The following is a 57,671-nucleotide window of genomic DNA, read 5'->3' on the forward strand; positions in this document are numbered from 1 at the left end:
CCGGCTGGTCTGCTGGCCATGGATACCGACACGGCGTCGGCCCTGCTCGAACAGGCCCGCAAGCAATTCCGCGCGGGTTGCGTCCGCGCCCAAAGGGAACTCGCACCGAGCCAGGAATGCCGCTACTACACCCGTCTGATAGATGTACCGATTCGCCGCGGCGGCGCCCTGCTCCCGGATGTCGAAACGCATCTGCTGAAGTGCCGTCACTGCCGCTACGCCGCTGAGCAACTCGGCTATTTCGAAGACCGGCTGGGCCTCCTGCTGGCCGAAACGGTGCTCGGCTGGGGCGCCCGGCGCTATCTCGACTCGCGGCCGGGCCGCAGCGCCCATGGAGTTGGGGTGGACGCTGGAGCCACCGTTCGCCACGGTGCCAGGCGCCCGGGAGCCGGACGCCACCGTCTGCTGCCCCACATCACCGCGCCAGGCGCTCAGTTCACACCACCGACGCGCCATGCGAAGGTCTTGCTCACCAGCCTTGGTCTGGTCTCGGCCGCCCTCCTGACCGCCGTGCTGGCCACCAGCCTCTCGCCGGACCACGGAAACGGCGACGATGCCGGGCCCGCGGCCTCCACGGCTGCGAGCGACAGCCACGCCACCGCGCCGCACCCCACGTCCGAGGCCCCGCCCCCCGACTCGACCGCGACCGCCCCCACCGCCCCCACCACTTCCGCCGGATTCCCCGGGGCTCCTCTGCGGACGAAGCTTCGCAATGCCGCGGCGGACCTGTGCCTCGACATCCGCGGCGGAAAGCCGAAGCCCGGTGCCTTGACGAAGCTGGCGATGTGCTCGTCGGCCAGGAACCAGCAGTGGTCGTACGAGGACGACGGCCTGCTGCGCAGTCTTGCGGACCCGGAACTCTGCCTTGATTCCCATGCGGACGAGGGCCTGATCATCCTCGCCAAATGCGCGGGGCCCTCTGCGCCGCGCGCCGATGACGTGCGCTACGACCTGACCGTACGAGGGGAACTGCTGCCTCGGTGGAACGAGGGACTGGTGCTCACCCCTGCGTCTGTGGACAAGGACGTGGACGTAGTGGTCAAGATTCGTAATGGGTCCGCAGAACAGCGGTGGCTGCTCGACTCCTCGACAGCGGCCACAGGATCCCGGTCGAGCTCCGGAACGCCTCCGTCCTCGGAGCGTGTCTCTACCGACGTGCCCCCTGCCGAAGAGGGCTGCACCGCGTCGAAGTGCACGTCTTCCTCACCAGGCGGCAAGAAGGACAAGCCGAAGGAGCCGGAGGCTTCGAGCGAGGAGGTCCCGCCGGGGCATTACGGCAAACGGCGTGCGGAGGCCGGAGGCTGCGGGGGACCGGAGTCCGTGGCGCCGCCCCATGGCGGCGACAACAACTGGCCTCTCGTAAAGCGAGTCAAGGACGTGGAAGCGCATCTCCCGCATCACGCCGTCGATGTGGGAGACAAGCCGATTTTGTCCGGCCGTGACGGCCGCGTCCATGACCGGCCAGTGCGGCAGGCCATGGTGGCCACGGGCCTCTACAAAGGCGGCGGAAGATGAACTCCGGACAGCCGTAGGCAAGTTGTTCAACCCATGATCCCTCCCGGGGGTGCTTCATCGAAGCGCCTCCGGGACAACCGCATGACGGGGAACGTCATTGGCTGATCTCCTCCGTGACTCGACCGCCCTTCCGGTTTAGTGGGGGGCCGGGAGTGGGGTTATACGTGGGGATGTTGGGGGGTGTACCGGATGTGCATGACGTTCGTCGGTGGCACAACCTTGCCGTATGAAACGTCACCGGTCGGCACTCTTCCTGGTACTGCTGCTCTGTGCGGTGGCCCTGGTCACTGCCGCGTTCTCACCGCCGGAGCAGCGAGCTCTTCCCGCGATGGAAGGCGCTGCCCGCCCGCTGCGCACCACCGAGCCCCACGGTGACCTGAACGACCTGCGGCCCTTCGGCCAAATGGTGGGCAACGCGCAGGTGGTGGGGATGGGGGAGGCGACTCACAGCTCGCATGAATTCTTCACGATGAAACATCGGGTCCTGCGTTATCTGGTCGAGCACATGGGCTTTCGGGCCTTCGCGCTGGAGACGAGCTGGAGCAGCGGCCTGCGCATCGACGAGTATCTGCTGACCGGCGAGGGCGATCCGAGGCAGATCATGCGGGAGGAATTCCAGGACACCTACGCGTGGTGGAACACCGAGGAATATCTGGCGCTGGTCCAGTGGATGCGCGCGTACAACGTCCGTCACCCTCGTGACCGGCTGCGCTTCGTGGGTGACGACTTTGCTTATGCTGGGCCGGATCTCTACGACAAGGTGCTTGCATATGTGGGCAAGGCCCACCCGGCGCTACTGCCCCGCTTCACCGAGCTGTACCGGGGACTGCGGCCGACCACCACAGCCGGCAAGTACATGAAGGAGTACCTCACCCGCCCGCTGGCCGAACGTCGGAGCATGGCGACAAGGACCGAACGCGCCATGGTCCTGCTCAAACGCCATCCGGTGAGTGCCCAGGCGCGGAAGGGCACCTACGCCTGGGCCGTACAGAATGCGACCGCCATCGCCCAGACCGCCCGAGGCTACGCATTCGACTTCGAGGATCAAGAGCAGGTCAAGGAGTCCATGCGTTTCCGGGACCAGCTCATGGCGGACAATATTGCCTGGTGGCATGCGCACACGGGGCAGAAAATCCTGCTGTCGGCCCACAACGCGCACGTCTCCTACCGGCCGTCCGATCCGCGTTACCCCAAAATGCAAGGCGCCTTCCTGCGCGATCGGTTCGGCAACGATTACGTGAGTGTCGGCTCGACCTTTGGCCGAGGATCCTTCAACGCGACCGGTCCCAACGAGGAAACGGGCGTCTACACGCTCGGGCCTGCCGCACGAGGGAGCACCGAGCACCTCCTCGACCAGGTGAACCCCCGCGACTTCGCCATGGACCTGCGTACGGTTGCGAAGGCGGCGCGCGCATGGCTGGTTACCGCCCGCCCCACTCGGAGCATCGGTACTTCCTATCCCGAGCCGGTGCAGCGCATCGCGCCGGCGCGGTCGCACGACATCCTCATCCACCTGCATCGGGTCCGTCCCGCCAGGCTATTGGCGGTTCCGTAACGGCGCCCCAGGCGCCCCAGGTCGACCTCCCGCTCCGGTTACCGGAAGACCTGGGCGAGCCTCTTCACACCCTGCTCAATCTGTGCCGGACCATGTCCGGCGAAGGACATTCGCAGCGTGGCCGGGTCGGCCTGTCCCGCGAAGAACGGGGCTCCCGGAACGTAGGCGACGTCATGGGCTATGGCCTCGGGCAGCAGAGCGATCGCGTCGTAGCCGTCGGGCAGCCGGACCCAGATGAACATTCCCCCATCGGGCCTGCTGCAAGTGCTGCCGGACGGCAGCGCGTGTGCGAGCGCGCCGAGCATCGCGTCACAGCGCTCCCGGTAGGCGTACGAGGCGCGCACCAGGCGCGCGTCGAGGTTGTGTTCCCGCAGGTAGTGCGCGGCGGCCGCCTGGTCGACCGTGGATGTGTGCAGATCGAGGGCCTGCTTGGCCAGCGTGCACACGCCGCGCAACGCCGCCGGGGCGCGCATCCATCCCAGTCGCATGCCGGGAGACAGGATTTTGGACAGGCTCCCCAGCAGCACGGTGCGGTCCGCGGCGTCATCCAGCGACGCGATCCACGGCACATGCTCGCCGCGGAACCGCAGTTCGCCGTAAGGGTCGTCCTCGGCGATCCACAGCCCCCGTTCGGCGGCGATGCGCGCGACCGCCCGGCGACGCTCGATGGGAAGCATGTGGCCGGTGGGGTTCTGGAAGGTGGGGACCAGGTACAGCAGTTTGGGACGTACCTCGGCCACGATCCGCGCCAGAGCCTCGACATCGACCCCTTGGTCGTCGGTCGGCACCGGGACGACTCGCGCGCCCGCGTAGGCGAAGCACTGGAGAGCCGCCAGATAGGTGGGGTTCTCGACCAACACCGTGTCGCCGGGTTCGAGTAGCGCGGTCGCCAGTAGCGCCAACGCCTGTTGCGACCCGGTCGTCACCAGCAGGTCCTCGGCACGGGAGGGCAGCTGCCGGGCGGACAGCCGGGCAGCGACGGCCTCGCGCAGCCGAGGGTCGCCTTCCGTGGTCGAGTACTGGAGGACGCGGTGCGGGGATTCTGTCAGCACATGGTCGTACGCCGCGCGAATTCCCTCGACATCGAGGAGTTCCGAGGCGGGCAGGCCGCCGGCGAAGGAGATCACCTCGGGCCGGGCCGTCAGGGCGAGTGCCTCGCGGATGACGGAGCCCCCGGCCGTGGCGGCCCGGGCGGCGAACACGGGAGGAGCGACGCGAGTGTTCATGACGTCCGGTTGTCCGTCCCACGCTTGAGCAACGCCACCACCTGGTCCATGAACCGGCCGGTGGTTCCCTGTCCACCGAGGTCGGGGGTAGCCGCATCACCCCGCGACGCCTCGATCACACAGCTGCGGAACCGCTCGGCCGCCTGGCTGTGCCCGAAGTGGTCCAGCATCAGCGCAAGCGACATCGCCGCGGCATAGGGGTTCGCGATGCCCTTGCCGGCGATGTCGGGAGCGCTGCCGTGCACCGGCTCGAACAGTGCGAAGCCCGTCTCGGGGCAGATGCTCGCGCTCGATGCCAGGCCGAGGCCGCCCATCAGGGCCGCACCGATATCGCTGATGATGTCTCCGAAGAGATTCGACGCCAGGATGCCTTCGTACGGCGTCGCGTCTCGCACCAGGTTGTAGCAGAAGGAGTCGACGTACTCTTCGGAACCCGTCAGCTCCGGGAAGTTTCGCAGTTCCCGCCGGAACACGTCCTGCCAGAGACCCCCGGTGTTCGGTACGGCGTTGGACTTGTGTACCAGGGTCACCTTCCGCCGCCCCTTGTCCCGGAGTTGGCCGAGACAGAAGCGTACGAACTTCTCGACGGTCTCCCGGGTGTATACGCACTCGTCGATCGCCACGTCGACGGTTCCCGCGCGGGCGACCGTGCCGCCGATGCCCACGTAGAGCCCCTGGGTGTTCTCGCGGTAGAGGTCGATGACCCCGCTCGGCAGGGTGATCGGGCGGTAGTTGACGTAGAGGTCGAGTCCCTTGCGCATCCCCAGCAGGATGTCGCGGCCATGCACCATGTCCGGAATGCGAGGGTCACCCAACGCGCCCAGGAAGACGGAGTGGTACTCGCTCGAGAGCAGGTCGATCGCCCCGGCGGGCAGGCCGATGCCCGTGTCGAGCCACTCGTCGGCCCCCCAGGTGAAAATCTCGTATTCAAGGCCGAGTTGGTATGCCTCGCCGAGGTATTCCAGGGCGGGCAGGACTGCCGGAACTACTTCCTTGCCGATTCCGTCACCGGGAACCACTGCGATCTTCATGATTGCGTCCGTGTATTGAGCGTATTGAGCATGTCCTCAACCGAGCTGAGGCGGCCGGCGATCGCGGTGGCGGCCACAACATAAGGAGAAGTCAGATAAACCTGACCCGGCCCCGACCGGCCGGGGAAATTCCGGTTCTGCGCGCTCACCGTGACCTCGTCCGGGCTTTCCGAGACACCCGGCCCGGCGTTGATGCAGGCCCCGCAGGAGGGCGGCAGCACACTGACGCCGACCTCCCCGAAGAGCTCGATGTAGCCGCGGTCGACCGCGTAGCGCATGACGGCCTCGCTGCCCACCTGGATATAGGCCTGTACGCCGTCGGGTACGGTCGCACCTCGCGCGCGAGCCTGCTCGAAGACGCTGGCGTACATGTCCATGTCGTACGCCTTGCCGCCGGTGCAGGACCCGCCGTACACCTTGTCGACCTTGATGTCCGCGTCAACAGAGGCCAGCGGAACGGAGTTTCGCGGGTCTCCGGGGAGGGCCACCATCGGCTCGACCCCGGCCAGCTCGATGTCCACCACCGCGGAGTACGTCGCTTCCTGATCGGAGAGTACGGCCGTGCCGGCGGACGCCCCCGGGCCGCGCAGCGCCAGGTGTGCGTGGGTCACCTGGTCCGGCTCGAACATAGCGGTCATGCCGCCCGCCTCCACCGCCATGTTGCACAGCGTGGCGCGCTCATCGAGATTCATCGACGCGCAACCGGGACCGCTGAAGACGATGACCTTGCCCAGCGTCTGGCTGCCCTGGATCATCGGGTGCGCCAACAGCGCCAGCATGAGGTCCTTCGCGCACACGCCCGGTCTCAGCTCGCCCAGCAGGTTGACCTGGATGACCGCCGGGACCTTCACCAAGATCTCACGGTTGTACCACGAGTTGGCGATGTCGGTGGCCCCAACGCCGAAGGCGAAGGCACCCACGGCGCCCGCCGTGCAGGTGTGGCTGTCGGTCCCGATGATCACGTCACCCGGGCGGGCGACGTTCTCGACGATGTAGTTGTGACAAATCGCGCGACTGCCCCCGGTATCCGCGGGGCCGATGAAGTTCCCGCCGCTCAGGGTCGCGAACTCCTCCTGCCGCTTGCCGAGGTTCTCCACCCGCTCGATCAGCTCCAGGCCGTTGGCGCGCCGCTTGAGAACGGGCTCCGCCAGCGAGAGGTGGTCCTGGAAGAAGTAGCAGGACTCGGGACCGGCCAGGGCGGCATCCGCGCCGAACTGCTGGGCGAACATGCCGGCGGCCATCGGAGTCACGTACTCGTGCGAGAACCTGACGTCCGCCTCGACGAAGTACGACTCCCCGATCCGTACGGTGGCGTCCTCGGGGCACTCGTTACGGGACGAGAGGCGGCTCTGAATGATCTTCTCGACGGCGTTCAGTGGGCGCGCCGGAGCGAAATCGGGCTTGATCGGGGACTGTGTTCCCCTACGGGTCTCGCGGTTGAACCCGAACAGACCGCCCAGGTCGATGATGGCGCGTTCGATGTCGTTGGCCCGGCGGGTGAAGGCGTCCAGCGGCAGTTCCTCGCCCGCCAGCAGGGCGTCCAGGACGGTGAAGTCGTCGCAGGTGATGATGCCGACATTGCGGCAGTTCTGCTGGTAGATCCGCTCGAAGGACCGGGCGAAGACGATCTCGACGCCGGCGTATTTCTCGGCGTAGACCGCGTGCTCCCGGGAAGAACCGCAGCCCTTTGCCTCACCGCTGACGATGATCTGTGGAGCGAACGCCTTCACCGCGCCTTGGCCGAACTTCTTGTCCCGCAGGCCCAGATAGGCGTACTCGCCGAGCTTCTCGTCGTACCAGTAGCAGCACCAGCCGGGGATGATCTCGTCGGTCGAGATGTTGTTCATCAGCGGGGCACGCAGCAGCTCCGCAGGTGTCGCCGTGCTGCTGCCGTCCAGCTGCGCAGCGAACAGGTCCGTGTCCTCCGTGACGACCAGAAGGTTGCCGCTGAGACTGATGTTACGGGTGCGGCTGCCGCCGGTCGGTTCACTCAGCGTTCGCAATGATCTGCCTTATCTGTTCGTCGGTCAGCGGACCACGGCTCGACTTCGCCTTCGCCAGTACCTTCTTGATGAAGGTGCTGTTGTCGCTGTCGTAACCGTGCACCGTCAGCCAGTACTTGACGTTGTTCGCACCGGATGCCTCGTCGATGAGCACTTCCTGCTCACGGCCCAGATAGCTGGCCGGGACGCTGGAGTAGACCGAGTCCTTCACCAGCAGATTGCCCTTTTCGTGGGCCTTGAGGATGGCGGAGGCGTGCACCCCGGCACTGGTCTTGAAGACGTCCCGGCCCAGCGCCGGGTAGTTCTGCGGGACCTCGACGCCCAGCACGGACGCCGCGTAGTCGGAGTACTCGCGCAGCGCCTTCAGGTCGTAGCGGCCGTGCTCGTCGAGGTGGCTGTTGACCATGAGCTGGTCGAGGGAGGTGTTTCCGGCTCGCTCTCCGATGCCCAGGATCGTGCCGTGTACACGCTCGCAGCCGTGGGCGAGGGCGGCCAGCGAGTTGGCCAGTGCCAGGCCGCGGTCGTTGTGTCCGTGCCACTCGAAGGCGACTTGGTGGCCCCGGTCCTGGAAGTACTGCTGTGACCATTGGAGGAGCGATTCGACGCCGTCGGGTAACGCCGCGCCGACGGTGTCGCACAGGGTCACCCGCCGCACTCCTGTGTCAATGGCGACGTCGTACACCTGGCCCAGCACTTCTGGAGTGCACCGCACCGCGTCCTCCAGGACCAGCACGAACTCTGCCCCGCCGCGCCGGCATTCGACCACGGACTCGCGGATGTGGCGCTGGATGAGCTGGATGTCCCAGTCCTCCACGTACTGCCGGATGGGGCTGACACCGATGAAGATGTACGCGTCCACGGACACCCCCACCTGTTGGGCTATCTCGCAGATCGCGTTGATGTCCGAGGGGTGGGTGCGGCCCGCGTATCCCTGGGAGAGGGGGTGGCCGCTGCGCACGATGTGCTGGGCGATGTCCACACATGTCCGCAGGGCGGCTGGGTCCGAGCCGGGGAACCCCAGGTCTGCGGAGGTAACGCCGGACCGGACCATGTGGTCCACCAGTCTCAGCTTCTGCTCCAGTGAGGGATTGCGGATGTTCGGAGCCTGGAGTCCGTCGCGCAGGGTCTCATCGAAAAAGGTCCCCGAATAGGGCGGCGCCGGCGCCGGCTGCTGTGCCGCCACCCGGATGGCGTTCCAATTGAACCAGACATCGGGGCTCGGACTAGAGCTGTCGGCAGTTCTTCCGTTCACTGCGATCTCCGCGTTTCTTGAAATGCGGGTGCCCCGCACAATCGACTGGCGTGGTCTGCAAATCGCGGAACTGCGCCGGGGGCAGGGCAAGAATGAAAAGTCGGGACAGGTCAGAAAATCGTCGACGGCCAAGGTTTCGGTACGCGTGTACCGAAAGGCCGGCCGGACGGTTCGACCGGCTCACAGAACGCCGCCAAGGCAGACGGCAGCGTCTTCGCCGGTACGGCTACCCGCACTACGGGGGGTGCGGCTAGCCGTACCCCCCAATCCTTGATCGTCCACCCAGTCGAGGGCAAGCTGTTTCCCTGGGGGGAAAGAGGGCAGGTCAGAGGCCGCCTGGGGACCACGGGAGGATTGCGCGGGCAGTAGTGGGGCCACCCACCGGGCTGGTCAGAACGAGGTTGCCCCGCAGGGCGGCGGTCCGGTCCACCAGCCCGCGCAACCCGGTTCCGGCGTCCAGCGTGGCGCCACCCACCCCGTTGTCGGTCACCACGACCACCAGAGAGTTGTCGGCCCGCTCCATGGAGACGTCAATGTGCGTGGCGGACGAGTGCTTGACGGCATTCGCCAGGCACTCCGCGATGATGAAGTAGGCCGTGGATTCCACCTGGGTGGCCGGTCGGCGCTCCAATGTGGAGGACACGGCGACCGGGACATGGAATTTCTCCGTCAATGCGGTGACGGCGGCGTTCAGCCCGCGGTCACTGAGGATAGGTGGCTGGATTCCACAGACCAGATCGCGGATTTCATCAAGAGCCTTGCCGATCTCCTGGTGAGTCTCCTCGAGAAGTTCGTGCAGGGCCTGGGCGCTGTGGTTCTTCCGCCGCGTCGCATGGGAAATCCGCATCAGCAGTACGGCCAGCCTGGCCTGCGCACCGTCGTGCAGATCGCGCTCTATGCGCCGGTAATCCGCGTCGTTGACGCGCAGGGCCGCGATGCGCTGCCGCTCGGCCAGCTCCTCGCGCCGGCGCCTTTCGTCCTCGTCCACGCGGCCGAGCAGCCGGCGGACCAGCCGTGCCCGCAGTTTCCCCAGCCAGAAGAGCAGCATCACCAGTGCGGCGAAGAGCGCGATGGCGCCAAGGGCCACACACAGGCGCGTAACGCCGCCTTCGACGACGAGTGTGTTTCCCGGGCCGAAAGCCAGCTGCTCGGTCCTGCCGAAGGGGAGGCTCACCGTGAAGGCGAGCACGGGCAGCGTCATCGCGAACACCGGCAGCAGCCAGAGCATTCCCAGCAGGAGCAGGCACAGATAACCGGACTCTCCCCAGCCGGAGGCTTTGTGCCGGGGCTCGAATTCCTCGGGGGTGGCGAACTCAAGTCCGCTGTCGGAGGCAGGAGTTTGCGTCACCGAGGCCGCCAGCAGCAGCTCCAGGTCGGCGACCGCGCGCAGCAGCGGCAGGCCCGAGACCAGCCCCGGGTTCATGCCGGCCAGCCGGTGCCGCAGTTTGTGCAGGGTCGGGCCCAGCCGGCGCTCCGGCTCCGGCAGCCGCGCGGCCCCCGGGACGAGCAGCACCATGATGCCGCGCACCAGATTCGTGAGGACCTGTACCAGCAGCGTCGCCATCAAGGGAAGCGCGTTGAGGAGTGCGGAGACCACTCTCAGCGCCATCTCCGCGATGGTCAAAGGAACCAGGAGAATACCGACAAGGCTGCCGACGGACAGGTAGATCACCCCGGCGGCGACCCGGGACTGGGCGGACGGGTAGTGCTGGCCGGGTCGTTCCGCGTCATCCACCGACGCTTGACGGTACTTCATGACTCTAAAACCGCCATAATTCATCCGATTTCAATGTGGGTCATTCCGTGGGTGAGGCAATACCGCAATCGGCCGGTCCGGTGCTCACGGACGAAGGGGGCCGCGCCGGCCTTTCGCGAAGTGGCGGCCGGCGGACGTGTACTGACGAGCGGGGTGCGCCCACACAGCAGAAGCCCACGGTGACAGCGTCGGTGGTGAGCGTCCCTCAACAACGTCGCCCGGCGCAACTGCTCTTGACAGACTTCGAGCAGGCGTTTTCGGGGTCCGCCCCGTGGTCGGGGTAAGCGGAGTACCGAGGGGAGGTTTTCCCTACCGACGGGCCGCCGGGCACCGGACTAGAATTGTCCAAGATCACGCGGTGCGGGGCTCAGCAGGAGGCTACACACATGTCAGGGCAGCCGGGCGGGACTCAACAGGGGCCCGCGGGACGACCGCCGGAGCCCTCGACAGCACAGGAGCAGGACGCCATGAGCGTCGCCGTCTGGGAGGCGATGAAGCAGCACCCGCTGCGATTCCTCACCTCCAGCTGGCCCTTACGCTGCTGGGCCTTTCTGTTCGGCGGCATGGTGCTCGGCCTGGCCGTACTGGTGAGCTTCGCCGCGCTGCTCTTCTTCGGGGTAATGCTCTCCGTCGTCGGCGTGGGCCTGGTGGTGCTGACGCTCACCACGGTGTTCGGTCTCCCCGTCGCCAATATGGAGCGACGGCGCCTGCGGCTGGTGGAGCCGGTGCCGCCGCCGGACCCGCACAGCTCGCTGGCGGGAGTCAGCGCCCGAGCATGGCTGCGCACACGGCTGAGAGAACGCGCAACATGGCGTGAACTGGGTTATGCCGTCATCCTCGCGGTCTTCTTCACTGGAGCGAACACCGGCTTCGTGGTACTGCTGGGGCTCTCGGGCATGTTGCTGGCGACACCGGTCGTCGTCTGGGCGCTGGCCCCCGAGACCGTCATGATCATTCCCGGGCACGCGATCCCCGGCCCGACGTCCGCGCTGCCGTTCTGCGCCCTGGGGCTGCTCGGCCTCGTGCTGTGCGCGTACGGGGCGGCCCTGCTGGCAGCGGCGCAGGTCAAAACGGCCTTGTTCCTGCTGTCCCCGCGCGACGAGCCGTCCCAGAGCCGTGTCATCGAACTCACCCGCTCCCGTATCCGGTTGGCAGACGCCTTCGAAGCCGAGCGGCGCCGCATCGAACGCGATTTGCATGACGGCGCGCAGCAGCAACTGGTCGTGCTCACCATGACCTTGGGGCTGGCCCAGATGGAGATGGGGGAGAGCGCCTCCCCGGCCGCCGCGCTCGTCTCCCGTGCCCGCGGCGAGGCGCGACAGGCGCTGGACGATTTGCGCAGGCTCGTCCGCGGGATCCACCCGCAGGTGCTGACCGACCATGGGCTCGCCGCCGCGGTGGCGGAGGTCGCGCTGGGCCACCTGCTGCCCGTCACGGTCGACATCGACCTGCCGCACCGGCTGCCCGGCGCGGTGGAGACCACGGCGTACTTCACCGTGACGGAGGCGCTGACCAACGCGGCCAAGCACAGCGGTGCGTCCCGGGTCGCGGTCGTCGGCAGGTACAAGAACGACCGGCTTATCCTGTTGATCACCGATGACGGACACGGTGGCGCGGACCCCGCCGGGGGAACCGGGCTGTCAGGATTGGCGGACCGTATGGCGATTCTCAAAGGCCGGCTGGTGGTTTCCAGCCCCAGAGGCGGCCCCACCCAGCTTCGAGTGGAGGTGCCGTGCTCCGGATAGTGCTGGCCGAGGACGCCGTGCTGCTACGCGCGGGACTTGTCGAACTGCTCACGCGCAGCGGCCATCAGGTGGTCGCCGCGGTCGGTGACGCCGAGGCACTTGCCCGCGCCGTCGACGAGGAGCGGCCGGACATCGTGATCACCGACGTCCGGATGCCGCCCGGCTTCCGGGACGAAGGGCTCAAGGCCGCCCTGGAGCTGCGGGACCGCCACGACCAGTTGCCGGTTCTGGTCCTCTCCCAGTACGTCGCCACCGCGTATGCCACGCAGCTGCTGAGCGGTGACGGCCGGGATGCGGCCGGACTGGGGTATCTGCTCAAAGACAGGGTGGGGGAGGTCTCCGAGTTCCTGGACGCCCTGCGTCGGGTCGCGGACGGCCAGACCGTCATCGACCCCGAGGTGGTACGCGTCCTGCTCACCCAGCAGACGGCGAGCCGGCCCCTGCGCCAACTCACCCCGCGCGAGCGTGAGGTGCTGGCGCTGATGGCGGAGGGCCTCAACAACCAGTTGATCGCCCGGCGGCTGAGTGTGACGGAGGCTTCCGTGGTCAAGCACTCCAGCAACATTTTCATGAAGTTGAACCTCGGCCCCACCGACGGCAACCGACGGGTGCTCGCCGTGCTCGCCCATCTGCGGGGGGAGTCACCGTGAGTCAGGGCCGGCCGTCCTGGATACGCGTCAGCCAGTCCGCGGCCATCGCGAACGCACCGTCACTCGTGCCGGGCCGCAGCGTCGGTACGCTCTCCGGCGTCACCCCCGCCCGCGGATAGGAGCCGAGGAAGCGCACCTTGGGGGCGCTGCGTTTCAGCCCCATCAGGGCCTCGGCGACCCGCCGTTCGGTGATATGGCCCTCGGCGTCCACGGCGAACCAGTAGTTGCCGATCCCCGCACCCGTCGGCCGCGACTGGGTCAGCATCAGATTGACCCCGCGTACCGCGAGCTCCTGGAGCAGTTCGAGCAGTGCGCCCGAGTGGTCGTCGCCCAGCCAGATGATCAACGAGGTCCGGTCGGCGCCGGTCGGTGCCGACGGCCGCGCCGAGCGGCCCACCAGCACGGAGCGGGTCTCGGCGTTCTCCGCGTCGTTGATCTGCGTGACCAGCGGCTCCAGTTCGTACGTCAGCGCCGCGAACTCACCGGCGAGCGCGGCGTCATAGCGCCCCTCGCGCACGAGTCGAGCGCCGTCCGCGTTGGAGGCCGCCGACTCCCAGCGGGCGTCGGGCAGTTTCGCCGCGAGCCAGTCGCGCACCTGGGACTGGGTGACCGGGTGGCCGGTGACCGTCTTGATGTCGGACAGGTGGGTGCCGGGGCGTACCAACAGCGCGAAGGTGATGGGAAGTAACACTTCGCGATAGATCATCAGTGGTTCGCCGTTGGCGAGTTCGTCGAGCGTGGTGGTGACGCCGCCCTCCACCGAGTTCTCGATCGGTACGAGGGCGGCCGCGGCCTCGCCGGCGCGTACGGCGTCGAGCGCCGCGGTCACGGACACCATCGGGACGAGTTCGCGGCCGGCAGCTTCCGGAAGCGTGCGGAGTGCGGCTTCGGTGAAGGTGCCCTCCGGACCGAGGTAGGTGTAACGGGTAGCCGACATGCCGTCACCCTAAGGGGCCAGTGCCCCGCACCGTCTCCTGCCGTGTCCTCCAGCAAGCCTCTGACCTGGGCTTTTTCCTCCCGGGGAAACGGCTTGCCCCGGGCTGGGTGAGCGATCAAGGATTGAGAGGTACGGCTACCCGCACCCCCGTGGTGCGGGTAGCCGTACTGGTGAAGTTCGCGCCGGTCGGTCATCTGTAGGGGGAAGATATGGAAGCACGGCACCTTGCGGGCCGATTGCAGGAACTGGCAGACACCCATGCCGTCCCGGGGGCGCAGCTCGCCGTGCACACCGGTGCTGAAACCGTGAGTGCCGTCGCTGGATTCGAGTGCTACGGCGAACCCCGCGCGGTGGACACCCGTACGGCATTCGCCTACGGCTCAGTGAGCAAAGTCTTCGCCGCGACGCTGGTGCTCCAGCTCGTGTCCGACGGCGACCTGGAACTCGACGCCCCGGTCTCCGACATCTTGCCGGAATTCCGCGAGCCGGCGGACGCCCGGCTGGCTTCGGTCACCCCCCGGCAACTCCTCAGCCACACCAGCGGCCTGGTCGCCGACCACGAACTCGATGACCCCGACGAGCGGTCCCTGTGCCGTTACGCCACGAGCGTCGCCCAGCTCCCGCTGCTGGACCGCCCTGGGAACTCCTTCTCCTATTCGAACACCGGCTACAACATCCTGGGCCGTCTCGTCGAGGCGGTCACCGACCTGAAGTGGCGCGACGCGCTCCAGGACTTCCTGCTGCGCCCGCTGGGTGTCGACCCGTACATCGACCACAGCCCCGAGAGCCCCGCCCGGGCCCTGGCCAAGGGACACGCGGTCAGACCCGGACAGCGCGAGGCGCGCCCCGTCGACCAGTTCCTGCCGCCCACCTGGACACCGGCCGGCGGACTCAGCGGCAGCGCACAGGACCTGATCGCGCTCGCGCGGCTGCACATGGGCACAGACCCGAAGGCGGCCGCCCTCCTGGAGGACGAGCAGCGCATCGAGATGTGTACCGTCGCTCCCGGCGCCGACGCCTTCGGCATCGCCGATGCCTGGGCGCTGGGCCTGGGCCACTACGGCAGTCCGGACAACCGCTGGCTGGGCCATGACGGCACGGTGGACGGCGGCACGGCTCACCTGCGCTTCCACCCGGAATCGGGCCTTGCTGTCGCCCTGACCGCCAACGCCACTACGGGGTCCAGCCTCTGGCCCGACGTGATCGGGGCACTGCGCACCCTCGGTATAGACGTCGGCGACTACGAGCCCGGCGTACCCGCCCCGGACCCCTCCGCTTCCGCGGTCGCCACCGGCTCGCGTGACGTCGAACCGCTCGTGGGCGACTACGGCAACGGAGACACCGTTTTCTCCGTCCGGCGCCACCACGACGGCATCCGGCTCAGCGACCGCACCGGCTTGGTCGCCGATATCACCCTGCACGACAGCCTGCACTTCACCGCCCGGCGCGTCGACACTGACGCGGCGCCGTACGTCGGACGCTTCGTCCTGAGCGGCGGTACGGGCGAGATCGCCCTCTTGCAGCTCGCAGGGCGCTCCGCCAAGCGCACCCACGCCGCGGCCTGACGGCTTCCCGCCGCGCGTCCTGACCACTCTTTCCGACTTCTCGGCAGCCCGCCCCGGCCACAGGCAGGGGGCACTTCGCGCCGAAGTCCGTCAATCCTGGAGGTACAGCGTGACTCGCGCTGCAGCGTCGGCCGGCTGGGAGCTTTCCCAGCACGTTGAATTCTGGCGGCAGCGGTTGGCGGGGATCGCTCCCCTCGAACTGCCGACGGACCGTCAGCGCCCCGTTGTGCGGTCGGCCGGGACGTCGACGTACGACATCGACGTTCCGCTCGGCCTGGCCACTGCCGTACGGGAACTTGCCGGGCGCTACGAGGCCACCTCGCACGAGGTGCTGGTGGCCGCCGTACAAGCGCTGTTAACCCGCTACTCGGGCCAGGACGACATCGCCGTCGGCACGCTGTCCCCGCGCAGCGGGCACACGGTCGTGCTGCGCGGCCGGGTCGAGGCGCGGGCCTCGTTCGGCGAGCTGGTCGCCCAGGTCAAGGAGACGGTGCGGGACGCCTTCAGCCATGACGGTGTCCCGCTCGCGCAGCTCGTCGACGCGCTGGCTCCGCAGCAGGACACCAGCGTGACCCCGTTCGTCCAGGCCATGGTCGTGGTACGGGAGGAAAGCGGCGCGCCCCCGCAGGAAAACGGGGCGGCCCGGGCGCCGTTCGATCCGCTGGACCTCTCGCTGGAGTTCGCCGGCTCGCCCGAGCGGCCGACGGCGAGCATCCACTTCAGCACGGCCCTCTTCGACGAGCCCACCATCGCCCGGCTCGCCGGCCATCTCGGCGTTCTGCTGGCGGGCGCCGCCGCCGACCCCCGGCGCGCGATCTCGGCGTTGCCGATGCTCACCGACAGCGAGTTCGACCAGGTCGTACGGGAGTGGAACGCCACCGACCGCGAAGTCCCCACCGGCACGTTCCCCGAACTCTTCGCCGCCCATGTGGCATCCCGCCCGGACGCGGTCGCCGTCATCGACGAGCACGGCTCGGTGACCTACCGGGAGCTGGACGAGCGGGCCAACCGTCTCGCGCACCACCTGCGCGGTCTCGGCGCCGGCCGGGACGTCCTGGTCGGCCTGTGCGTGGGGCGCGGAGCCCCGATGGCGGTCGGGCTGCTCGGCATCATGAAGGCGGGCGCCGCCTATCTGCCGCTGGACGCCGACTATCCGTCCGGCCGGCTCGCCTACATGCTGCACGACTCCGGCGCACGGCTGGTCGTGACGGAAAAGGGCCTGCGCGACCGGCTGCCGCGCACCGACGCCGTCCTGGTCACCGTGGACCAGGACCCGGAGCTTGGCGACATGGACCGCTACCCGCTCGCGGCGCCGGACGTCGGGATGTCCCCGCAGGACCTCGCGTATGTCATCTACACCTCCGGTTCCACCGGCAACCCCAAGGGCGTGCTCGTCTCGCACGCCGGAATCGGTAACCTCGCGGCCGTACAGACCGAGCACTTCGACGTCACGCCGGACAGCCGGATCCTGCAGTTCGCCTCCGCCAGCTTCGACGCGGCGTTCTGGGAGATCTGCATGGGCCTGGCCACCGGCGCCGCGCTGGTCATGGGCGCCAAGGACACCATGCTCCCGGGCGAGCCGCTGGCCGCGTACGCCCTGGAGCACGGCGTCACCCACGCCACGCTGACCCCGGCCACCGTCGCCGTCCTGCCCGAGGGCCGCGGTCTGCCCGCCGACGCCACGCTGGTGGTCGCCGGTGAGGCGAGCACCGGTGACCTGGTGGCGCGCTGGTCCGCCGGACGCCGCATGGTCAACGCGTACGGTCCGACGGAGACCACCGTCTGCGCGACCATGAGCGCGCCGCTTCGCGGCGGTGCGGTGCCCCCGATCGGCGCGCCGATCGCCAACACGCAGGTCTACGTCCTCGACGACGCCCTGCGGCCCGTGCCCGCGGGAGTCCGTGGTGAGCTCTACATCGCGGGCGCCGGGCTGGCCCGTGGTTACCACGGCCGGGCCGGGCTGACCGCGGAGCGGTTCGTAGCCAACCCGTTCGGCGAACCTGGCCGCCGGATGTACCGCAGCGGGGACGTGGCCCGCTGGACGACAGACGGCACGCTGGAGTACTTGGGCCGCGCGGACGACCAGATCAAGGTTCGCGGCTTCCGCATCGAACTCGGCGAGATCGAGAGTGCGTTGGTCCAGCACCCCGACCTGGCGCAGGCTGTGGTCCTCACCCACAACACCAACCTGCTCGCGTACGTCTGCCCGCTCGGGGCCGCGCGGCCCACGGCCGAGGAGATCAGGACCCACCTCGCCACGAGCCTGCCCGCATACATGGTGCCGTCGGCAATCGTGGTGCTCGGCACCCTGCCGCTGACGCCCAACGGCAAGGTCGACCGCAAGGCGCTGCCCGACCCGGCCACCGCGCAGGAGCCGGCCGGCGGCCGCATCGCGCCGCGTAACGCCGTCGAGGAGACCATCGCCGGCGTGTGGTCCGAGGTACTGGGGGTTGACAGCTTCGGCGTCGACGACGACTTCTTCGCCCTGGGCGGCAACTCGATCCTCTCCGTGCGCGCCGTCTCCCGTATGCGCAAGGCGCTGGGCATCAAGCTCTCCCCGCGCGTCCTGTTCGACACCCCGACCGTCGCCGCGCTGGCCGCCTCCGTCGCCACGGCGGAGCAGGCCGGCGACACGCCGATCCCGGTGGTCTCCCGCGAGGATGAACTGCCGATGTCCTACGGGCAGCAACGCCTGTGGTTCCTGGAGGACTTCGACCCGGGCAGCGCCGAGTACCACACCGCCATGGGGCTGCGGCTGGCCGGCGAACTGGACGCGGACGCCCTGCGTGGCGCTGTGCGCGACCTGATGGGGCGTCACGAATCGCTGCGCACCACCTTCGGTGTGGTCGGCGGCCGGGGCGTGCAGGTGGTCCACCCGGCCTTGGAGCCGCAGTGGAAGACCGTCGATCTCACCACCGTCGCCGCCGATCTGCGCGAGGAGCGGCTGCGCGAGCTGGTACGCGGCGAGGTGACCCGGCCCTACGACCTCCAGTGCGGCCCGCTGGTCCGCGTTCTTCTGGTCGCACTCTCGGCCGACGCGTACGTGTGCGTCCTGGGGATGCACCACATCGTGACCGACGGCTGGTCGATGGGCGTGGTCTCCAGGGAACTGGGCGAGCTGTACACGGCCCGGGTGCTCGGGCGCCCCTCGCCCCTGGCCGGCGTGCCCGTGCAGTACGCCGACTTCGCCGCCTGGCAGCGCGGCCGACTGGAGGGCAGCGGGCTGCTGGGCCGGCAGCTCGACTGGTGGCGCGAGCGGCTGACGGGCGTTACCCCGCTGGAGCTGCCGACCGACCGGCCTCGCCCGGTGGTGCGCTCCACCGCGGGCGCCGAGTACGCCTTCGAAATACCGGCCGCGACCGTCTCCAAGGTCAAGGAGCTGGCCGGTGCCCGCGGTGCGACGCTGTTCATGGTGCTGACTGCCGCAGTCAAGGCGGTCTTCGCCCGGTACTCCGGGCAGACGGACATCGCGGTCGGCACGGCCTCGTCGGGCCGAGGCCACCGCGACCTGGAACAGCTCATCGGGTTCCTGGTCAACACCGTCGTGCTGCGCTCCCAGGTCGACCCGCACCAGTCCTTCGGCGCCTTCCTCGACCAGGTCAAGGAGACCGTCCTGGAGGCGTTCGCCCACGAGGACGTGCCTTTCGAGCGGCTGGTCGAGGTCCTCAGAACGGAGCGGGACACCAGCCGTACGCCGCTGATCCAGACCATGGTCGTACTCCAGAACGCCTCGGACGACGAAGTGCGGCTGCCCGGCGTCGAGGTCCGCGACCACCCCGTGCACCGGGTGGCGGCGCCCTTCGACCTGACCATCGAGTTCTCCGAGTCGGGCGCGGAACTCACGGCCCGGATCATCTGCAGCACCGCGCTGTTCGACGAGGCCACCATCGCCCGCCTCGCCGGACACCTCAACGTGCTGCTCGGCGCCGCGGCCACCGCGCCCGAGCGGGCCGTCGTGGCCCTGCCGATGCTCAGCGACGGCGAGTCCCAGGAGGTCCTGCACACCTGGAACAACACCGCCCACGACCTGCCGGCGGCGGCGCTGCCCGAGCTGTTCGCCGCCGAGGAGGCCCGGCACCCCGACGCCGTGGCCCTCTCGTACGGCGAGGAGAAGCTGACCTACCGGGAGCTCGACGAGCGCGCCAACCGGCTCGCCCATCACCTCGCGGAGCAGGGCGCGGGCCCGGACGTGCTCGTCGGCCTGTGCATGGAGCGCGGCGCCCAGACCGTCGTGGCGCTGCTCGCCATCCTCAAGGCGGGCGCCGCCTACGTACCGCTGGACCCCGAGTACCCGGCCGACCGGCTCGCTTACATGCTCCAGGACGCCGGCGTCCGGCTGCTGGTCACCCAAAGGCACCTGCACGACCGGCTGCCCGACACCGACGCCCACCTCATCGACGTGGACCCGGCGGGCGAGGAATCGGCGCACCACCCGGCCACCGCCCCCGAGGTCGCCCTGAGCCCGGACCACCTCGCGTACATCATCTACACCTCCGGATCCACCGGCGCCCCCAAGGGTGTGATGACCTCACACCGCGCCGTGGTACGCCTGATCCACGAGTCCGGGGTCCTCGACGTACGGCCGGGTGACGTCGTCGCCCAGTTCGCGTCCGTCTCCTTCGACGCCTCCACCCTCGAGGTGTGGTCGGCGCTGCTCAACGGCGCGCGGCTGGCCGTCCACCCCCCGTCCGCGCCGACCGGCAGCGAACTCGGCAGGTTCCTCAAGGAGCATGAGGTCACCCACCTGGCCATCACCGCGGGCCTGTTCCACCAGGTCGTCGACGACGACGCCAGCGCGCTGAGCGGGCTGCGTCAGCTCGTCGCCGGCGGCGACAAGCTCTCGCCCGAGCACTGCGCCCGGCTGCTCGCGGCGCACCCGACGCTCAGGCTCAGCAACGGCTACGGGCCGACCGAGGCCACCTCGCTGACCACCACCCACACACTGAGCACCGGCCTTGACCCCGCGGCCCCGGTTCCGCTGGGCACCCCGATCGGCAACACCCGGGTCTACGTGCTCACCGAGACGCTGGAGCCCGCACCGGTGGGTGTGCCGGGCGAGCTCTACATCGCCGGGCCCGGTCTGGCCCGCGGTTACCTCAACCGGCGGGGCCTGACGGCCGCGCAGTTCGTCGCGGACCCCTACGGCGCCGCCGGCACCCGGATGTACCGGTCGGGCGACCTGGCCCGCCGGCGTCCCGACGGGGTGCTGGAATTCCTCGGCCGCTCCGACGGACAGGTCAAGATCCGCGGCTTCCGCATCGAACTGGGGGAAGTCGAAAGCGCGCTCAAGACACACCCGGACGTGGCGGACGCCGTGGTGGTGGCCCACCAGGGCGACGTGGGGCACCGTCGCCTGGTGGCGTATCTGGTCAGCGACCGCGAGCCGACCACCAGCGAACTGCGCGCCCACCTCGCCCTGTCGCTGCCCGACCACATGACTCCCGCCGTCTTCGTACCGCTGGAGAAACTGCCGCTCACCTCGAACGGCAAGGTGGACCGGGGCAACCTGCCGGAGCCCGAGATCCAGGCCGGCCGGCTCGGCTCGGACTACGCCGCCCCGCGCAACGCCACCGAAGAGGCGCTGGCCGGGGTATGGGCCGAGGTGCTGGGCGTCGAACGCGTCGGCATCCACGACAACTTCTTCGACCTGGGCGGCGACTCGATCCTGTCCATCCAGGTCGTCTCGCGGGCCCGGCAGGCCAACCTCCAGCTCACCTCCAAGCTGCTGTTCGTCCACCAGAGCGTCGCCACCCTCGCCCCCGCCGTCGGCACCCTCGCCGGTGCTTCGGTGACGCCCACCGTGGTCTCCGGCAGCGTCGAACTCACCCCCATCCAGGAGCGTTTCTTCGAGGAGCACCCCGACGCCCCGGACCACTACGCCATGTCGGTCCACGTCGAACTGGCCCCCGACACCGACACCGCCGTCCTGGAGCGGGCGCTGACCGCGGTCGCCGCCCACCACGACGCCCTGCGGATGCGCTACGTCCGTGACCAGGACCGCTGGACCCAGCGGTACAGCGACCAGGCCCCGGGCCTCCTGCTGGCGGTACGGGACATCTCCAGCCTCGGCGAGAGCGAGCGGACCCGTGCCCTGGACGAGGCCGCCCTGGCGGCCCAGCGTTCTCTGGACCTGTCGTCCGGCACGCTGCTCAAGGGCGTCTTCTTCCGCCTGGGAGCGGGCCGGCTGCCCCGCCTCTTCCTGACCGCGCACCACCTCGTCATGGACGGCGTTTCCTGGCGGGTGCTGCTGGATGATCTGGCCACCGCGTACGCCCAACTCGTCGAGGGCCGCGGAGCCGACCTCGGCGCCAAGTCCAGCAGCTACCAGCAGTGGGCGCGACGGCTGGCGGACCACGCGCGCTCCGGTGGCTTCGACCAGGAACTGCCGTACTGGCAAAGCGTCGCGCAGCAGCACGGGATACCCCGCGACGGCGAGGGCCCCAACACCTTCGGCACCTCCGCGGTGGCGTCCGTACGCTTGGACCGTGGGCGGACCAAGGCGCTGCTCCAGCGGGTGCCGTCGGTCTACCGCACCCAGATCAACGACGTGCTGCTCACAGCGCTGGGCCGGGTCCTGAACCAGTGGGCCGGCTCCCCGGTCACCATCGCGCTCGAGGGCCACGGCCGCGAGGACCTCTTCGACGACACTGACCTGTCCCGCACGCTCGGCTGGTTCACCACCGTCTATCCGGTCACCCTGGACACACCGGCCCAGGACTGGGGCTCGGCGCTGAAGTCGGTCAAGGAGCGGATCCGGGCCATCCCGGGCCGCGGCCTGGGCTACGGAGCGCTCGGCCGCGTCATGCACTACGCCATCCCGGAACAGCTCAAGAAGGACTACGGCATCTCCTCGACCGTCCCTCCCAGCAAGCGCTGGACCCCGCCCGCCCCTACCGCTCCGTCCTGAAAGGACGAACTCCCACGCCGAAGGGCCGGATCGCGCGCGTCCTCGCGCGGTCCGGCGCTTTGCCCGGTGCGGACTCCCGTGCCGCCGGCGACGGCACGGGCAGGTTCCGGCAGTCCGAAAGTGCCGCTCAGGAGTACGCGGGCCGCCCCGGAGCCGGGACGTTGCGGAAGCGGAACGGCTCCGGGTCCCGGCCTGCCTGGATGAGCCAGCATTCCCCGGCACCGTCGCCGGTGACGATGCGCAGCACCGTGTCGGCTACGACCTCCGCCAGGATGACCGGCGTTCCGTGCTCGGACAGCATGCCGCGCAGCGGGTCGATGATCCGCGACTCGGCGAAGCCCGGGCAGACCGCGTTGAACCGGATGCCGTCGGGCGCCAGCGCCGGTCCCAGTGAACGGGCGAGGCCGACCACGGCATGCTTGTTGGCCCCGTACAGGGGATCGAGCGGTACCGAGGCCAGGCCGGCCAGGGACGCGGTCGCCACGATCGACCCACCGCCGCGGGCCCGCAGCGCCGGCAGGACCGCATGGGTGCCGAAGACAACGCCGTCAAGGTTGGCGCCCATGGCGCGGCGATACCGCGCCAGGTCGAAGTCGTCGCCAACCCCGCAGCCGGTCGCCACCCCCGCGTTCAGGAAGGCGATGTCGACACCGCCGCAGCGTTCAACGGCGAAGTCCACCAGAGCACGGTTCGCATCGAGATCGGAGACGTCGCACGCCCGGAAGTGACCGCCGACGATATCGGCAACCTCCCGGCCGCCCTCCGCGTCGAGGTCGGCGACGACCACCTCGGCGCCCGCCGCAGCCAGCGCCAGCGCCGTGGCCCGGCCCAGTCCACTGGCGCCGCCCGTGACGATCGCGACCTTGTCGCGCAGCGGTGCCGATCCTTGCGCGCTCGGGGAGGCCGGGCCCACCTGCGTGTTCATCCGGTCTCCTCGGCGGTCATGCCAGCTCCAGCACGAGCTTGCCGACGTTCTCGCCGCGGAAGAGCATCTGCAGCGTCTCGGGGAAGTCGTCCACCGTCCCCTTCACCACATGCTCCTTGACCTTGAGCCGGCCGTCGCCGATCCACCCGGCGATCTCCTGCGCGGCCTGCGCGTAGCGCTTGGCGTAGTCGAAGACCACGAAGCCCTCCATGCGGGCACGGCGCACGAGCAGGGACAGGTAGTTCGACGGCCCCGTGACCGGTGTGGCGTTGTTGTACTGGCTGATCGCGCCGCAGACCACCACGCGAGCGTGCATGGCCAGCCGGGTGAGCGCAGCGTCGAGGATGTCCCCTCCGACGTTGTCGAAGTAGACATCGATGCCGTCAGGAGTGTGCTCGCGCAGCGCACGCTTGACGTCGCCGGCCCGGTAGTCGATCGCCGCGTCGAATCCGAGCTCGTCGGTGAGCAGCGCGCACTTTTCGGGCCCTCCGGCGATGCCGATGACGCGGCATCCCTTCACCTTGGCGATCTGGCCGACCATGGTGCCGACCGCACCGGCCGCGCCGGAGACGACGACGGTCTCGCCGTCCTTGAGAGCACCGACGTCCAGCAGTCCGAAGTACGCGGTCATGCCGGGCATGCCGAGTGCGCCGAGATACGTCGAGGGCGGCGCGAGCGAGGTGTCGATCTTCAGGGCGCCCTTGCCGTCGGACACGACGTGCTCCTGGACGCCGAAAGTGCCTACGACGTGATCGCCGGGCTGGAAGCCGGGGTGGTTGGAGGCGGTCACCTCGATGACCGAACCCGCACGCATCACCTCGCCGAGCCCGACGGGCGGGAGATAGGAGGGGCGGTCGTCGAGCCAGCCGCGCATCGCGGGGTCCAGCGATATGACGCGCGTCCTGCCCGCGAACTGCCCGGGGCCGGGTGCTTCGGCGGGTGCGGAGACGTGTTCCCAGTCCTCGGGTTTGACGTCACCCGCGGGGCGGGCTGCCAGACGGATCTGGCGGTGGGTCGCAGACATGAAGCCTCCTGTCGTCCATGAACCCTCCGACCATACCGACCAGTAGGTACGTCTGGTCTGTGACGTGTGCCACATTCGCGCTGCGTCACCGGATGTCGCTACTCGACCGACGTGCGCCGGCGCCCCATCTATTGGCCGACTCTTCACCACTCTGACGCCCCGTCAATCCCCAGCCCGCAATGAGGTTCGCAGAGGTTGGGGTGGGCATGTCAATCTCGCGTGCGCCAACGTGGCGGTCGATCAGGAGGACGCAGTGAAGACGAGCTCCCGGATGCGCAAGGTTCCGCTCATTCTTGGCAGCGCCATCGCACTGGTCATCGCCTTCCCGGGCAGCGCTCTCGCCGACCCGCCCAAAGCGCTGCCCCCCAACGCGGACGGACTGGAGCAGACGTTTCAACCCGCCTACGACTACGACACGGACGGCTGCTACCCCACCCCCGCTGTCGGCCCCGACGGGACTGTCAACGGTGGCCTCAAGCCGTCCGGCGCCCTCAACGGCCAGTGCCGCGACTCATGGGACCTTGACAACACCAATGGATACGCGCGGTACAAGTGCAACAACGGCTGGTGCGCGATCATGTACGGCCTCTATTTTGAGAAGGACCAGGCCGTGGCCGGCAGCGGGCTCGGCGGTCACCGCCACGACTGGGAGCATGTCGTGGTCTGGGTGCAGAACAACCAAGCCCAGTACGTTTCCACCTCCGCCCACGGCAATTTCAACATCTACAACCGTGATCAGATCCGGTGGGACGGGATGCACCCCAAGGTCGTGTACCACAAGGACGGCGCGAGCACGCACTGCTTCCGCCCCGCCAACTCCAACGACGAACCGCCGGAAAACCACTACCACGGCTGGCAGTTTCCCAGCCTGGTCGGCTGGAACGGCTACCCCGCGGGTCTTCGCGACAAGCTGAGTCAGGCCAATTTCGGAAGTGCCGTCTTCGGCCTCAAGGACGGCAATTTCAACTACCACCTCGAGAAGGCCAAGCCGGCCGGCATCTCGTTCGACCCCCACGACGCTTCTGCGGCCTATTCCGTGTCGCCGTAGGCCGCCCATCGTCCGATGGTGAAGCCACTGCCTTCCGGACGGACCTCTACGACGCCCGCCCCTGCGAAGTGCGCGGGAACGACCAGCTCCCTTTCGACCGCTGCCCGTTCGAGGATGCGACGACGGCTGGCCGCGGCTTGTCCGGCGTCCAGGCAGAAGCAGCTGTTGCAGGAGGGCTTGAGAATCTGCACGGGACTGTGAAGAAGGTCGCCGACGAAAACCGCCCGGTCGCCCCCCGAAGTGAGCCGCAGAACGGAAGAGCCGGGTGTGTGGCCGGGCGCGGATTCCAGAGTGAGGTGTTCGTCGATACGGTGCATGCCGTCCCACAACATGGTCTGCCCGGCCCGGTGGACGGGCGCGACACTGTCCTCGTAGATGAGCTGGTCGTCCTTCTGCAGCCCGTTCCCGTATGCGTTGTCCGGGCCGAAGTGGAAGTCGTCGGCGGCCGGAATGAGGTACTGGGCGTTGGGGAACGTCGGCACCCACTCCCCATCGACTCCGACGGTGTTCCAGCCGACGTGATCGCCGTGGAGGTGGGTGTTGACGACGATATCGACGTCCTGAGGGCGTACGCCCGCCTGCGCCAGACGCCCGAGGAAATCGCCTTGCCGGTGGTGCAAGTGCGGGGAACCGGGCCGCTCCCGCCCATTGCCCACCCCGGTGTCGACGAGGACCGTCCGTCCGCCGCTGCGCAGCACCCACGTCTGGAGTGCCATTACCGCGCTGTCGATCTCCGGTTCCCAGTGGTCCGGTGCGAGCCAGTCCTTGTTATCCTTCCACACCTCCGCTCCGGACTCCGGAACAATGCCGAGGGCAGGCGCGAAAGGCCCCTGCCACTCGACGACTCGTAGGATCTCGACGTCTCCCAGCACAATGCGCTGCGCGCTCTCGCTCTTCATGTCATCGACTCTAGGAAGAGCGATTGAGCCTCTCAATGCTCGTCCAGCTCTCATGAATACGCGTCCGTCTCACCCTTGATGCCAGAGATACGCTGATGCCATGGATGTGGTGAGCGACGCGATCTCGACCGTACGCATCGGGCAACCCGCCTCCAACCGGGTGCGGGTGAGCGGAAGCTGGTGCACTCGGCTCGCACCGTACGACGGCGCGGGCTTCCACGTGGTGCTCGAGGGCAACTGCTGGCTGCTGCCCGACGGCGGCTCCCCGGTCTCGTTGGGCGTGGGGGACGCGGTGCTGTTGCCGCACGGCACGGGGCATGTGATCGCCGACTCGCCCGCCGACGCGGTGGCCGTGGAGCGGGCGGTGCCGTTCGACGGGTGGGCCGGGGGACAAGGGGCGGGCCGACCGCGAGCCGCCTCCGGGGAGGTGGAGATGCTGTGCGGCAAGTACAGGCTCGACCACAGTCGCGTACACCCGCTGATGGCGGAACTGCCAACGCTCGTCCACCTGCCCAACCGCGCGGGCATTCGCCCCGAACTGCGGGCCGCCATCGACCTGTTGGGCGGCGAGCTTGGTGAGCAGCGGCCTGGCTCGTGCGTCGCCGTACCCAGCCTGCTCGACCTCCTCCTCGTTTACATGATCCGGTCGTGGGTGTCCGAGGACAGGACCGGGGTGTGGCCGGCCGTACTGGGCGACCCGGTGGCGTCCGCCGCCCTGCGGGCGCTGCACTCGGACCCGTCCGCGCCATGGACGAACGACCGCCTGGCCGCCGAGGCGGGCGTCTCCCGTCCCACCCTGGCCCGCCGTTTCACGGCACTGGTCGGCCGGCCTCCGATGGCGTACCTCACCTGGTGGCGCCTGACTCTCGCCGCCACCTTGCTCCGGGACACCCAGGACCCACTTGCCATCGCCCGCCGTGTCGGCTACGGCACGCCGTACGCCCTGTCACACGCCTTCAGCCGGGAGTTCGGGACTACACCGGGGCGGTACCGGGCAGCGGCTCCAGGGGGAGAGCCGGCCCTGTGATCAGGCCTCCCCGTCGTGGCGCTGCCACCGGTTGGAGGCCCCCTGCCTGCCGCCATCACCGGCGGCAGGCAGCTCGCCACGCAGTTTGCGGGGCGTCGGACAGGCCCGGCGAAACCGCCCGGGGTCAGTAGCGCTCGTGGGAGGCGTTCTCGTTCTTCAGCGAGGCGACCAGGTTCTCCGACGGCCAGTAGTCGCCGCACGTCGGAAGGAACGCCTGGCTCAGGCCGGAGTACCCGGAGCTGTAGTAGACGCGGTTGGTCGCCGAGCATTCACCGTTGGAGGCGGAGGCGGCCTGGTTCTTCAGCTCCACGCCCTCACCGGAGTTGCCGAGACGGCAGGTGTTGTAGTTCCCGGAAATCAGTCCGTAGGCGAAAACGTATCGGACCAGGGCCGCGCCGTTGGGCGAGTACCCGTAGTGGTTGGGGATGGACTTGTTGGCGACGAAGCAGGAGCTCGCCGAGTACCAGGTCTGTTCTCCGCGGCTGTTGTAGTGCATGACGAAGCAGTAGGCGTTGCCGGAGGAGCTGCACTCGTCGGAGGCGTAGGAGGTGGCCGCCGTCGCGCTGGGGGCGAAAAGGAGGGCCGACGCCAGCGTCATGAAGAGGGGGACCAGCACGCGGAACATACGGTTTCTCATGGTCAGCTCTCGTTCTTGTATGCCTGGGCGACCTTGGCCGCGACCCTGTCCTTCTGCTTCTTCTCCTTCTCCAGGCCCGCAGCGTTCTTGGCCAGCTCCTGCTGCTGCCATGCCTTTTCCTTCCCGTGCCAGACGCCGACGAGATCCGTCTTCTTCTTGCACTCGACGTCAGCGACGGCGAGGGCTGTCTCCTCGACGCTGGGGGTGGGTGTGGTCAGGGAGATGCCCAGGTCGTCGTGTTCGATGAGGGGTGTCCCGACCTTGAACCCGCGTCCCTTCATGCACGTGGACCACTTCTCGAACACCTTGGTGACGTCCGAGTCGTCCATGGACTTCTCGTACGCCCGAGCCTCCGCCTCTGCTGAGTGGGGCGTCAGCGCCATCGGGAACATGCGCTTCGCCTCGCCGCGGCAGCCTCCGTCGGGAATCCTCTTCCCCTCGTAGAGCCCGTCGGTGACCTCGGCGCCGTCGCCGGTGAAGACGGCTTCCTCGGCGCCCTTGGCGGGCTCCCAGTGCGAGGGCTCCGGTGCGGTCCGGGGTAGGTGGTAGCCGTGTTTCCTGGCTGATTCGAGGTCGGAGATGCCGTAACGGCGTCCCATGTCGGCCTCGGCCTGGGCGGTCGCCGCCTGGATCGACGGCTCGGGAGGACCGAAGTCCTTGAACCCGTACTGGGCCATACAGCTCTGCCAACGGTCCTGGATGGCGACCTGCCAGGCGTACTGGTCGGCCGAGTTGAGTGAGTAGTCGTCCAGCGGGAGCGTCAGCCCCTTGGCGAGACCGCTGGACGGGGCCGTGAGGATGCCGCTCAGCGGCAGCCGCGGTGGCGACTCGGGGACTGCCGCGGTGACCGTCCGGGTGTTCTGCCCTGCCTGTTCCGTGCTGCCGCAGGCGACCAGCACCCCGGTGAGCAGGGTGGCGCCGAGCGCCTTGAAAGGTGTTTTCACGTCAGACCTCACTAGTATGCGTTGTGTGTTCATGGGACGAGGGGTGACGTAAGCGGTACGCATCCCTCGCCCGGCAGATGCAGTGCCACGCGGGTGTTCCCGTCCAGCGGGAGCCGGGCGGTGAAGAGCCGGCAGTGCGCCGACGGGTCCGTACCGTCAGGCGACCCGGACCCGCCGGTGTAGGTGACCGTGATCCGTACGGTGACGTCGTCCGTCTCTCGGTCCCACGGCTTGCCGTCGGCGGCCAGGCCGATCTCCAGGTCGGTCAAGTCGCCGTCACGGACAGCGCGTTCGAGCGAGAAGCGCGTTCGTTCGGCCGCGCTGACCGGCTTCTTGGGCGTCCCGTCGGCGCCGCCGAAGAAGCCGCTCACCGCCAGGGACAGCAGCAGGCAGCCTGCGACGAAGAGACCCCCGACGGCTACGACGCCCCAGAAGCACCCGCCCGCGAACAGGCGGGTGCTTCGACTGGCATCGTCCGGCATGTCAGGGGGTGCCCTGGTAGCCGATGGCGAGCAGCCGCTGCCGCATCACCTCGGCGTAACCGGTGGTACCGGCGTCCTTGGGGTGGAAGGACTCGCGGCTGAGGCACTTGCCGCCCATCACGCCCCACAGGCAGGCCGCCGGTACGGCCGCGGGGTCACCCAGGTGGAAGTCGCCGTCGCCGTTGGGGCCGAGGACGAACTTGTTGATCCACTCGGGGTCGTCGCAGCCGCTGTGCCCGACGAACGCGCTCACCGGGTCGGCGTACTCGATCTTCGTCCCACCCGCGCGCAGCCCGTCGGCCATCGCCTTCTGCCCGGCGTTGGCGTACTGGACCAGATCCGCCAGTGCCTTGACCTCGGAACCGTCGTAGTAGAGGGAACCGGCGCACTTCACCGTACGGCTGAGCAGCTCCGGGTACCCCATCAGGACGATCCGGGCGTTGGGTGCCCGGCGCGCCACCTCCTCCATCACAGCCCTGAGGTCCGGGACCATCCGGTCCACGACCGCCTTGTACTTGGGCAGGAAGCCGGAGTCCGCCGAGCAGTCGCCCAGCCCGCCGCACTCCTGCATGGCGTACGCGAAACCGCCCTCGTCATTGCCGCCGAGGGTCAGCATGACCAGAGTCGTGTCGGGGCTGAGCACCCCGGACTCGGTCTGCGTAACCTCGTGGAACTGGCCCTCCAGATGCCTCTGCGGGCTGTTCCCGCTCGGTACGTACGCCACATTCTTCGTCATCGCGCCCGAGCAGGCCACGAAGCCGAGTTCGGCAGACGCCCCCCACGCGTCGGAGATCTGGCCGAGCGATTCGGAGGAACCGGGCACGACCAGCTTGCGCGGCCAGGCATTCGCGCTGCGCCGGCATCCGTTCCACTGCGAGGTGCCGTGGTCCTTGTTGCTCTCGGTGGAGTACGAACCCGCGCCCTCACCCGAGGTGAAGGAGTCGCCGAGCACCGCGACGATGTGCTTCGGCTTGGCGGCGAGCGGCTGGAAGGCCACCGCGTCCCAGGCCACGTCCTCGTCCCCGGTGCCGTCCAGGGTGTGACTGGTCAGCTTCACCCGCGGGGTGCCGGAGAGCTTGTAGACGCCGAGCGACACCCAGGTGTTGGCCTTGCGCTCCTGGCCCACGGTCCGGGTGCGGCTGTACGAGCCGCTCCCGGTGTCGATCTCGTACTTCGCCTGCTGGGTGTGCGCCCCGTGGTCGGGCACGTGGATCATGATGCGGGTCCACTGGTTGAGGGTCTTGCCCAGCGTCCAGGTGCCGGTGGTCCGCAACCGCGCGCCGTCGGAGTCGGACGACTTGCGGGTGTGGGTGAACCAGAAGTGGTCCCCGTACCCCGCGCCGATCTGGTGCAGGTCGATCTTGCCGGGATAGGTGCCGTTGGAGGCGGCGAAGTCGAACGCGAACGTACCTGCCGACGACGACGTCCCGCACGTATGCCCCGGTTGCCCGGTGGGGGTGACCCCGTTCGGTATGTCGTCGACGATCAGCGATCCGCTCGGCAGGCCGGAGGAACAGCGAGGCGGGTACGAGGAGTTCTCGTTCGGCTGCTCCGGATAGTCGGCGTTGTTGAAGCGGTGCACGGGGTTGCCGCACTCGGCCGCCGCCTCACAGTCCTTCCACTTGACCGACTCGTGCCACCAGCACTTCAGATAGAGCGGATTGGTCTCGTCGGGATCGCCCGGCAGCAGGCAGGGGCCCATGCCGGTCTTGTTGGAGGCGCCGTCGAGGATCTTGTCGTCGTCGCAGTCGTTCGCCTCCGTGCAGAAGATCATGTTCGGCGGCTTGGCGCGGGTACGGGCCGCGTTGTTGTTCCACCAGGCCGCCCGGTAACCGGCCTGCATGTCACCCGGCTTGAACATCGCCGAGAATCGGCCGGGCCGCCCAGCCGATCACCTTCTCCTGGTACGGCCAGTCCTGAGGGTGCGCGGCGTGCGAGTAGTCGTCACCGCCGGACGAACTCTCCAGGAACGGGCCCCGGTTCTCCTTCCACAGCGGGTTGGCGGGGTTGTTGGTCCAGCCGACACCCCACTTGCCGCCGTTGCTGCCGGCCGCCGACTGCGGGTGGAAGCCTGAGTTGTACGCCCACAGTGCGAAGAACCAGTTCTCGATGTACTTCGGCTTGCCGCCGTTGACGGTCATGCCCGCTATACGGGTCTCGTTCCACTTGTTGGAGAGGATCTGCGCCCCGTACGCGATGTTCGCCGTGTAATCGAGGGCCGCGGCCTCTTTCTGCGCGGTCGAGAGCTGGGTGTCGCCGACCCGCATGCCGTCGGTGACCTGGGTGATGCCGTAACCACAGTCCGCCTTCGCCCAGTTGACTGCCCATGGGTCGGCCTGGTCGCCGTCGGAGGAGTACGCGATGCCGTAGTAGTTGCCGATCAGCGGGTTGCCGGTCACGCCCGGGACCACGGTCCGGGTGGCTTGCCACATGTTCGACTCCTGCGCGGTCACGCCGAGCAGGATCTGCGCCGGGATGTGCCACTCGTCCGCCCGGTCGACGACGCTGTTGGGGTCGCCCTCCAGGACCGGCAGCGGGAAGAGGGTCTGCGGGGTGTACCCGGACATGCCGGTGTTGTTCCAGTTGGCGGGCCGGTTCACCCACTTGTACAGACCGTCGATCACCGCCTGGTCCACGGCCCACTCCGCCTGGCGCGGAGTCGGCTGCAGCGCCTGCTCGCGGGCGTCGTTGCGCGGTACCGCACAGGTCCGCTCGGCCTCCACCGGGTTGCTGGGGGAGGCGGCGAGGGCGGACTTGCCGGCCCCGGAGGTGCCGGTTGTGGCACCCGGCACAGGCAGCGCGGGCGAGGTACTGCCGCCGCCCGCGAGCTGCTTCGGCGCCAGGGGGGTCCCGCCGGGCAGGGCCTCCAGGACGGCCGTCCCGCCGGTGTCCAGCAGCCGCAACTGCGTCCGTACGGTGCGGGCCCCGTCCCCCGCACCCTCGGTACGGAGCAGCGTGCCGTCGCCGGTCGCCCAGGTGGTGGCCACGGCAGCGTCGGCCCGGGTGGAGATACGGTCGTCCTTGCCGAGGGTGCCGGGGTTCTTCACGCCGCCGGGCAAGGTGCCCTGGGTGCGGGCGTTTCCGGTGATGTACACCGTGCCGTCGGCAGCCGCGGTCAGATCCCAGGCGGTGAGCGGGCCGCGGGCCAGCGTCGCCGGGGTCGCCCTGCCCCGGGCGATCTGCCCGGCGCCGACCCGGCGGGCCACGCTCTCCACGGAACCGGAGTGCTTCTTCCCGGACTTGGCCGCTGAGGGAACACGCTCGATGAAGGTGACCCCGCCGGACCGGTCGGGCCGGAGCTGGAACGGCACCGTACGGGTCCGGGCGATCTCCTTCTCCCGGCCGTCGGCGCCGATCCGGACCAGACGGGGGCCGTGTGCGGCGACGATGCCCAGGTCGGTGGGGACGGCGGAGGTTACCTGGCCCTCGAGCTCCACCGGCTTCGCGCTCTTGCCGCTGGTGGCGTCGACGCTGACCAGGCGAGTGCCGGAACGCTTGTCCCCGTCGTGGGTGAGCTGGGTGAAGACGGCCTTCTCGCCGGTGCCGCAGCCGGGGGAGAAATAGGCCAGCGAGGCGGTGTTCGCCAGCTTCGTGACCTTGCCGGTCGTCAGGTCGACGACCGCCGCGAAGGCGCCGCGGACCATCAGCTCGGGCTTGTTGGTGAAGGCGCGGGGTGCGTAGGCCACTGCGGCCCGCTTCCCGGAACGGGTCACGCACGCGTTGCCGACCCAGGCGTCAGTGTCGAAGCCCGGCTCGGAGAGGGTGGCGGCCGTCTTCCAGGCGTAGCCGTCCTTGGCGTCGGCAACCAGCAGGTGGAACCCCTCGGCATCCCCGGAGGTGGTCCATGCCCGGTCCTTCGAGGCCCGGTATCCGGACCCGAGGTCCCTGGCGCGGTCGGCAGCGGGAATCCGGTCGGGCAGCTCCCGCCCGGAGGCGTTCTTGAGCGTCTTCGCCGACCAGCCGGCCGCGGCGCCGGGCGGAGCGTCGGAGGCGAGCGCGGTGCCGGGCAGCAGCCCGACAAGGAGAGCGGTGGTGCAGACGGCTGTGAGGTGGGCTTTCGTACGGGTCGGGCCGGCGGGTCTGTGGCGTCCGGCCGCACTCTCGCGGGACAAGCGGGATAACACGACGGTGGGTCCTTCACAGGGTCGGGAGTGGTGGCCAGGCCTCCCGCAGGTGCTCTCGTCGATGCCGGGAGTAATGCCAGAGCCGCGCTCTCGGGTCAGGTGGGCGGAACTGCCCGGTAGTTCGTCTGTGCACCGACAAGAACAGCGGTCACCTTAGGCACAGGAAAGGGGAGTTGGAAAGGTCTGTACCAGTAGGGGTCTAGACCGGCCGGACGCCGCCCCCGACGCCGACGGCTGCACGCGGGCCATGCCTATGACGCCCCTGACGTGTGCAGATGGCTACGAGGCAAGCGCATCGGTGTCCGTATCGCCCGCAAATGGCATCGAGTCCAGTCCCCGTGGCCGCGGCCACGGGCAAGGAGCTCAAGCTCTTCCTCGTCGCCGGCAGCAACCGCATCGCCGCGACCACGCCGGGCAGGCGTCTTTGCGCGCCCTCGATGTGGCCGGCTCGAGCGCGGCGTCCGGCCCGCTCGCGACGTACGAGGGTGCTCAGGCCAGGCTCAGTGGAGGCTCAGTGGTGGAGCGCGTCTGGTGGACAGCGCCCACGCCTCGTCCGGTACGTACACCGGCTACCGGATCCAACCGGCGCCGGTGCGCGGTTGAGCACTGTTGTGGCACGCGTCGAGGAGCCCTGGTGCCATACGGCACCAGGGCTCCGAGGGATGTGCAACACCATCTGCCGGCTTACTGCGGTGCCGGCGTTCTGTTTCCGCACCGTCTCCGGGGGGAGGGAAGCGTGTGCGGGGATCGCGGATGCGTGACCGTGGGACCACCTTCCGTTCCGGGGCCTGCGGTACCCGGGCTGACTACGTCCTCGCCCGGGCGATCCTGATGGCGTCTGCCTCCTTCTCTTCTTTCTGGTCGAGCTGATTGGTACTGCGGATGCTGCGTACTGCCGGCGGCCCCTGTGGGCCGCCCGGCCCGGCAATCAGCGAGAGGACCCCGACATACTCCGGCCCCGCCACTCCACTGCCGTGCCACCACCTCATGTGGTCGCGCATGCGCGGCAGTTCGTCTCTGCCGCGCCTTCTTGCCGTCTTGGTTACGAGGGAGACACTAAGCCCCACAGGCCCGCATGTCTACTTCAGTCATGACAGATTTTCTGATGGCGGGAACGGATGGCTTCTGTAGTCAGCGCCGCCAGGAAACCTGTGCCGGAATGCGCGCGATGAGGTGGCGCGCAGGGGAGTCGGCCCGTGGTGCACGGGGCGTCGAGGAGATGCGACTGGGCCGGACGGGGAAGCCATCGAGCGGGTGCTGACCGAACAGTTCGCCGACAAGGTTCGGTACGTAACCGCGGTCCTGGCAGATCCGGACACCCGCACCGGAAAGCTGTCGTGGATCAACCCCAACCCCTATCACCGCAGGGAGGTCGGGGTGCTGGTCGGGTCCCCTGGTCAGTGAGCACCATGTACACGTCCGCCTCAACCAAGGCATCGCGGTCTCGGAAGAGGGCGAACTGGTCGAGCAGTCCCGCTGCCGGTGCGGAGAGTCCTGGACCAAGACCTATCAGGTCGAGGACCCGGAGACGGATTGAGGACGCGGTGCCCGTGCCCGGGAAAGCTCCCGAGGGCCCTTGAAAATGCTCCTTTTGCGTTCTATGACGTTGGTGTAGGGGCTCGCTTGTGAGGCCAGAGGGAGGCACAGGCGGTGGCGGTGCGCGGGCAACGGAACCCATACGCGGTGCTCGGCGTGGAGCCGACGGCATCGGCCGTGCAGATCACGAGCGCCTTCCGGAAGCTGGTCCGGACCCTGCATCCGGACTCTCAGCCCGATCAGCCGGCGGCGCCCCGCCAGGAGCGCCTGGACGAGGTGGTTGCCGCCTGTGCCACGCTTCGCGACCCCCGTCGTCGGGCGGAATACGACGCGAAGCGCACTCGTACTGCGGCAGCCCGGCGCCCGAAGGAACCGCACGCGGCACGGGTGGGCGTTCGATGGGCCAATGGTTATGCCGTGGTGTCCCTCGGCGTCCGACTGCGCCCGGCCGTTCCGACCGCGCCCCTACGGGTAGGCCCCGTCCGGATAGAGCGTTTCCTGAAATAGGAGGCGGCGGAGCTTGCGGGTATCCGCGCCACGCATTCGGACGCCCTCCGGGAAGTGTCTGGGCATGCGATGGCGTTACCCCATTGCGGGTCACTGTGGGACTTTCGTAGCAATACGTAGCGACATGGGCACTGTTCGGGTAACTTCACTGCCATAGCAGTCGTGGTTCCGAAGCCTGTTCGCCCGTGATCGCGATCACGGGCGTTTGTGTTCTTCAGAGTTTTCATGGGCCCGGCGATCAGCTCCGGGTGCCGTGACGTGCGGTATCCGACCCCCCTTTCATCCCCAGGAGACCGTTATGGCTACGGGCACCGTGAAGTGGTTCAACAGCGAGAAGGGCTTTGGTTTCATCGAGCAGGACGGCGGCGGCCCTGATGTCTTCGCCCATTACTCGAACATCGCCGCCCAGGGATTCCGTGAGCTTCAGGAGGGGCAGCGGGTGTCGTTCGATGTCACGCAAGGCCAGAAGGGCCCGCAGGCGGAGAACATTGTCCCGGAGTAGCGGGATCGGCCTGCCGAGTCACGGTAAGACGGTAGGCGCATAAGGCCGATGGTGCCGTCAGGCTGCCGCCCTCATGGGCGGCAGCCTGACGGATGTGGGCTTGCGGTACGGATGTGTCGGGTCAGCCGCTGATCTGCTTTTGGGCTTCCCCGGCGCTGATGGAGATCTTGCGGGGCTTGGCCTGCTCGGCGACCGGGATCGTCAGGCGCAGCACGCCGGCGTCGTACGTGGCCTCGATGTGCTCGGTGTCCAGAGTTTCGCCGAGGAACAGCTGGCGGCTGAAGGAACCGGTCGGCCGCTCGGCGACGACGACTTCGCTGCTCTCGGGTGCGCTGGGCCGGCGTTCGGCCTTGATCGTGAGTACGTTGCGTTCGACGTCGAGGTCGATGCTCTCGGGATCGATGCCGGGAAGGTCGAGCTCGACCGTGAAGGTGCCGCCTTCTCGGAGGGCGTCCATGGGCATGGCCGCCGGGTGCGCCGCGGTGCCGAGGAGCTGCTGAGCCATCCGGTCCAGCTCCCGGAATGGGTCGGTTCGCATCAGCACCGTCCTCACTCCCTACCCTCAGGATGCGGGTGCGTATGACCTCGATTCCTTATATAACGCCGAGGAGGAAAGTTGACAAGACCCCGCGCAATGATGAATACGGACGCGTAAGCCGCTCAAAGCCGGCCGCGTGGCGTCGAACATTTCCGCAGATGAGTGACCGATCATGTTCACAGACCTGCATCACTCCCCGAAGGCGGGCAAAGGCCCTGCGGGGGTGTGAGACCGGCAATCCGACCACGAGGGCTACGGCGGTGGACGCGCCCGTGACGATGTTCAGCGAGAGTCCGGAAGACCCGTTCGCTCTGCGCCGGGTGGCGTCGGTGGTGCTGGACAACCGCGGCGAGGTGGTCGGCTGGAGCGAGCGGGCCGAGCAGTTGCTCGGTTATTCGGTCGGAGAGGTGATCGGCCGGCGTGCGCTCGATTTCCTGGTTGACCCCGGCGACCGGCCGGTCGTCAGCGGCATCGTGGCGGAGTGCACGAGGGCACGGGGCTGGTTCGGGGTGGTGCCCCTCCGGCATCGCGGCGGGCACCGGGTGGAACTGGGGATCAGGGCGCGCGTGGTCACGAGGGCCGACTCGGTACAGGAATGGTTCCTGGTCGGCGCCCCGGCGGGGGAGGTCACCCGGTGGGAGCTGGACCGTGCGGTCCTGGACGGTATGTACCGCCGGTCCCCGATCGGTCTTGTCGTCCACAGTCCGGACCTGAGGGTGGTACGGGTCAACCGGGCGATCGCACAGGTGAGCGGCCTCCCGACCGAGCGGCACGTGGGCCTTGGCAGCGCCGAGTTGCTGGTCAGCGAGGACGCTCAGGTGGTGGAGAGCCGATTGCGCCGGGTCCTGGATACGGGACGGCCCGAGATCTTCACCGAACAGTCCTCCCGACTGCGGCGGGATCCCCACCGCGAGCTGGTCGTGTCCGCCTCGTCGTTCCGGATGGAGGATTCCACCGGCCGGGTCATCGGGGTCACCGAGCTGGTCGAGGACGTCACCGACCGCCACCGGGCCCGGCGCCGGCTTGCCCTGCTCAACGAAGCCAGCGCCCGCATCGGGACGACGCTCGACGTGGGGCAGACTGCCCGCGAACTGGCCGATGTGGCCGTGCCCGACCTCGCCGATCACGTGTCGGTGGACCTGCTGGAGCCGGTCCCCCGCGGCGAGGACCCGCCGCAGGAGACGACGGGGCCGGTTATCCGGATGGCCGTACGAAGCGTGTCGGTTCGAGAAGCGCAGCTGATGCATCCGGCCGGCGGACTGATTCACCTCCGCCCGGAGGCACCGCAAGCCAGGTGTCTGGCCGAGCGGCGACCGGTGCTTGAGCCGGCTGCCGGCATCTCGTCCGCGTGGTACTCGATGGAACTTCCACGCGCCCAAGGCGCCGTGGACCTGGGCGTCCACTCGCTCATCGTGGTACCGCTAGCGGCACGCGGCCAGGTGCTGGGTGTGGTCAGTCTGTGGCGGTCGCGGCGCCCGGAACCGTTCGAGGAGGATGACCTCATGCTGGCCCAGGAGTTCGCCTCCCGCGGCGCCGTCACCATCGACAACGCCCGCCGCTACACCCAGCAGCAAAAGGCCGCGCTCACGCTGCAACGCAGCCTGCTTCCGCATGACGTACCCGAACACCCCGCCATCGAGGTGGCCCACCGCTACCTGCCGGCCAGTGCCGCTTCAGGCCTCGGAGGGGACTGGTTCGACGTCATTCCCCTCTCCGGGACCCGCGTAGCCCTCGTCGTGGGCGACGTCGTCGGCCACGGGATCCACGCTGCGGCCACGATGGGCCGGCTGCGCACTGCCGTGCACACTCTGGCCAGCCTCGACCTCGAACCGGACGAGGTCCTCTCCCGCCTGGACGACCTGGTCAACCTCCTGGCCGCAGAGCAGGAAGCCGTCAACAGCGACCTGCCGCAGACCGAGCAGGTCGTCGGCGCGACCTGCCTGTACGCGGTGTACGACCCGATCTCCCGACGCTGCGCCGTGGCGTGTGCCGGCCATCTTCCGCCGGCGGTGGCGACCCCGGAAGGACGGGTGAGCCTGCTCGACATGCCTGTTGGTCCGCCGCTCGGTCTTGGCGGACTGCCGTTCGAGATGAACGAGTTGGAACTGGCGGAGGGCAGCCTGCTCGCTCTCTACACCAACGGGCTCATCGAGACGCGGCACGGTGACATCGACGTACCACTGGCTCGCCTGCGCGCAATGCTGACCCGCCCGGCACAGCCGTTGGAGCAGACCTGCCAGGCGGTGTTGGATTCAGTGCTGACCGGCCACCCCAGAGATGACGTTGCGCTGCTCATCGCCCGTACCCGTGTACTGCCCCCCGAGAAGGTCGCGTCCTGGGAGCTGCCCGCGGAACCCACCGCGGCTGCCCGGGCGAGGGCGCTGACCAGGGCCAAGCTCACCGAGTGGGGGCTGGGGCAACTGACGTTCACCACCGAGTTGGTCGCCAGTGAGCTGGTCACCAACGCCTACCGGTACGCCGGCGGACCAGTGGTGTTGCGGCTCATCCATGACGGGAACCTGATTTGCGAGGTCTCCGACACGAGCAGCACCTCCCCCCACCTGCGCCGGGCTCGCAGCACCGACGAGGGTGGGCGCGGCCTTTTCTTGGTGGCCCAGTTCACCGAGCGATGGGGCACGCGCTATACGCGGGACGGCAAGACGGTATGGACGGAGCAGACGCTGGGCTGAGGGTGTCTCGTCGCACCTGCGCACTGGTGCGTGGCGGACGGGACGCGTGCCGTGGCGGGCAGTCCTCTGCTCGGACTGGCCGAAGTTGAGGGCGCGTCGGGCCGGACGAGCGTTTCGGCCGGACACCACGTTGGGGCACCCCTTGCCGGCCTGAGAGGATCACCTGGACCCGTACGAACGAATGCAGGGGTGGGGAAAAATGGCTGTTCTGGTGCTGCTCGGCGTCTTGGCGCTGGCCGTCGGCGGGTGTGTATGTGTCGTGTGGGCGGAGCGCGGCGGGCCACGCTGGGTCCGCGTCGTAGCGACCGTGACGCTCACCGCCGGCGAGCTGCTGCGCCGTTCCGGGAAGAACCGGCGCGGCCTTGGCGGGACCACCAGCGACGGCGACTAGGAACTACCGCTCTTTTCGGGCTCATGTTTGATCACCTGCCGCCGGTCCCGGACAGGACGACCCATCCACGACCGGGGCATGGCGAGGCTATGGCTTGGTGACCGCGTCACCCGTACCGCGGCGGAGTCGGTCCCGTACCACCGAGATGGCCACGACCAGCGCCGCCACCAGCACGGAGAGGATGACCTGGTCGCGCCCGGCGTCGTCGGTGAGCATGTAGACCAGTACGAACGAGATCATGGCGATGGTTGCCCACGTCAAATACGGGAAGAGCCACATCCGCACAACCAGCTTGTCCGGCGACTCGCGCAGCAGGATCGCACGCATTCTCAGTTGCGTGAAACAGATGACCAGCCAGACGAACAGTGCGACCGCGCCCGAGGAGTTCAGCAGGAACAGGAAGACGGTGTCGGGCCACTGGTAGTTGAAGAAGACCGCCACGAAGCCGAAGACGACCGAACCGAGGATCGCCGCCGTGGGCACACCCCGGCTGTTCGTGCGGGCGAAGGCCTTGGGCGCGTCGCGGCGCTCGCCGAGCGAGAAGGCCATGCGCGATGCGGTGTACAGACCGGAGTTGAGGCAGGACAGCACAGCGGTGAGCACGATCACGTTCATGATCTGACCGGCGTGCGGGATGCCGATCGCGTCGAGCGCCGCGACGTACGAGCCCTTCTCGGTGATCGCCGGGTCGTCCCACTTCAGCAGCGAAACGACGACCAGGATCGAGCCCAGGTAGAAGACGCCGATCCGCCAGATCACGCTGTTCGTGGCCTTGGTGACCGCGCGCCGCGGGTCTTCGGACTCGCCGGCGGCGAGGGTGACGATCTCGCTGCCCATGAAGGAGAAGACGACCATCAGTACGCCGGTGAGGATGGCCCCGGGACCGTTGGGCAGGAAGCCGCCGTGGCCGGTCAGATTGGTCAGGCCCACCGCTTCGTGGCTGGAGCCGGGCAGCAGGCCGAAGACCGCCAGCCCGCCGATCACGATGAAGGCGGCGATGGCGACCACCTTGATTCCGGCGAACCAGAACTCGAACTCGCCGTACGAGGAAACGGAGGCCAGATTCGTCGCGGTGAGCACGACCATGACGATGAGCGCCCAGCCCCACTGCGGAACAGCCGGAACCCAGCTCTCCAGGATCACGGCACCCGCGGTCGCCTCGACCGCCAGCACCACGACCCAGAAGAACCAGTAGAGCCAGCCGATCGAGAAACCGGCCCAGCGGCCCAGCGCCCGGTCCGCATAGGCGGAGAACGATCCGGAGGCCGGCTGCGCCGCGGCCATCTCGCCGAGCATCCGCATCACGAAGACGACGATCGTGCCGACCAGGGCGTACGACAGCAGAATGCCGGGGCCGGTGGCCACGATGCCGGAGCTGGATCCGACGAACAGGCCGGCGCCGATCACTCCGCCAATCGCGATCATCGACAGATGGCGGTTCTTGAGTCCGGCGTGGAGCCCGTCCGGGGGAGGCGTCTGCCGGGTGTCACGCGGTGGCGAGGACGCCACGTCGGCGCGCGTCGGTTGTGCGCTCATGCTCTGTCCTTACGGAGGGAAGGAAGTTGGGCAAGACCGCCCTGCGAGTCGCCCAAGCGCCGAGTTGGGTGGGACGACGCTGTGGATGAGCAGAGGGGGAACCTGACCCGTCGTAGCAGGTGGGGCCGGTTTGCGGCGTACTCGCCGAAAGCTCTCGAGTGCTGACAGTCGCCCGGTCGCCCGGCCATTGCGGTGTCGCCGGTATGGGTCGCCGGTGTTAGACGCAGGGGTACGGGGCGCCGGGAAGGGGGGGACCTGGCGCGCGGAACCGGGGTACGCCGAAGGTAGGGGCGAAGTCGCCGGCACCACCATGGACAGATGTCATGCGCGGCAGAGCTGTGTTCATACAGATACTCAATAGGCGTCGCGGAGGGTTACGCACCGTTCGCCTCGGCGACAGCCAGTAGGACGATCGGGTTTGCCAGGTATGCCTCGCACAGAAGCCGTACGCAGTGCCGTTACGGCGGGACCAATGGGGTACCCAGCGTCTCGGCAAGCGGACCAATCAGGGGCGTCGGCGCTGGGCGGTGAGACCGCGCGGGTTGGAGGACCATCGGAACTCTGAGCACTTACCGTGTTCGTGGCGTCGAGACATTTGCGTCCCGCGCACCCAGAAGCTCAACACGACTTTGGAATCAGACTCCGACAAACGCTCGATTGTCGGTGTCGTGCGTGAGGATAGGAATTGTGCCGGCCGGCCGGCTCCGCGTTTGACTGCCGCGGGGCTGGTGAGGCTTTTCCAGCCTTGCAAACCAACGAACGTCAAGAGTAAGCAGCCAGCAGAAGGAAACACCGAGACAGGAAGAAGGACGGACGTGTCCGGCAGCGAAAGCGAGAACCCAGCAATCCCCTCACCGACCCCTACGCCGACTGGGCCCAGGACGAACAGGGACTGGTGGCCGAATCAGCTGGACCTTCAGGTTCTCCACCAGCACTCGCCCCGGTCCAATCCGATGGGCGAGGACTTCGACTACGCAGAAGAGTTCGAGACCCTCGACGTCGACGCGCTGAAGCAGGACGTCTTCGAGGTGATGACGACGTCGCAGGACTGGTGGCCCGCCGACTACGGCCACTACGGGCCGCTCTTCATCCGGATGAGTTGGCATGCCGCAGGCACGTACCGCATCGCCGATGGCCGGGGTGGTGGCGGCAGCGGCGCTCAGCGCTTTGCCCCCCTCAACAGCTGGCCGGACAACGCGAGCCTCGACAAGGCGCGCCGTTTGCTCTGGCCGGTCAAGCAGAAGTACGGCCGGAAAATCTCCTGGGCCGACCTTCTGGTCTTCGCCGGGAACTGCGCCATGGAATCGATGGGGTTCAAGACGTTCGGGTTCGGCTTCGGGCGAGAGGACATCTGGGAACCCGAGGAAATCTTCTGGGGGCCCGAGGACACATGGCTCGGAGACGAGCGCTACAGCGGCGACAGGGAACTCACCGGTCCTTTCGGCGCTGTGCAGATGGGACTGATCTACGTCAATCCGGAGGGGCCCAACGGCAACCCCGATCCGATGGCTGCCGCCAGGGACATTCGCGAGACGTTCCGGCGTATGGCGATGAATGACGAGGAGACGGTTGCGCTCATTGTCGGCGGCCACACGTTCGGCAAGTGCCATGGTGCGGTCGATCCCTCGTACATCGGTCCGGAGCCCGAGGCCTGCCCCATGGAGCAGCAAGGCCTCGGCTGGAGGAACACGTACGGCAGCGGCAAGGGCGCCGACGCGCTCACCAGTGGGCTTGAGGGCGCCTGGACCTCCGAGCCGACGAAATGGGACAACGGGTACCTGGACAACCTGTTCAGGTACGACTGGGAGCTGACAACGAGCCCCGCCGGTGCGAAGCAGTGGACACCCACGGATCCCTCGGCCAAGGGCACTGTGCCTGACGCTCATGATCCGTCGAAGAGGCACGCTCCCATGATGCTGACGACGGACGTCTCGCTGAAGCTGGACCCGATCTACGGACCGATCTCGAAGAGGTTCCGCGAGAACCCGGACGAGCTCGCGGTGGCGTTCGCCAAGGCGTGGTACAAGCTGTTGCACCGCGACATGGGGCCCCTCTCGCGTTACCTCGGCCCGTGGATTCCCGAGCCGCAGCTGTGGCAGGACCCCGTCCCCGTGGTCGATCACGAGTTGGTCGCGGACGAGGACATCGCGGCCCTCAAGGGCAGGATCCTCGCCTCGGGACTGTCGATCCCCCAGCTGGTCACCACCGCTTGGGCGTCGGCGGCAAGCTTCCGCGGCACCGACAAGCGCGGCGGAGCCAACGGGGCTCGCATTCGACTCGCGCCGCAAAAGGACTGGGAGGTCAATGACCTGCCCGAGGTGGCCGAGGTGGTGCAGACCCTCGAGCAGATCAGGCAGGACTTCAACCGCTCACAGGTCGGCGGAACGAAGATTTCGCTCGCTGACCTGATCGTCCTGGGCGGGTGCGCGGCTGTCGAGCGAGCCGCGAAGAACGCCGGGCACGACATCACGGTCCCGTTCGCCCCGGGGCGCACCGACGCCTCGCAGGAGCAGACCGACGTGGAGTCGTTCGCCGTGCTCGAGCCCAAGGCGGACGGGTTTCGCAACTACCTCCGGGAGGGAGAGAAGCTGTCGCCGGAGACTCTCCTGCTGGACCGCGCCAACCTGCTGACGCTGACCGCTCCCGAGATGACGGTTCTGATCGGCGGCATGCGGGCCCTGAACACCAGCTTCAAGGGGTCCCCGCACAGCGTCTTCACACACCGGCCGGAGACATTGGCCAACGACTTCTTCGTCAACCTGCTCGACATGGGCACGGAGTGGAAGGCGTCGGCCTCGACCGAGAACGTATTCGAAGGCCGGGATCGCGCCACGGGCGAGGTCAAGTGGACCGCCACCGCTGTCGACCTCATCTTCGGTGCGAACTCCCAGCTCCGAGCCGTCGCGGAGGTCTACGCGTCCCAGGACGCGGGAGAGAAGTTCGTGCGTGACTTCGTAGCAGCGTGGGACAAGGTGATGAACCTCGATCGGTTCGACCTCGCCTGAGCCCGATGTCCCGGTCGGCCGCTCAGCGGCCGACCGGGAGACCCTCGGGATCCGCCACGCGATTTCTTCAGGGCAAGAAATGTCCTAAAGCCCTGTGATGGCGGATGAGGCAACGGCTTGTGGGCGCGAGGACGCTATGACCGGCTGTATTGATCATCGGTAGTGGCGGATCTGGTCTTGCCGTGCGTTCCGGGCCTGCACAATTTGGCTTGTGAACGATGACGACCCGTACCTGTGGCTGGAAGACGTTGAGGGTGAGGCCGCGCTTGCGTGGGTGGCCGAGCGGAACGCCGAGACGGAGGCCGTGCTGGCTGCCGGCACCGGGTTCGCGTCCCTGAAGGCGCGCCTGCGGGAGGTGTTGGACGCTTCGGACCGTATCCCTTACACCACCCGTCGCGGAGCGTTCCTTTACAACTTCTGGCGGGACGCAGGACACGTACGGGGTGTGTGGCGGCGTACGACGCTGGAGCAGTACCGCAAGGACGGTCCCGAGTGGGAGGTCCTCCTCGACGTCGACACGCTCGCCGCCGCGGAGGGTGAGAAGTGGGTGTGGGCCGGTGCGCGCGTACGCCATCCGGAGTACGACCGGGCCCTGGTGCGTCTGTCGCGCGATGGTGGTGATGCCGTTGTGGTCCGCGAGTTCGACCTCTCCACCCGGGCTTTTGTCGACGGCGGGTTCCAAGTGGAGGAGGCGAAGACGCGGATCGGGTGGATCGACGCCGACACCGTCTTCATCGGCACGGACTTCGGGCCGGGTTCGCTGACTGACGCCGGCTATCCGCGCACGGTTCGCAGGTGGCGGCGCGGCACGCCCCTGGAGGAGGCCGCCCTGGTCTTCGAAGCCGAGGCGGGAGATGTGTCGGCCTGGGCCTGGCGCGACACCACCCCCGGTTTCGAGCGCGACTTCGTCGGCCGCACGCTGGACTTCTTCCGCAGCGAGATGTACCTGCTGACCACCGACGCCACGCTCGTGAAGATCGACGTTCCCGACGACGCCAGTGCTTATGCCCATCGCCGGCATCTGATCGTCACCCTGAAGTCCGATTGGCTCGGACAGCGGGCGGGCTCCCTGCTGGCGTTCGGCTTCGACGCCTTCCTGGCGGGCGACCGCACCGCCGAGGTGCTGTTCACGCCGGATGAGCGGACAGCTCTGAGCGGGCACTCATGGACTCGCCACCATCTGATCCTGGAGACGATGCGCGACGTCAGCACCCGCATCGAGGTCCTCACGCCCGCCCCCGGCGGTGGCTGGGCGGGCAAACCCCTCGCGGACGTCCCGGCGCTGTCCGCGGTCACCGTTGTGGACACGGACCCGGACATCTCCGACGAGTATTTCCTCGACGTGTCGGGGTTCTTGCAGCCCTCCACCCTCTACCGCGGGCAGATCGGCGCCGACACGGAGATCCTCAAGCAGGCTCCGGCCCGCTTCGACACGGCCGGTCTGGCGGTGGACCAGCTCTTCGCGACCTCCCGGGACGGTACGCGGGTGCCGTATTTCGTGATCGGCCCCGACCGTGCGCTCACCGGCCCCGGCCCCGCCCTGCTGTACGGCTACGGCGGCTTCGAGGTCTCCCTCACCCCCTTCTACGGCGCAGTGACCGGCAGGGCGTGGCTGGAGCGCGGCGGCACCTACGTGATTGCGAACATCCGAGGTGGCGGCGAGTACGGACCGGACTGGCACCAGGCCGCGCTCGGCGCGTACCGGACGCGAGCCTTCGAGGACTTCGCGGCCGTCGCCGCGGACCTCATCGCGCGGGGCATCACCACCCCGGCCATGCTGGGCGCCGCCGGGGGCAGCAACGGTGGCCTGCTCATGGGCGCGATGCTCACCCACTACCCGGAGCTGTTCGGCGCGATCGTCGCCCAGGTACCGCTGCTCGACATGATCCGCTTCCATAAGCTCCTCGCCGGCGCGTCCTGGATCGCCGAATACGGCGACCCGGACAACGATGCCGATCGCCCCCACCTCCGTGGGCTCTCCCCCTACCATCGGCTCACCGCAGACCAGGTCTGCCCGCCGGTCCTGCTGATGACCTCCACCCGTGACGACCGCGTCCACCCCGGCCATGCCCGCAAAATGGCCGCACGGCTGCGCGAACTCGGCCACCCGGTTCTGTTCCACGAGAACATCGGCGGTGGCCACGCAGGCGCCAGCGACAACGAACAGGCCGCCTACAACAAGGCCTTGGTGCATACCTTCTTGTGGCAACACCTCACACAACCGGTTCGGCCGGCGTCCGGCTGACCGGACGGGACTCTGGGAACACGCTCGTCGGCGGATGCCCCATTCCGACCGGCCCCCTGGCGCGCCGCCGATGAGTTCCGCCGGCCCGCCTCGTCTACCGGAGGAAGGAAGAACTCACCGGCGACTTCTGTGGAGAGCCAGCATGAGGAAAATCATCGCGCAGCTGTTCATCTCGCTCGACGGCGTCGTGGAGGCGCCCGACCAGTGGCACTTCCCCTACTTCAACGACGAGATGGGGGCGGCCGTCGACGCCACCCTCGGCGGCGCCGACACCTTGCTCTTGGGTCGTAAAACCTACGACAGCTTTGCCGGGGCCTGGCCCGAGCGGGAGGCCGCCGGAGGCGAGGACGCCCCCTTTGCCAAGGTCCTCGGTGACGCCCGGAAGATCGTCGTGTCGAACCGGCGGCTCGAATTCACCTGGCGGAACTCGGAGCAGCTCGAAGGCGATCTCGTCGAGGCGGTCACCGCCCTGAAGAACGAGCCTGGCTCCAGCCCCGTCTGGATGAGCGGTTCCGTCTCCGTCGTCCGGCGACTGCTGGGCGCAGGGCTGCTGGACGAGCTCCATCTGCTGGTGCACCCGATCGCGGTTCGCGCGGGCATGCGACTGTTCGACGAGGGCGAGGCTCCGATCCCCCTGAAGCTGCTTTCCTCCGAGACGTTCGGCACGGGAGTGCTCAACCTCTTCTACGCCCCCGCTGAATCGGCCGGCGAGGCAACCTACGACGATGCCAAGTCCCACCTGTCCCAGCCCGAGCAGTAGCGCGCCGCCGTCGCCGCGCTCGTCGGAGACTGGCCTCGACGGGGGTTAGCGGGCCATTACTCAGCGGTTATCACCCGGTGAGGTGCGCCCGGTTACCGTCTGTTCCGGATTGAAAGCCTGTGCAGTCCCGCATTGCTCAGCCTCTCCTTTCCGACCCGTATTGCGCTATGTCTCAAGGAGCTGTGATGGGAAAGTACGCAGGCAAGAAGGCCGTTGTCATCGGTGGAACGCACGGCATGGGCCTCGCGATGGTGCAGGGGCTGCTCGCCGAGGGCGCCGAGGTGCTGCTGACCGGACGTAACGAGAAGAACATCGAGACGGTACGGCGCGACTTGGGTGCCAAGGCGCACGTCGTACGCTCCGATGTGGCCGACATGGGTGACATCGCGGCGCTCGGCGATCTGGTCGAGGAGAAGTTCGGCCGCATCGACACGCTGTTCGTCAACGTCGGTTACGCGACGCTGGAGCCGGTGGCCCTGGTCACCGAAGCGACGTACGACCGGCAGTTCAACGTCAACACCAAGGGCGTGTTCTTCACGGTGCAGCGGCTGGCCCCGCTCATCTCGGACAACGGCTCGATCGTCTTCACCACCTCGATCGCCAACGTGACCGGCACGCCCGGCATGGGCGTCTACTCGGGTGCCAAGGCAGCCGTCCGGTCCTTCGCCCAGGTCTTCGCCGCCGAGCTGATGCCGCGCGGCATCCGCGTCAACTCGGTCAGCCCCGGTTTCATCCACACCCCCACGATGGGCATCGTGGACGCGTCGGACGAGGACCGCGCCATCCTGATGAAAGTAGGCGACGAGCTGACGCCGATGAAGCGCCACGGCAGCCCGGAGGAGGTCGCCACGGCCGCGCTGTTCTTCGCGTTCGACGCGACGTTCACCACGGGCGTGGAGCTGGCCGTCGACGGTGGCCTCACTCAGCACATCCAGCCCGTTCCCCCGCAGTAGCCCACGGCGCGGCACAGACCTCGTGCGTCGGGTGGTGCCCCCGGACCGCGGTCCGGGGGCACCACCGTCTCAGGCAGCCGCTTCGCCCAGCAGGACCGGCAGGGAACGGTGTCCGTTGGAGATGAAGGACTCCAGCGGAAGGATCCGCTCCGGAGGCTCGGCCGGTGCGAGCCCCGGGAAACGGGCGAAGATGGCGGGCAGGGCGATCGACGCCTCCAGACGTGCCAGCGGTGCGCCGGGACAGTGATGCACCCCATGGCCGAAGGCGAGGTGCTGACGACGCGTGTCGCGGGTGATGTCGAAGTCGTCGGCAGTCCCGCCGTGCTGGAGCGGATCGCGGCCGGCCGCCCCGAAGGCGATCATCATGGGCTCGCCCTTGGCGATCGTCACATCAGGACGCGGCGCCGTCCTTCAGCAGTTTCAGCTGACCGGGGTGGCTGAGGAGGGCGTGAATGGCGTGGTCGAGAAGGTTGACGGTGGTCTCGTGCCCCGCGGTGAACATCAGCAGGATGGTGTCGATCAACTCCCGTTCGCTGAGCCCGGATCCGCTGTCCTCCTCGCGTACGGTGATCAGCCCGCTGGTCAGATCGTCCCCCGGCCGTTCCCGTTTGACGGCGACGAGTTCGCCCATCAGGGCGTACAGATCACGCTCGTTCCTCTTCGCGTCCTCCAGGGAGGCCGAGGTCTGCAACATGGCGTGCACCAGCCTCAGCAGTTCGTCGCGCATGCTCTCGGGGATGCCGAGCAGTTCGGAGATGACCTGGGTGGGCAGCGGGTAGGCGAACTCCGCACGGAGGTCGACCGGTTCGTCTGCCGGCATGGCCGCTATCCGGTCCAGCAGCTCACCGGTGATGGCCTCGATGCGTGGCCGCAGGGCGGCGGTGCGGCGTGAGGTGAATGCCTTGGCCACCAGCTTGCGCAGGCGCGTGTGCTCGGGGCCGTAGGCGGTGATCATGTTGCGGTCGGAAACCCACATGGCCAGGGACCAGTTCTCGCCCAGCTCTCCGTTGGCCCAGGCCGGCCAGTGCTGGTGGGTGTCCCGGGAGACTCTGGGGTCGGTCAGCAACTGCTTGACCAGTTCGTAGTCGGTGACAGCCCAGACGATGACTCCGCCGGGCAGCTCCACCTGTGTGGCGCGCCCCCGGCTGCGCAGCTGAGCGCCCTCGCCGTGGATGTCACGGCCGGACGGGTCGATGACGAAGGGACAGTACTGCTTGCTCACGGTCGGTCTCCAAGATGTCGGCGGCTTGGGTGCGACTTGGGCGGCCGGGAAGGTACGGGCCGCAGCTGTCGCTCATGGGTCGGCCCCCGCACCCGGGGGTCTCCCGGGGACGGGGGTCGACACGTACGCGGAGCCGGGCCGGGGAGGCCCGGTCGTCCGTACGGGGGAAGAGGGGGTGGCTAGGCCCGGCGGGCGAGCGCCGCGTCCTTCAGCGCGGCCCCGCTCACCTGCTCCGCGGCGCGGCGGCCCGATTCGATGGCCCCGTCCACGAAGCCGTGCCAGACGCTCGCGAGGTCGCCGCCGGCGAACGCGATGCGGCCGTACGGCTGCTGGATCGCGGGCAGTTGCCGCAGCAGCTGGTCGGGGCGGCGAAGCCCCTGCGCGCCGCGCGCGTACGCGTCCGTGCCCCAGTCGTGGGACTTGGCCGCCACCACTTCGGCCGTAGGCAGGTACTCCCGTACGGCGGCCTGCACCTGCCCGAGGTTCTTCGGGTCGAAGGTCGGGTCGAAGGCGAAGCCGATCATGAGGTGGCCGTCGGGCAGCTTGCTGAACGGGAAGAGACTCTCGATGCGCTGGCCCTCGTACCCCTGACAGAGCGTCAGCGGGGTCACGCCGCGGACGTGCATCCACAGCTTGACGGTCCGGCGTACGCCGATGCCCTCGGTGGCGGCGTCGGCGTGCACCTTGGGCAGTCCGGGGGCGAACTTGATCGTGTTCCATACGTTCGACGGCACCGCGACGACCACCCGTGAGGCCTCGAACGTACCGCTGTTGCGGGTGACGACGGAGACACCGCGGCCGGTGTCGGCCACGGCGGTGACCGGTGTGTTGAGACGCACGGTCACCGGCTCGTCGGCCAGGATGGAGCGCACCAGGCCGCTCATACCTCCCGCGCCCGGGCGCTGCGACATCAGTGAGAACCAGCCGTCGGCGTTCCAGCCGGTGTGGGCCCACCACTGAGCCAGGGACGTGAGCGCGCCGTCCTTGCTGGAGCCGCCCGCGAAGCCCGCGACCTGGGAGCTCAGCCAGCCGGCGTCCTGCGCGTTGAGATTGAGCCGGGCTATCCGGTCGTGCAGCGACAGGGGGTCGATCGAGCGCAGCAGGTCCGCGCGGAACAGCGGGTCCCTGGGACGCTCGAAGTACTCCTTCGAGCCGTCGAACAGCATCCCGAGCAGCTCGCCGAGCCGGCCGAAGACCTCCTCGGGCTTGAAGGTGGTCGGCCCGGTGGCGGTCGGGTAGATCGCCAGCTCCGGCTGGATCTCCGTCAGCAGCGGGACTCCGTACCGCTTCAGTTCCTCCATGGCGAACGTCTGGGACGGGTGGATCCACTGACCGCCGAGCTCGATCTGCCGGCCCGCGAAGTTCTCGGTCCACGTACGGCCGCCCACCCGGCCCCGCGCCTCCAGCACCAGAACCCGCAGCCCCCGCGCCTGCAGCTCCCGGGCGGCGGTCGCTCCGGCGAAACCGGCCCCGACGACGATGACGTCGTAGCGCCTCCTCACCTCCGCCTCGGTGGGGGCGGGGTTCGCGTGCGCCGCGCCGGTGAGGGCGAGCGAGCCGGCCGAAGCGGCCAGCGCGGTCAGCCCGCCCGCCTTCAGTGCCGTGCGGCGTCCCACCGTGCGGTGCGTCGCGGCGGCGAGCAGCCCGGTTCTGTCGAATTTCACGAAGTCTCCTTGTAGCGCCGGCCGAGCACAAAGCGATTCAGCCCATTGGTATTTCCGCTGCGAACGTAGCGGAGGTGCGTCGAAAGGTGGCTCAATATGTATTCATCGCGCGGTAATTGATTACCTGTTAGTCCGTGATGATCAGCCGGTGCACGAGCCGTGAGCGGTCAAGGGGCGCGACCGGCGACTGGAACCGGCCTGCCCGGCTGCCGTGATGCCGGACACATTGCCCTCGCCGCCGGCCGACGCGCGCTGTCGTCACTGTCGGCCAGGAGGGGAGCGTGTAGGGTCAGGATGCGTCCGAAATGCGAGATCGCAACACGCATTGGCCCCTCGCGCAACGACTGTGGTGGACCGTGAGTAACACGGCCACCTGGACCAGGTCGTCGCGTCCGGGGCCGACAGACGTATATGGGGGAGCAAGATGCTGTGCGGGGGAGGACCGCACACCGTCTTGCAGCGTCCTGCACGTATCAAGGGGGAAGCATGCAGATCCAGATGCTGGGACCGCTGGAAGTCGTCGCCGACAACCAGCCGATCCCATTGGGGGGCACGAGACAACGTGCGACATTGGGCTTTCTGCTCCTGCAGGCCAACAGAGTGGTGGCAACCAGCCAATTACTGAAAGCGGTGTGGGCGGCGGACGACGCCCCCAGTTCGGCGCGGAAGATTCTGCAGAACGCCGTCTGGGGACTGAGGGGAGTGCTCCATGCCCGGGGCTCCGACGGCCGTGGGGGCGGCTCACCGGCACTGCTCACCCAGGCACCCGGCTACATGCTGCGCGTCGAACCCGAGCAGGTGGACCTCTTCCTTTTCGAGCGTCACGCCGCACGAGGGCGGGCGGAGCTCGCGGCGGGCAGGCCGGACGCGGCCGCGCGGTCACTGAAGGAGGCGCTGGGGCTGTGGCGTGGTCCCGCGCTTGCCGACCTGGTCGAGACCGGCATTTCCTGGATGGAGCTGTCGGCACTGCAGGGCGCCCGTGTCGACGCCATGGAGGACTACTTCGAGGCGGAACTGGAGCGGGGCAGGCACCACTCCGTGCTCGGGGAGCTGGAAACCCTCGTCGACAACGAACCGCTGCGTGAGCGGGCCTGCAGTCAGCTGATGCTCGCGCTGTACCGCTGCGGCCGGCAGGCCGACGCGCTCAACGTCTACGGCCGGATACGCTCCGCCCTGGTCGAGAACCTGGGACTGGAACCCGGACACGAGCTGCGTACGCTGCAACAGGCCATCCTCACCCACGACGCGGTCCTCGCCTCGCGAGAGGTCGCGACCCACCAGGACCTCGCCCTCGACTCCGGGCCCGCCGACCGGGCGGTCCTGGTCCGTGACGACGCGAGCGGCCCGGCGAGAGGGACCCGTACCACGGCGGTGGAGGCCGGCGCGGGCACGGCGGACGGCGGCCCCGCGGCCGAGCGGGGCAACACCGTACCGGCGACGACCACCACCGGACCCAGGGCCATGGTCTCCGAGCGCAAGCGGATCAGCGTCCTTCTGCTGCGCACGGAACTGGGGCCGCAAGCCGGCGGCGGTGGAATCGAGTCCGTGGACCGGCTGCTCCGGGACACGGCCGCGGCGGTCAAGGAGGAGATCGAGGCGTACGGCGGCACCGTCGCCGCATCGATCGGCTCCTGAACCTTCAGCACCCGGTCGAGCTCCGCGTGCTTGACCGCGGCCTCGATCGCCTCGGCGCCGCTGTTGGCGAATATGGCCGAGTACGGCTCCTCGGCGCCGGTCTCCCGCCGGATGATCCGGTTCAGCGCCGCGGCGACTTTCTCGGCGTAAGGGTGCCGGGAGAACTGCGCGTGGACCGGCGCCCGGTCGTCCAGCAACTGCTTCGCGTACGCCACGATCCCTGGGTGGTTGTGCCCCAGGATCAGCGAACCGTAGCCGCCGGCCGCGTCGAGGACGGGGACTTCCCGGCCGTCCTCGCCGCGGAGATACAGGGTGTTCCCCTCGGCGCGCACGTACTCGACATCGAGTCCGACGGAGGCGAGGAAACCGAGCAGATGAGGCTCCGCGAGTCCCGGTTCATCGGATACAGAATTCATGGCGACATCCCCTTATTCGGATACCGGGACCTTACCCGCGGTTCGGTCGGCTGATCGGAATGGAAGTCATGGTGCGGTAATCGCCGCCGGTGAGGTCCGGTGAACTACGGGCAGAACATGGTTACTTATGGGTGGGTGGGTGTACGTAAGCGGTCGGATACCTTGGCCGGGTGTTCTCATTCCTGAATTCCGAAAGAGGCGACATGATTTATATATCGGCGGCGGCTGACCTCATGGGGCCGCGTATGCGGAAGATTCCTGGCGAGGGCGAACGGGAATCCCCGGGAATCCATTCCGCCGCCGGCTACCTCTCGTTGATGCTGGGTAGCTCCGGGCCCGGGCAGATGGACCGCTCGCACGTGCCCGCGGCGCCCCGCACGATGGGCCGATGACGTGACGGACAACGGACACACCTCCCACCGGCCGGCCGGCCGCACGTCCCTGCTTCCTGCCCCCAACGGCTCGGCTCTTCCTGCTGAAGCCACCCCCGCCTCGCTGCGCGAAGTGATGTCACGCTTCGCCACGGGCGTCGTCGTGATCACCGTTGGTGGCGAGCACATCCACGGCATGACAGCCAACGCCTTCAGCTCGGTGTCGCTCGATCCTCCGTCGGTGCTTTGCTGCATCGCCCACAACGCGGTCATGCACGGCGCCATCACGAAGGCCCGGCGGTTCGCCGTCTCCATCCTCGGCGCCGAACAGGAGGAAACGGCCCGCTTCTTCGCCGACAAGGCCCGGCCGCTCGGGCCCGAGCAGTTCGACGGCGTCGACTGGCTGCCGGGAGCGCACACCAGGGCGCCGCTGCTCTCCGGCGCGCTGGCCTGGCTGGAGTGCGAGCTCGCCGAGGCATACGAGTCCGGAGACCATTCGATCTTCACCGGCTCTGTGCTCAACTCGGTCCGCGGCCCCGGCGGGTCCGGACTGCTGTTCTTCGAGGGCAAGTTCCAGCGGCTCGCGCCGCCCGCCGGCTGACTTTGCCGGCCTCCCCACCCTTCAATGCCGGTGATCCCGGCGGCCGACCGGCCGCCGGGATCACCGGCATTGAAGGGTGTGTATCCAGTGCCTAGAGGAACGGCGTCTCCGGGTCGAGCCCGAGCAGCACCCGTCCCTGGACCTCTAGGTTCGCGTTGAGCTGCGCCAGCGCGTGCAGCGAGAAGCCCTGGATGTCACGGTGGAACCGCTGGATGTGCACGCCGCGCTGAATCACCGATCCACCGCTCGCGTTGAAGAGGAGCTCGACCGCTTCCTTGCTGAGCTGCGCGGCGAAGGCGGTCTGGCCGCGCACGGCGGCCTTCTCCTCCAGGGTCGGCTGCTCGCCGGCGTCGGCCCGGTCCTGGAGGACCCGCAGCCAGCCGTCGGCGAGCCCCTCGGCCGCGGCGATCTTGTTGGCCGCGGTGGCCACGTGGATCTGGGTGAGAGGGTGCTGCGTCTGGTCCTCCCAGGCGGTGTAGGTGATTCCACGGCCGGGAAGCCGCTCGAGGAAGAGTTCGTACGTACCCTTGGCGATACCGATGAACACGGCGGCGGCCAGGGCCATCACCTGGCTCACCAGACCGTAATTACGCCCCGTCGCACCGGTGTTGGAGCGGTCTCCGGTGGCGCTGAAGATCAGTTCCTCGAACCGGCCCACACGGCGGGCCGGAATGAAGACGTCCTTGGCGGAGGAGGTCGCGCTGCCGGTGGCGCAGCCCGCGGTCACGTCCCAGTCGTCGACGACCGTCATCTCGGACATCGGCAGCAGGGCCATGGCCTCCTCCACCGAGCCGTCCGGGTGCTCCATCATCGCCGTGGCGAAGTTCCACTCGGCGCCGGGGCAGCCCGAGTTGAACCGCAGCCGGGCGTCGCCGACGAGACCGGGCAGGAGGGATTCCCATTCGCCTGGTCCGGAGTCACCATTCACGCCGTGGGTGCGTCGGCCCTGCGCGTGCGCCTCACGCCCACCGGCCCGGAGTCGTTCGCACTCACCGTCGCCGACGGCGTCGGGGCGCCGGTGGCAACGGTCGGCTCGCTGGCTCTGCGGCCGCTTTCGAAGGAGGCGCTGCGCGAGGCCGGAAGCCCTTCCCGCGACGGCCTGCTCGCCCTGCGGTGGACTGCCCTTCCTGCCCGCGAGGAACAACCGCCGGCCGGCGAGGACTGGATGGTGGTGGAGGAGAGCTTCGGCCTCGGTGAGTGGTCCGGGGGTGTGCCGCCGGTGGTGGTTCTTCCGTTGTTGGGGGAGCCCGGTGGGGCTGGTGGGTCGGTTGATGTGCCGGTTGCTGCGCGCGTGGCGGCAGGTCGGGTGCTGGCGGCTGTTCAGGAGTTTCTTGCTGATGAGCGGTTGGCGGATTGGAAGTTGGTGGTGGTTACGCGTGGGGCTGTTGCGGCGGGTGTCGGGGAGGGTGTGACCGATCTGGTGCATGCGGCTGTCTGGGGTCTGGTGCGCTCGGCGCAGACCGAGAACCCCGGCCGCATCGTTCTCGTGGACCTGGACGAGGAGACGCCGACGCTGTCCGCCGTGGCCGTCGTACTTGCGGCGGACGAACCGCAGGCGGCACTGCGTGGGCGAGAACTCCGCGTGCCGCGTCTCGTCCGTACGCGGGCGGCACCCTCCGCCGTCGGCCAGGAGCCGGAACCTCAGTGGGATCGGGGCACGGTGCTGGTCACTGGTGCGACTGGTGCGTTGGGGGGTGTGCTGGCCCGGCATTTGGTGGTGCGGCACGGTGCGCGTCGTCTGTTGCTGCTGAGCCGTCGGGGCGGTGACGCGCCCGGTGCGACGGAACTCCTGTCGGAGTTGGCGGAGTTGGGTGCGGATGTGTCGGTGGTCGCGTGTGATGCGGCTGACCGTGAGGCGCTTGCGGAGGTTGTCGGTGCGATTCCGGCGGAGTATCCGTTGGTGGGTGTGGTGCATACGGCGGGTGTCCTGGACGACGGGTTGCTGACGTCGTTGACCGCGGAACGTCTGGACGCGGTGCTGCGGCCGAAGATCGACGCCGTATGGAATCTGCACGACCTCACCCGCGACCACGACCTGTCCGCGTTCGTCATCTACTCCTCGCTCGCCGGCCTCCTCGGCACGGCGGGGCAGGCCAACTACGCGGCGGGCAATACGTTCCTGGACGCTCTGGCGGCTCATCGGCGGGCGAGTGGTCTGCCGGCGGTCTCCTTGGCGTGGGGCCTGTGGGAGGAGTCCAGTTCGCTCACCGGCGGGCTGGCCGAGACCGACCGCAAGCGCATGGCCCGGTGGGGCCTGCTGCCGCTGTCGTCCGACGACGCGATGGAGTTGTTCGACGCCGCGCCCGCGACCGGTGAAGCGGTCCTCGCCGTCACCCGCCTCGACACGAACGCCCTGCGCAAGCAGGGAGCCGAGACGCTGCCTCTGCTGCGCGGGCTGGTTCCCGCAGCCCCCCGCCGCGCTGCCGGATCGGGCCGAATATCCGGCGATGCGTCGTTGGCGGACCGGCTGGCCGCCCTCACCCCGGCCGACCGGGAGCGTACGATCACCGATCTCGTACGCACACAGGTGGCCGGAGTCCTCGGGCACTCCGACGCGAGTGCGGTAGATGCCGAACGGGCCTTCCAGGAGCTCGGGTTCGACTCGCTGACCGCTGTCGAGCTGCGTAACCGGCTCAACACCGCGACCGGCCTGCGGCTGCCCACCACCCTCGTCTTCGACTACCCCAACCCCGCCGCCCTCGCGGCACACCTCATGCGTGAGATACCGGGCGGCGAGACCCGCACGGCGTACGGCACTGCCTCACTCACCCCGGTCCCCGCCCTTGCAACGCCCGACGAACCCATCGCGATCGTGGCCATGGGCTGCCGTTATCCGGGTGGTGTCTCCTCGCCGGAGGATCTGTGGCGGCTGGTGGAGGGTGGTGTCGATGCCGTATCGCCCTTCCCCGTCAACCGCGGCTGGGACATCCACAACCTCTACGACCCCGACCCGGCACGCGTTGGCAAGACGTACACCCGCGAAGGTGGTTTCCTGCACGACGCGGATCAGTTCGATGCCGAGTTCTTCGGGATGTCGCCGCGCGAGGCGCTCGCCACGGACCCCCAGCAGCGGCTCCTGCTGGAAACGGCGTGGGAGACCGTGGAGAACGCCGGCATCGTGCCCGCCTCACTGCGGGGCAGCCGGACGGGCGTCTTCACCGGAGTGATGTACCACGACTACGGCGCCGGGGCGCAGAACATTCCGGACGACCTGGAGGGCTACCTTGCGGCCGGCATCGCCGGCAGCGTGGCGTCCGGGCGGGTCTCCTACACCCTCGGGCTTGAAGGCCCCGCCGTGACCGTGGACACCGCGTGCTCCTCCTCGCTGGTCGCCCTCCACATGGCCGCCAACGCACTGCGCTCTGGCGAGTGTGACTTGGCCATCGCCGGTGGCGTCACTGTGATGTCCTCACCCCTGACCTACATCGAGTTCTCCCGCCAGCGCGGGCTGGCGGCCGACGGCCGGTGCAAGCCGTTCGCGGCGTCGGCCGACGGCACGGGGTGGTCGGAGGGTGTGGGGTTGTTGTTGGTGGAGCGGCTTTCGGATGCGCGGCGCAATGGTCATGAGGTGTTGGCCGTGTTGCGTGGTTCTGCTGTGAATCAGGATGGTGCGTCGAATGGTTTGACTGCGCCGAATGGTCCGTCGCAGGAGCGCGTGATTCGTGAGGCGTTGGCGAATGCGGGTTTGTCTGCTGCGGATGTTGATGCGGTGGAGGCGCACGGTACCGGCACGCGGTTGGGTGATCCGATCGAGGCTCAGGCGTTGTTGGCTACGTACGGGCGGGAGCGTCGGGCTGGTGGTCGGCCGTTGTGGCTGGGTTCGTTGAAGTCGAATATTGGTCATGCG

41 protein-coding genes and 2 pseudogenes (2 of these 43 cut by a window edge) are annotated in these 57,671 nt (G+C 68.5%); 22 read left to right on the plus strand and 21 right to left on the minus strand.

Annotated elements, in window-relative coordinates; genetic code table 11:
* Positions 1-1,515, plus strand: the 3' portion of a protein-coding gene (locus J7E89_RS30380; RefSeq protein WP_214977669.1) for an RICIN domain-containing protein. The gene continues 510 nt to the left of window position 1, outside the view; the window shows 1,515 of its 2,025 coding nt (coding positions 511-2,025); its start codon lies beyond the left edge, outside the window; its stop codon occupies positions 1,513-1,515.
* 226 nt (positions 1,516-1,741) lie between these two features.
* Positions 1,742-3,070 (plus strand): erythromycin esterase family protein, encoded by a 1,329-nt coding sequence (locus J7E89_RS30385; RefSeq protein WP_214977670.1) that lies wholly within the window; start codon positions 1,742-1,744, stop codon positions 3,068-3,070.
* Between the two features lie 38 nt (positions 3,071-3,108).
* Here the strand turns inward: J7E89_RS30385 and J7E89_RS30390 are convergent, their stop codons facing one another.
* From J7E89_RS30390 to J7E89_RS30410, 5 genes are all read right to left on the minus strand, one after another.
* A complete protein-coding gene (locus J7E89_RS30390; RefSeq protein WP_214977671.1) occupies positions 3,109-4,296 on the minus strand; it encodes a PLP-dependent aminotransferase family protein in 1,188 nt (395 codons plus the stop codon).
* Positions 4,293-5,327 (minus strand): isocitrate/isopropylmalate dehydrogenase family protein, encoded by a 1,035-nt coding sequence (locus J7E89_RS30395; RefSeq protein WP_214977672.1) that lies wholly within the window; start codon positions 5,325-5,327, stop codon positions 4,293-4,295. The genes J7E89_RS30390 and J7E89_RS30395 overlap by 4 nt, the downstream gene beginning before the upstream one ends.
* The gene (locus tag J7E89_RS30400) at positions 5,324-7,330 is read right to left on the minus strand and encodes an aconitase family protein (protein ID WP_214977673.1); all 2,007 of its coding nucleotides are present in this window, start codon (positions 7,328-7,330) and stop codon (positions 5,324-5,326) included. The genes J7E89_RS30395 and J7E89_RS30400 overlap by 4 nt, the downstream gene beginning before the upstream one ends.
* Complete coding sequence (locus J7E89_RS30405) at positions 7,314-8,582, minus strand: LeuA family protein (protein WP_214977674.1); 1,269 nt, start codon at positions 8,580-8,582, stop codon at positions 7,314-7,316. The genes J7E89_RS30400 and J7E89_RS30405 overlap by 17 nt, the downstream gene beginning before the upstream one ends.
* A gap of 325 nt (positions 8,583-8,907) precedes the next feature.
* Entirely contained in the window at positions 8,908-10,338 is a 1,431-nt protein-coding gene (locus J7E89_RS30410) for a sensor histidine kinase (RefSeq protein ID WP_214977675.1), read from the minus strand.
* Between the two features lie 467 nt (positions 10,339-10,805).
* Here J7E89_RS30410 and J7E89_RS30415 point away from each other — a divergent pair, with 467 nt between their 5' ends.
* Together J7E89_RS30415 and J7E89_RS30420 are read left to right on the plus strand one after the other, a co-directional pair.
* Positions 10,806-12,083, plus strand: coding sequence for a sensor histidine kinase (locus tag J7E89_RS30415; RefSeq protein ID WP_214977677.1), 1,278 nt, complete (start codon positions 10,806-10,808; stop codon positions 12,081-12,083).
* Complete coding sequence (locus tag J7E89_RS30420; protein ID WP_214977678.1) at positions 12,071-12,733, plus strand: response regulator transcription factor; 663 nt, start codon at positions 12,071-12,073, stop codon at positions 12,731-12,733. Before J7E89_RS30415 ends, J7E89_RS30420 begins: the two co-directional genes overlap by 13 nt.
* 1 nt (position 12,734) lies before the next feature.
* On the opposite strand, the gene pheA is transcribed toward J7E89_RS30420, so the two are convergent.
* Complete coding sequence (pheA, locus tag J7E89_RS30425; protein WP_214977679.1) at positions 12,735-13,670, minus strand: prephenate dehydratase; 936 nt, start codon at positions 13,668-13,670, stop codon at positions 12,735-12,737.
* Between the two features lie 209 nt (positions 13,671-13,879).
* Here pheA and J7E89_RS30430 point away from each other — a divergent pair, with 209 nt between their 5' ends.
* A complete protein-coding gene (locus J7E89_RS30430) occupies positions 13,880-15,235 on the plus strand; it encodes a serine hydrolase (RefSeq protein ID WP_214977681.1) in 1,356 nt (451 codons plus the stop codon).
* 109 nt (positions 15,236-15,344) lie between these two features.
* Positions 15,345-22,142, plus strand: coding sequence for a non-ribosomal peptide synthetase (locus J7E89_RS30435; RefSeq protein WP_214977682.1), 6,798 nt, complete (start codon positions 15,345-15,347; stop codon positions 22,140-22,142).
* 127 nt (positions 22,143-22,269) lie between these two features.
* Here the strand turns inward: J7E89_RS30435 and J7E89_RS30440 are convergent, their stop codons facing one another.
* Positions 22,270-23,067 (minus strand): SDR family NAD(P)-dependent oxidoreductase, encoded by a 798-nt coding sequence (locus J7E89_RS30440; protein ID WP_214977686.1) that lies wholly within the window; start codon positions 23,065-23,067, stop codon positions 22,270-22,272.
* A 16-nt stretch (positions 23,068-23,083) separates the two neighbouring features.
* On the minus strand, positions 23,084-24,091 hold the full coding sequence (locus J7E89_RS30445; protein ID WP_214977688.1) for an NADP-dependent oxidoreductase: 1,008 nt from the start codon (positions 24,089-24,091) through the stop codon (positions 23,084-23,086).
* A gap of 253 nt (positions 24,092-24,344) precedes the next feature.
* Here J7E89_RS30445 and J7E89_RS30450 point away from each other — a divergent pair, with 253 nt between their 5' ends.
* Positions 24,345-25,139 carry an NPP1 family protein gene (locus J7E89_RS30450; RefSeq protein WP_214977691.1) on the plus strand — a complete coding sequence of 265 codons (795 nt, stop codon included), beginning with the start codon at positions 24,345-24,347 and terminating at the stop codon, positions 25,137-25,139.
* Here the strand turns inward: J7E89_RS30450 and J7E89_RS30455 are convergent.
* Positions 25,121-26,038 (minus strand): MBL fold metallo-hydrolase, encoded by a 918-nt coding sequence (locus tag J7E89_RS30455; protein WP_214977699.1) that lies wholly within the window; start codon positions 26,036-26,038, stop codon positions 25,121-25,123. The two genes, J7E89_RS30450 and J7E89_RS30455, sit on opposite strands and share 19 nt — an antisense overlap.
* Before the next feature lie 100 nt (positions 26,039-26,138).
* Between J7E89_RS30455 and J7E89_RS30460 the strand changes: the two genes are divergently transcribed.
* Positions 26,139-27,065, plus strand: coding sequence for an AraC family transcriptional regulator (locus J7E89_RS30460; protein ID WP_214977701.1), 927 nt, complete (start codon positions 26,139-26,141; stop codon positions 27,063-27,065).
* A 124-nt stretch (positions 27,066-27,189) separates the two neighbouring features.
* Here the strand turns inward: J7E89_RS30460 and J7E89_RS30465 are convergent, their stop codons facing one another.
* From J7E89_RS30465 to J7E89_RS41270, 5 genes are read right to left on the minus strand one after another with little or no spacing between them, the layout of a single operon-like run.
* Entirely contained in the window at positions 27,190-27,702 is a 513-nt protein-coding gene (locus J7E89_RS30465; protein WP_251061294.1) for a hypothetical protein, read from the minus strand.
* A gap of 2 nt (positions 27,703-27,704) precedes the next feature.
* Complete coding sequence (locus tag J7E89_RS30470) at positions 27,705-28,646, minus strand: hypothetical protein (RefSeq protein WP_214977704.1); 942 nt, start codon at positions 28,644-28,646, stop codon at positions 27,705-27,707.
* Positions 28,647-28,675: 29 nt separating this feature from the next.
* Complete coding sequence (locus J7E89_RS30475) at positions 28,676-29,128, minus strand: hypothetical protein (RefSeq protein WP_214977707.1); 453 nt, start codon at positions 29,126-29,128, stop codon at positions 28,676-28,678.
* A 1-nt stretch (position 29,129) separates the two neighbouring features.
* Positions 29,130-30,989, minus strand: a complete 1,860-nt coding sequence (locus J7E89_RS41265) for an SGNH/GDSL hydrolase family protein (RefSeq protein ID WP_251061295.1) — start codon at positions 30,987-30,989, stop codon at positions 29,130-29,132.
* Entirely contained in the window at positions 30,973-33,252 is a 2,280-nt protein-coding gene (locus J7E89_RS41270) for a hypothetical protein (RefSeq protein WP_251061296.1), read from the minus strand. Before J7E89_RS41270 ends, J7E89_RS41265 begins: the two co-directional genes overlap by 17 nt.
* Before the next feature lie 228 nt (positions 33,253-33,480).
* On the opposite strand from J7E89_RS41270, the pseudogene J7E89_RS41275 reads away from it, so the two are divergent.
* The 4 genes and pseudogenes from J7E89_RS41275 to J7E89_RS30495 all read left to right on the plus strand — a co-directional run.
* A pseudogene (locus J7E89_RS41275) lies at positions 33,481-33,592 on the plus strand (IS5/IS1182 family transposase); the annotation flags it as partial.
* A 914-nt stretch (positions 33,593-34,506) separates the two neighbouring features.
* Positions 34,507-34,656, plus strand: coding sequence for a hypothetical protein (locus J7E89_RS30485; RefSeq protein ID WP_214977711.1), 150 nt, complete (start codon positions 34,507-34,509; stop codon positions 34,654-34,656).
* 279 nt (positions 34,657-34,935) lie between these two features.
* On the plus strand, positions 34,936-35,295 hold the full coding sequence (locus J7E89_RS30490) for a J domain-containing protein (protein WP_374196922.1): 360 nt from the start codon (positions 34,936-34,938) through the stop codon (positions 35,293-35,295).
* A gap of 298 nt (positions 35,296-35,593) precedes the next feature.
* Positions 35,594-35,797, plus strand: coding sequence for a cold-shock protein (locus tag J7E89_RS30495; RefSeq protein ID WP_093797454.1), 204 nt, complete (start codon positions 35,594-35,596; stop codon positions 35,795-35,797).
* Between the two features lie 121 nt (positions 35,798-35,918).
* On the opposite strand, the gene J7E89_RS30500 is transcribed toward J7E89_RS30495, so the two are convergent.
* Positions 35,919-36,341, minus strand: a complete 423-nt coding sequence (locus tag J7E89_RS30500) for an Hsp20/alpha crystallin family protein (protein WP_214977717.1) — start codon at positions 36,339-36,341, stop codon at positions 35,919-35,921.
* Positions 36,342-36,613: 272 nt separating this feature from the next.
* Between J7E89_RS30500 and J7E89_RS30505 the strand changes: the two genes are divergently transcribed.
* Complete coding sequence (locus J7E89_RS30505; protein WP_251061321.1) at positions 36,614-39,025, plus strand: SpoIIE family protein phosphatase; 2,412 nt, start codon at positions 36,614-36,616, stop codon at positions 39,023-39,025.
* Between the two features lie 199 nt (positions 39,026-39,224).
* Positions 39,225-39,416, plus strand: coding sequence for a hypothetical protein (locus J7E89_RS30510; protein ID WP_214977723.1), 192 nt, complete (start codon positions 39,225-39,227; stop codon positions 39,414-39,416).
* A gap of 87 nt (positions 39,417-39,503) precedes the next feature.
* On the opposite strand, the gene J7E89_RS30515 is transcribed toward J7E89_RS30510, so the two are convergent.
* Positions 39,504-40,952, minus strand: a complete 1,449-nt coding sequence (locus J7E89_RS30515; protein WP_214977726.1) for an amino acid permease — start codon at positions 40,950-40,952, stop codon at positions 39,504-39,506.
* 815 nt (positions 40,953-41,767) lie between these two features.
* Between J7E89_RS30515 and katG the strand changes: the two genes are divergently transcribed.
* The 4 genes from katG (at position 41,768) to J7E89_RS30535 (ending at position 47,915) form a co-directional block, all read left to right on the plus strand.
* A complete protein-coding gene (gene katG, locus J7E89_RS30520; protein ID WP_214977729.1) occupies positions 41,768-43,957 on the plus strand; it encodes a catalase/peroxidase HPI in 2,190 nt (729 codons plus the stop codon).
* 211 nt (positions 43,958-44,168) lie between these two features.
* Entirely contained in the window at positions 44,169-46,202 is a 2,034-nt protein-coding gene (locus J7E89_RS30525) for a prolyl oligopeptidase family protein (protein WP_374196919.1), read from the plus strand.
* A gap of 142 nt (positions 46,203-46,344) precedes the next feature.
* Positions 46,345-46,962, plus strand: a complete 618-nt coding sequence (locus tag J7E89_RS30530) for a dihydrofolate reductase family protein (RefSeq protein WP_214977732.1) — start codon at positions 46,345-46,347, stop codon at positions 46,960-46,962.
* Positions 46,963-47,147: 185 nt separating this feature from the next.
* Positions 47,148-47,915 (plus strand): SDR family oxidoreductase, encoded by a 768-nt coding sequence (locus J7E89_RS30535; protein WP_214977735.1) that lies wholly within the window; start codon positions 47,148-47,150, stop codon positions 47,913-47,915.
* A gap of 69 nt (positions 47,916-47,984) precedes the next feature.
* On the opposite strand, the gene J7E89_RS42145 is transcribed toward J7E89_RS30535, so the two are convergent.
* The 3 genes from J7E89_RS42145 to J7E89_RS30545 all read right to left on the minus strand — a co-directional run bounded on the left by J7E89_RS42145 (position 47,985) and on the right by J7E89_RS30545 (position 50,801).
* Positions 47,985-48,305: a cytochrome P450 gene (locus tag J7E89_RS42145; RefSeq protein ID WP_308315652.1), complete on the minus strand. Its 321-nt coding sequence runs from the start codon at positions 48,303-48,305 to the stop codon at positions 47,985-47,987.
* A 1-nt stretch (position 48,306) separates the two neighbouring features.
* On the minus strand, positions 48,307-49,137 hold the full coding sequence (locus J7E89_RS30540; RefSeq protein WP_308315653.1) for a cytochrome P450: 831 nt from the start codon (positions 49,135-49,137) through the stop codon (positions 48,307-48,309).
* Positions 49,138-49,316: 179 nt separating this feature from the next.
* Entirely contained in the window at positions 49,317-50,801 is a 1,485-nt protein-coding gene (locus J7E89_RS30545; RefSeq protein WP_308315654.1) for an NAD(P)/FAD-dependent oxidoreductase, read from the minus strand.
* A gap of 486 nt (positions 50,802-51,287) precedes the next feature.
* Between J7E89_RS30545 and J7E89_RS30550 the strand changes: the two genes are divergently transcribed.
* Complete coding sequence (locus tag J7E89_RS30550; protein ID WP_251061298.1) at positions 51,288-52,436, plus strand: AfsR/SARP family transcriptional regulator; 1,149 nt, start codon at positions 51,288-51,290, stop codon at positions 52,434-52,436.
* Position 52,437: 1 nt separating this feature from the next.
* Here J7E89_RS30550 and J7E89_RS41280 read toward each other — a convergent pair.
* A pseudogene (locus tag J7E89_RS41280) lies at positions 52,438-52,768 on the minus strand (aminotransferase class III-fold pyridoxal phosphate-dependent enzyme); the annotation flags it as partial.
* Between J7E89_RS41280 and J7E89_RS42150 the strand changes: the two are divergent.
* Both J7E89_RS42150 and J7E89_RS30560 read left to right on the plus strand, forming a co-directional pair.
* Positions 52,661-52,906, plus strand: coding sequence for a hypothetical protein (locus tag J7E89_RS42150; protein ID WP_214977738.1), 246 nt, complete (start codon positions 52,661-52,663; stop codon positions 52,904-52,906). The pseudogene J7E89_RS41280 and the gene J7E89_RS42150 overlap by 108 nt on opposite strands.
* Before the next feature lie 453 nt (positions 52,907-53,359).
* A complete protein-coding gene (locus J7E89_RS30560) occupies positions 53,360-53,824 on the plus strand; it encodes a flavin reductase family protein (protein WP_214977832.1) in 465 nt (154 codons plus the stop codon).
* 91 nt (positions 53,825-53,915) lie between these two features.
* Here the strand turns inward: J7E89_RS30560 and J7E89_RS42155 are convergent, their stop codons facing one another.
* Entirely contained in the window at positions 53,916-54,752 is an 837-nt protein-coding gene (locus tag J7E89_RS42155; protein WP_308315656.1) for a hypothetical protein, read from the minus strand.
* A gap of 3 nt (positions 54,753-54,755) precedes the next feature.
* On the opposite strand from J7E89_RS42155, the gene J7E89_RS30570 reads away from it, so the two are divergent.
* Positions 54,756-57,671 carry the 5' end (the start) of an SDR family NAD(P)-dependent oxidoreductase gene (locus tag J7E89_RS30570; protein ID WP_308315657.1) on the plus strand. Its footprint extends 4,347 nt past the window's final position, so the window shows 2,916 of its 7,263 coding nt (coding positions 1-2,916); the start codon lies at positions 54,756-54,758; its stop codon lies beyond the right edge, outside the window.

It is taken from the genome of Streptomyces sp. ISL-100 (assembly GCF_018614615.1).
In the GTDB taxonomy this organism is placed as follows: domain Bacteria; phylum Actinomycetota; class Actinomycetes; order Streptomycetales; family Streptomycetaceae; genus Streptomyces.

Bases quoted from the DNA above. Each gene is read 5' to 3' on its own strand.
- J7E89_RS30385 (WP_214977670.1), top strand. From the start codon at position 1,742: ATGAAACGTCACCGGTCGGCACTCTTCCTGGTACTGCTGCTCTGTGCG.
- J7E89_RS30390 (WP_214977671.1), bottom strand. From the start codon at position 4,296: ATGAACACTCGCGTCGCTCCTCCCGTGTTCGCCGCCCGGGCCGCCACG.
- J7E89_RS30395 (WP_214977672.1), bottom strand. From the start codon at position 5,327: ATGAAGATCGCAGTGGTTCCCGGTGACGGAATCGGCAAGGAAGTAGTT.
- J7E89_RS30410 (WP_214977675.1), bottom strand. From the start codon at position 10,338: ATGAAGTACCGTCAAGCGTCGGTGGATGACGCGGAACGACCCGGCCAG.
- J7E89_RS30415 (WP_214977677.1), top strand. From the start codon at position 10,806: ATGAGCGTCGCCGTCTGGGAGGCGATGAAGCAGCACCCGCTGCGATTC.
- pheA (WP_214977679.1), bottom strand. From the start codon at position 13,670: ATGTCGGCTACCCGTTACACCTACCTCGGTCCGGAGGGCACCTTCACC.
- J7E89_RS30430 (WP_214977681.1), top strand. From the start codon at position 13,880: ATGGAAGCACGGCACCTTGCGGGCCGATTGCAGGAACTGGCAGACACC.
- J7E89_RS30440 (WP_214977686.1), bottom strand. From the start codon at position 23,067: ATGAACACGCAGGTGGGCCCGGCCTCCCCGAGCGCGCAAGGATCGGCA.
- J7E89_RS30445 (WP_214977688.1), bottom strand. From the start codon at position 24,091: ATGTCTGCGACCCACCGCCAGATCCGTCTGGCAGCCCGCCCCGCGGGT.
- J7E89_RS30455 (WP_214977699.1), bottom strand. From the start codon at position 26,038: ATGAAGAGCGAGAGCGCGCAGCGCATTGTGCTGGGAGACGTCGAGATC.
- J7E89_RS30460 (WP_214977701.1), top strand. From the start codon at position 26,139: ATGGATGTGGTGAGCGACGCGATCTCGACCGTACGCATCGGGCAACCC.
- J7E89_RS30465 (WP_251061294.1), bottom strand. From the start codon at position 27,702: ATGAGAAACCGTATGTTCCGCGTGCTGGTCCCCCTCTTCATGACGCTG.
- J7E89_RS30475 (WP_214977707.1), bottom strand. From the start codon at position 29,128: ATGCCGGACGATGCCAGTCGAAGCACCCGCCTGTTCGCGGGCGGGTGC.
- J7E89_RS41265 (WP_251061295.1), bottom strand. From the start codon at position 30,989: ATGTTCAAGCCGGGTGACATGCAGGCCGGTTACCGGGCGGCCTGGTGG.
- J7E89_RS30495 (WP_093797454.1), top strand. From the start codon at position 35,594: ATGGCTACGGGCACCGTGAAGTGGTTCAACAGCGAGAAGGGCTTTGGT.
- J7E89_RS30505 (WP_251061321.1), top strand. From the start codon at position 36,614: ATGTTCAGCGAGAGTCCGGAAGACCCGTTCGCTCTGCGCCGGGTGGCG.
- J7E89_RS30510 (WP_214977723.1), top strand. From the start codon at position 39,225: ATGGCTGTTCTGGTGCTGCTCGGCGTCTTGGCGCTGGCCGTCGGCGGG.
- J7E89_RS30515 (WP_214977726.1), bottom strand. From the start codon at position 40,952: ATGAGCGCACAACCGACGCGCGCCGACGTGGCGTCCTCGCCACCGCGT.
- J7E89_RS30530 (WP_214977732.1), top strand. From the start codon at position 46,345: ATGAGGAAAATCATCGCGCAGCTGTTCATCTCGCTCGACGGCGTCGTG.
- J7E89_RS30535 (WP_214977735.1), top strand. From the start codon at position 47,148: ATGGGAAAGTACGCAGGCAAGAAGGCCGTTGTCATCGGTGGAACGCAC.
- J7E89_RS30550 (WP_251061298.1), top strand. From the start codon at position 51,288: ATGCAGATCCAGATGCTGGGACCGCTGGAAGTCGTCGCCGACAACCAG.
- J7E89_RS30560 (WP_214977832.1), top strand. From the start codon at position 53,360: ATGTCACGCTTCGCCACGGGCGTCGTCGTGATCACCGTTGGTGGCGAG.